This window comes from Nocardioides deserti (assembly GCF_014266025.1).
Taxonomy (GTDB): domain Bacteria; phylum Actinomycetota; class Actinomycetes; order Propionibacteriales; family Nocardioidaceae; genus Nocardioides; species Nocardioides deserti.
Map to the genome: position 1 here is coordinate 1 of NZ_JACMYC010000020.1, position 57,010 is coordinate 57,010.

General features: G+C 73.1%; 52 protein-coding genes. 28 read left to right on the plus strand and 24 right to left on the minus strand.

From position 1 onward, the window contains the following. From H7344_RS18730 to ssd, 3 genes are all read right to left on the minus strand, one after another. The coding region (locus H7344_RS18730) for a type II secretion system F family protein (RefSeq protein ID WP_186347511.1) at positions 1-566 on the minus strand (566 nt) is incomplete at its 3' end. Continuing rightward, a complete protein-coding gene (locus tag H7344_RS18735; protein ID WP_186347512.1) occupies positions 563-1,747 on the minus strand; it encodes a TadA family conjugal transfer-associated ATPase in 1,185 nt (394 codons plus the stop codon). The genes H7344_RS18730 and H7344_RS18735, both read right to left, overlap by 4 nt. Next, a complete protein-coding gene (gene ssd, locus H7344_RS18740) occupies positions 1,744-2,817 on the minus strand; it encodes a septum site-determining protein Ssd (RefSeq protein WP_186347513.1) in 1,074 nt (357 codons plus the stop codon). Before ssd ends, H7344_RS18735 begins: the two co-directional genes overlap by 4 nt. 124 nt (positions 2,818-2,941) lie before the next feature. Between ssd and H7344_RS18745 the strand changes: the two genes are divergently transcribed. After that, positions 2,942-3,739, plus strand: a complete 798-nt coding sequence (locus tag H7344_RS18745) for an HAD family hydrolase (protein WP_186347514.1) — start codon at positions 2,942-2,944, stop codon at positions 3,737-3,739. 374 nt (positions 3,740-4,113) lie between these two features. On the opposite strand, the gene H7344_RS18750 is transcribed toward H7344_RS18745, so the two are convergent. Next, complete coding sequence (locus H7344_RS18750; RefSeq protein ID WP_186347515.1) at positions 4,114-4,833, minus strand: Fic family protein; 720 nt, start codon at positions 4,831-4,833, stop codon at positions 4,114-4,116. A gap of 35 nt (positions 4,834-4,868) precedes the next feature. Here H7344_RS18750 and H7344_RS18755 point away from each other — a divergent pair, with 35 nt between their 5' ends. The 5 genes from H7344_RS18755 to H7344_RS18775 are packed head-to-tail and all read left to right on the plus strand — an operon-like array spanning position 4,869 to position 9,561. Then, positions 4,869-5,759: a class I SAM-dependent methyltransferase gene (locus H7344_RS18755; RefSeq protein ID WP_186347516.1), complete on the plus strand. Its 891-nt coding sequence runs from the start codon at positions 4,869-4,871 to the stop codon at positions 5,757-5,759. A gap of 31 nt (positions 5,760-5,790) precedes the next feature. Further along, positions 5,791-6,906, plus strand: a complete 1,116-nt coding sequence (locus tag H7344_RS18760; RefSeq protein ID WP_186347517.1) for a sensor histidine kinase — start codon at positions 5,791-5,793, stop codon at positions 6,904-6,906. After that, positions 6,903-7,655, plus strand: a complete 753-nt coding sequence (locus H7344_RS18765) for a LytR/AlgR family response regulator transcription factor (RefSeq protein WP_186347518.1) — start codon at positions 6,903-6,905, stop codon at positions 7,653-7,655. Before H7344_RS18760 ends, H7344_RS18765 begins: the two co-directional genes overlap by 4 nt. Next, on the plus strand, positions 7,652-8,035 hold the full coding sequence (locus tag H7344_RS18770) for a DUF485 domain-containing protein (protein WP_186347519.1): 384 nt from the start codon (positions 7,652-7,654) through the stop codon (positions 8,033-8,035). Before H7344_RS18765 ends, H7344_RS18770 begins: the two co-directional genes overlap by 4 nt. Then, positions 8,032-9,561, plus strand: coding sequence for a sodium/solute symporter (locus tag H7344_RS18775; protein ID WP_308423330.1), 1,530 nt, complete (start codon positions 8,032-8,034; stop codon positions 9,559-9,561). The genes H7344_RS18770 and H7344_RS18775 overlap by 4 nt, the downstream gene beginning before the upstream one ends. A 48-nt stretch (positions 9,562-9,609) precedes the next feature. On the opposite strand, the gene H7344_RS18780 is transcribed toward H7344_RS18775, so the two are convergent. The 8 genes from H7344_RS18780 to H7344_RS18815 form a co-directional block, all read right to left on the minus strand. Beyond that, entirely contained in the window at positions 9,610-10,302 is a 693-nt protein-coding gene (locus H7344_RS18780; protein ID WP_186347520.1) for a sirohydrochlorin chelatase, read from the minus strand. Positions 10,303-10,320: 18 nt separating this feature from the next. Continuing rightward, positions 10,321-11,436 carry a uroporphyrinogen-III synthase gene (locus H7344_RS18785; protein WP_186347521.1) on the minus strand — a complete coding sequence of 372 codons (1,116 nt, stop codon included), beginning with the start codon at positions 11,434-11,436 and terminating at the stop codon, positions 10,321-10,323. Continuing rightward, entirely contained in the window at positions 11,433-11,834 is a 402-nt protein-coding gene (gene nirD / locus H7344_RS18790; protein WP_373286514.1) for a nitrite reductase small subunit NirD, read from the minus strand. The genes H7344_RS18785 and nirD overlap by 4 nt, the downstream gene beginning before the upstream one ends. Continuing rightward, positions 11,831-14,362 carry a nitrite reductase large subunit NirB gene (gene nirB, locus H7344_RS18795; RefSeq protein ID WP_186347522.1) on the minus strand — a complete coding sequence of 844 codons (2,532 nt, stop codon included), beginning with the start codon at positions 14,360-14,362 and terminating at the stop codon, positions 11,831-11,833. The genes nirD and nirB overlap by 4 nt, the downstream gene beginning before the upstream one ends. Beyond that, complete coding sequence (locus H7344_RS18800) at positions 14,359-15,759, minus strand: FAD-dependent oxidoreductase (RefSeq protein WP_186347523.1); 1,401 nt, start codon at positions 15,757-15,759, stop codon at positions 14,359-14,361. The genes nirB and H7344_RS18800 overlap by 4 nt, the downstream gene beginning before the upstream one ends. Next, entirely contained in the window at positions 15,756-17,822 is a 2,067-nt protein-coding gene (locus H7344_RS18805) for a molybdopterin oxidoreductase family protein (RefSeq protein WP_268238537.1), read from the minus strand. Before H7344_RS18805 ends, H7344_RS18800 begins: the two co-directional genes overlap by 4 nt. Further along, the gene (locus H7344_RS18810; protein ID WP_186347524.1) at positions 17,823-19,352 is read right to left on the minus strand and encodes an MFS transporter; all 1,530 of its coding nucleotides are present in this window, start codon (positions 19,350-19,352) and stop codon (positions 17,823-17,825) included. A 164-nt stretch (positions 19,353-19,516) separates the two neighbouring features. Further along, positions 19,517-19,963, minus strand: a complete 447-nt coding sequence (locus tag H7344_RS18815; protein WP_222130878.1) for a hypothetical protein — start codon at positions 19,961-19,963, stop codon at positions 19,517-19,519. A 319-nt stretch (positions 19,964-20,282) separates the two neighbouring features. Between H7344_RS18815 and H7344_RS18820 the strand changes: the two genes are divergently transcribed. The 3 genes from H7344_RS18820 to acs all read left to right on the plus strand — a co-directional run bounded on the left by H7344_RS18820 (position 20,283) and on the right by acs (position 24,387). Continuing rightward, positions 20,283-20,567: a DUF4212 domain-containing protein gene (locus H7344_RS18820; protein ID WP_186347525.1), complete on the plus strand. Its 285-nt coding sequence runs from the start codon at positions 20,283-20,285 to the stop codon at positions 20,565-20,567. Further along, positions 20,564-22,255 (plus strand): sodium:solute symporter family protein, encoded by a 1,692-nt coding sequence (locus H7344_RS18825; RefSeq protein WP_186347526.1) that lies wholly within the window; start codon positions 20,564-20,566, stop codon positions 22,253-22,255. Before H7344_RS18820 ends, H7344_RS18825 begins: the two co-directional genes overlap by 4 nt. Before the next feature lie 146 nt (positions 22,256-22,401). Continuing rightward, positions 22,402-24,387 (plus strand): acetate--CoA ligase, encoded by a 1,986-nt coding sequence (gene acs / locus H7344_RS18830; protein ID WP_186347527.1) that lies wholly within the window; start codon positions 22,402-22,404, stop codon positions 24,385-24,387. A gap of 176 nt (positions 24,388-24,563) precedes the next feature. Here the strand turns inward: acs and H7344_RS18835 are convergent, their stop codons facing one another. After that, positions 24,564-25,694, minus strand: a complete 1,131-nt coding sequence (locus tag H7344_RS18835; protein ID WP_186347528.1) for an alpha/beta hydrolase — start codon at positions 25,692-25,694, stop codon at positions 24,564-24,566. A 209-nt stretch (positions 25,695-25,903) separates the two neighbouring features. Here H7344_RS18835 and H7344_RS18840 point away from each other — a divergent pair, with 209 nt between their 5' ends. From H7344_RS18840 to H7344_RS18870, 7 genes are all read left to right on the plus strand, one after another. Then, on the plus strand, positions 25,904-28,774 hold the full coding sequence (locus H7344_RS18840) for a DUF4040 family protein (RefSeq protein ID WP_186347529.1): 2,871 nt from the start codon (positions 25,904-25,906) through the stop codon (positions 28,772-28,774). Further along, a complete protein-coding gene (locus H7344_RS18845) occupies positions 28,771-29,103 on the plus strand; it encodes a sodium:proton antiporter (RefSeq protein WP_186347530.1) in 333 nt (110 codons plus the stop codon). Before H7344_RS18840 ends, H7344_RS18845 begins: the two co-directional genes overlap by 4 nt. Then, a complete protein-coding gene (locus H7344_RS18850; protein WP_186347531.1) occupies positions 29,100-30,608 on the plus strand; it encodes a monovalent cation/H+ antiporter subunit D family protein in 1,509 nt (502 codons plus the stop codon). The genes H7344_RS18845 and H7344_RS18850 overlap by 4 nt, the downstream gene beginning before the upstream one ends. After that, a complete protein-coding gene (locus H7344_RS18855; RefSeq protein WP_186347532.1) occupies positions 30,605-30,994 on the plus strand; it encodes a Na+/H+ antiporter subunit E in 390 nt (129 codons plus the stop codon). The genes H7344_RS18850 and H7344_RS18855 overlap by 4 nt, the downstream gene beginning before the upstream one ends. Continuing rightward, positions 30,991-31,251, plus strand: coding sequence for a monovalent cation/H+ antiporter complex subunit F (locus tag H7344_RS18860; RefSeq protein WP_186347533.1), 261 nt, complete (start codon positions 30,991-30,993; stop codon positions 31,249-31,251). Before H7344_RS18855 ends, H7344_RS18860 begins: the two co-directional genes overlap by 4 nt. Beyond that, positions 31,248-31,643 carry a cation:proton antiporter gene (locus tag H7344_RS18865; RefSeq protein ID WP_186347534.1) on the plus strand — a complete coding sequence of 132 codons (396 nt, stop codon included), beginning with the start codon at positions 31,248-31,250 and terminating at the stop codon, positions 31,641-31,643. Before H7344_RS18860 ends, H7344_RS18865 begins: the two co-directional genes overlap by 4 nt. 62 nt (positions 31,644-31,705) lie before the next feature. Beyond that, positions 31,706-32,116: a phage holin family protein gene (locus H7344_RS18870; protein ID WP_186347535.1), complete on the plus strand. Its 411-nt coding sequence runs from the start codon at positions 31,706-31,708 to the stop codon at positions 32,114-32,116. Positions 32,117-32,129: 13 nt separating this feature from the next. Here the strand turns inward: H7344_RS18870 and H7344_RS18875 are convergent, their stop codons facing one another. The 3 genes from H7344_RS18875 to nth are packed head-to-tail and all read right to left on the minus strand — an operon-like array spanning position 32,130 to position 34,809. Continuing rightward, positions 32,130-33,320, minus strand: a complete 1,191-nt coding sequence (locus tag H7344_RS18875; RefSeq protein WP_186347536.1) for a MarP family serine protease — start codon at positions 33,318-33,320, stop codon at positions 32,130-32,132. Further along, positions 33,317-34,060 (minus strand): NUDIX hydrolase, encoded by a 744-nt coding sequence (locus H7344_RS18880; protein ID WP_229706970.1) that lies wholly within the window; start codon positions 34,058-34,060, stop codon positions 33,317-33,319. Before H7344_RS18880 ends, H7344_RS18875 begins: the two co-directional genes overlap by 4 nt. Next, positions 34,057-34,809, minus strand: a complete 753-nt coding sequence (gene nth, locus H7344_RS18885) for an endonuclease III (protein ID WP_186347563.1) — start codon at positions 34,807-34,809, stop codon at positions 34,057-34,059. The genes H7344_RS18880 and nth overlap by 4 nt, the downstream gene beginning before the upstream one ends. A 144-nt stretch (positions 34,810-34,953) precedes the next feature. Here nth and H7344_RS18890 point away from each other — a divergent pair, with 144 nt between their 5' ends. Next, on the plus strand, positions 34,954-35,631 hold the full coding sequence (locus H7344_RS18890) for a Crp/Fnr family transcriptional regulator (RefSeq protein ID WP_268238538.1): 678 nt from the start codon (positions 34,954-34,956) through the stop codon (positions 35,629-35,631). Positions 35,632-35,817: 186 nt separating this feature from the next. Here the strand turns inward: H7344_RS18890 and H7344_RS18895 are convergent, their stop codons facing one another. The 5 genes from H7344_RS18895 to H7344_RS18915 all read right to left on the minus strand — a co-directional run bounded on the left by H7344_RS18895 (position 35,818) and on the right by H7344_RS18915 (position 39,380). Further along, positions 35,818-36,915, minus strand: a complete 1,098-nt coding sequence (locus H7344_RS18895) for an endonuclease/exonuclease/phosphatase family protein (RefSeq protein WP_186347538.1) — start codon at positions 36,913-36,915, stop codon at positions 35,818-35,820. Between the two features lie 142 nt (positions 36,916-37,057). Continuing rightward, positions 37,058-37,870, minus strand: a complete 813-nt coding sequence (locus H7344_RS18900; RefSeq protein ID WP_229706972.1) for an MBL fold metallo-hydrolase — start codon at positions 37,868-37,870, stop codon at positions 37,058-37,060. Next, complete coding sequence (locus H7344_RS18905; protein ID WP_186347539.1) at positions 37,867-38,745, minus strand: NUDIX hydrolase; 879 nt, start codon at positions 38,743-38,745, stop codon at positions 37,867-37,869. The genes H7344_RS18900 and H7344_RS18905 overlap by 4 nt, the downstream gene beginning before the upstream one ends. Further along, positions 38,742-39,218, minus strand: coding sequence for a RidA family protein (locus H7344_RS18910; RefSeq protein WP_186347540.1), 477 nt, complete (start codon positions 39,216-39,218; stop codon positions 38,742-38,744). Before H7344_RS18910 ends, H7344_RS18905 begins: the two co-directional genes overlap by 4 nt. A 3-nt stretch (positions 39,219-39,221) precedes the next feature. Beyond that, positions 39,222-39,380, minus strand: coding sequence for a DUF4177 domain-containing protein (locus H7344_RS18915; RefSeq protein ID WP_186347541.1), 159 nt, complete (start codon positions 39,378-39,380; stop codon positions 39,222-39,224). A 78-nt stretch (positions 39,381-39,458) separates the two neighbouring features. On the opposite strand from H7344_RS18915, the gene H7344_RS21320 reads away from it, so the two are divergent. The 4 genes from H7344_RS21320 to H7344_RS18935 all read left to right on the plus strand — a co-directional run bounded on the left by H7344_RS21320 (position 39,459) and on the right by H7344_RS18935 (position 44,591). Continuing rightward, positions 39,459-40,655 carry a sensor histidine kinase gene (locus tag H7344_RS21320; RefSeq protein WP_186347542.1) on the plus strand — a complete coding sequence of 399 codons (1,197 nt, stop codon included), beginning with the start codon at positions 39,459-39,461 and terminating at the stop codon, positions 40,653-40,655. After that, entirely contained in the window at positions 40,652-41,356 is a 705-nt protein-coding gene (locus H7344_RS18925; protein ID WP_268238539.1) for a response regulator transcription factor, read from the plus strand. The genes H7344_RS21320 and H7344_RS18925 overlap by 4 nt, the downstream gene beginning before the upstream one ends. Before the next feature lie 65 nt (positions 41,357-41,421). Next, positions 41,422-42,186, plus strand: coding sequence for an ABC transporter ATP-binding protein (locus H7344_RS18930; protein WP_186347543.1), 765 nt, complete (start codon positions 41,422-41,424; stop codon positions 42,184-42,186). Next, positions 42,183-44,591: an FtsX-like permease family protein gene (locus H7344_RS18935; protein ID WP_186347544.1), complete on the plus strand. Its 2,409-nt coding sequence runs from the start codon at positions 42,183-42,185 to the stop codon at positions 44,589-44,591. Before H7344_RS18930 ends, H7344_RS18935 begins: the two co-directional genes overlap by 4 nt. Before the next feature lie 18 nt (positions 44,592-44,609). Here the strand turns inward: H7344_RS18935 and H7344_RS18940 are convergent, their stop codons facing one another. Beyond that, positions 44,610-45,203, minus strand: coding sequence for a YdeI/OmpD-associated family protein (locus H7344_RS18940; RefSeq protein WP_186347545.1), 594 nt, complete (start codon positions 45,201-45,203; stop codon positions 44,610-44,612). A 1-nt stretch (position 45,204) separates the two neighbouring features. Next, entirely contained in the window at positions 45,205-46,539 is a 1,335-nt protein-coding gene (locus H7344_RS18945) for an Nramp family divalent metal transporter (protein ID WP_186347546.1), read from the minus strand. 47 nt (positions 46,540-46,586) lie between these two features. Here H7344_RS18945 and H7344_RS18950 point away from each other — a divergent pair, with 47 nt between their 5' ends. Together H7344_RS18950 and H7344_RS18955 are read left to right on the plus strand one after the other, a co-directional pair. Continuing rightward, positions 46,587-47,612: an ArsA-related P-loop ATPase gene (locus tag H7344_RS18950; RefSeq protein WP_186347547.1), complete on the plus strand. Its 1,026-nt coding sequence runs from the start codon at positions 46,587-46,589 to the stop codon at positions 47,610-47,612. A 10-nt stretch (positions 47,613-47,622) separates the two neighbouring features. Then, positions 47,623-48,819, plus strand: coding sequence for an ArsA family ATPase (locus H7344_RS18955; protein WP_186347548.1), 1,197 nt, complete (start codon positions 47,623-47,625; stop codon positions 48,817-48,819). A gap of 140 nt (positions 48,820-48,959) precedes the next feature. Here H7344_RS18955 and H7344_RS18960 read toward each other — a convergent pair whose 3' ends face one another. Next, positions 48,960-49,256 (minus strand): WhiB family transcriptional regulator, encoded by a 297-nt coding sequence (locus H7344_RS18960; protein ID WP_222130879.1) that lies wholly within the window; start codon positions 49,254-49,256, stop codon positions 48,960-48,962. A 195-nt stretch (positions 49,257-49,451) separates the two neighbouring features. Here H7344_RS18960 and H7344_RS18965 point away from each other — a divergent pair, with 195 nt between their 5' ends. The 5 genes from H7344_RS18965 (at position 49,452) to H7344_RS21390 (ending at position 56,387) form a co-directional block, all read left to right on the plus strand. Continuing rightward, positions 49,452-51,566, plus strand: coding sequence for a transglycosylase domain-containing protein (locus H7344_RS18965; protein WP_186347549.1), 2,115 nt, complete (start codon positions 49,452-49,454; stop codon positions 51,564-51,566). 555 nt (positions 51,567-52,121) lie between these two features. Next, complete coding sequence (locus H7344_RS18970; protein ID WP_222130880.1) at positions 52,122-54,347, plus strand: glycoside hydrolase domain-containing protein; 2,226 nt, start codon at positions 52,122-52,124, stop codon at positions 54,345-54,347. 52 nt (positions 54,348-54,399) lie between these two features. Next, the gene (locus H7344_RS18975) at positions 54,400-54,693 is read left to right on the plus strand and encodes a hypothetical protein (RefSeq protein ID WP_186347550.1); all 294 of its coding nucleotides are present in this window, start codon (positions 54,400-54,402) and stop codon (positions 54,691-54,693) included. An 18-nt stretch (positions 54,694-54,711) separates the two neighbouring features. Continuing rightward, entirely contained in the window at positions 54,712-55,371 is a 660-nt protein-coding gene (locus tag H7344_RS18980) for a M15 family metallopeptidase (RefSeq protein WP_186347551.1), read from the plus strand. Between the two features lie 479 nt (positions 55,372-55,850). Next, positions 55,851-56,387 (plus strand): DUF2690 domain-containing protein, encoded by a 537-nt coding sequence (locus H7344_RS21390; protein WP_373286515.1) that lies wholly within the window; start codon positions 55,851-55,853, stop codon positions 56,385-56,387. Positions 56,388-57,010 lie beyond the last annotated feature (623 nt).

Below are 57,010 nucleotides of genomic sequence, written 5' to 3' on the forward strand. Positions count from 1 at the left end.
GCCCGCAGGTCGGCGGCGACCCGGTCGACCGCGTCGGCGAGGCCCTGGCCCGTGCGCGCCGCGACCTGCCAGGCCGCGGCGACCAGGCGCAGGTCGCGCGCCCCCGGCCGGTCGGATGCCGCGCGGAGGGCTGCCGGGACGTCCGCGCCCATCCGGTGCGCGGCCGCCACGGGACGCAGCGGTGGCCAGCCCTCGGCCGCCCGGTCGAGAGCAGCGGCCGGCGGCTGGCCGGAGGCGAGCTCGGACGCAAGCTGCTCGCAGGTCTCCAGCACGTGGTCGCCGGTCGCCAGCGCCTCCGAGCGGCGGCGGCGCGCGGCGAGCAGGGTCCGGGCCCCGAGCCCGGCGCCCAGCACGATCAGCACCAGCACGGTCGTGGTGGCGCCCGCGCCCAGCACCAGGAGTCCCCCGGCGACCGGCGCGGCGACCCCCAGCGGAACCACCCTGCCCGAGCCGCCCGAGCGGTCGGCCGGCCCGACGAGGTGCGGGCGCGCCGGGACGAGCAGGAGCACCGCCAGCCCGGCGGCGGTCGCGGCGAGCAGGGCCGCGGCCCCGCCGGGCCCGGTCACGTGCCGCTCCGGCGGTCGAGGAGCTTCTCGAGCCGCTCGGCCCCCGGTCCGGCACGGACCGAGCCGTCGGGCCCGACCTCGACCGCGGGCACGAGCGCCACCGTGCCGTCGGCCGACCGCGTGGTCACCGCCACCTGCGCCAGCCGCCGCTGCCCGCCGCGCGGCCGCGCCAGGTGCAGCACGACGTCGAGCGCGGAGGCGAGCTGGCTGTGGGCGGCGGCCCGGTCGAGGCCGCCGGCGAGCGCGAGCGCCTCGACGCGAGCGGGGACGTCGACCGCGGAGTTCGCGTGGAGGGTGCCGCAGCCACCGTCGTGGCCGGTGTTGAGCGCCGCGAGCAGGTCGACGACCTCGCCGCCCCGCACCTCCCCGACCACGATCCGGTCGGGCCGCATCCGCAGCGCCTGCCGCACCAGCGTCCGCAGGTCGACCGCGCCGGCGCCCTCGACGTTCGCCGGGCGGGCCTCGAGGCCGACCACGTGCGGGTGGTCGGGACGCAGCTCCGAGGAGTCCTCCACGACCAGCAGCCGCTCGCCTGCGTCGACGAGCGCGAGGAGCGCGGCGAGCAGCGTGGTCTTGCCGGTGCCGGTGCCGCCGGTGACGAGGAAGGCGAGCCGCGCGTCGACGACGGCCCGGACCAGCCGGGCCGTCTCGGCGGTGAGCATCCCCGCCGCGAGCAGCTCGACCACCGTGAACGTCCGGGCCCGGGGCACGCGCAACGAGATCGTGGTGCCCGGCCGGGCCACCGGCGCCAGCACGGCGTGCAGGCGGGAGCCGTCGGCGAGCCGGAGGTCGACGTGCGGCACGGCGTCGTCGAGCCGGCGCCCGCCGAGGGCGGCCAGCCGCTGCGCGAGCCGGCGCACGGCCGCGTCGTCGGGGAACCGCACGTCGGTGCGCTGGAGGCCGTCGCCGCGGTCGACGTACACGGCGTCCGGGCCGTTGACGAGCACGTCGGTGACGTCGGGCAGGCGCAGCAGCGGCTCGAGCGGGCCGGCCCCCAGGACGTCGCGGCGGAGCAGGTCGTGGACGGCCAGGACCGTGGCGTCGCCGACCGGTCGGCCCGCCGCGCGCAGCGCCTCGGCGACGCGGTGCGGGGTGAGGTCGCCCGGCGTGCGCGCCAGCCGTTCGCGCACGGCGTCCACGAGGTCGGGTCCGACCTCGGGGGTGCCGACCGGCGGGCTCACGCCGCGACCCTGGAAGTACCGGCGCCGGTGACGGCCAGGCGCGCCAGGACGGCACCGGCCGCCCGCCCCAGGTGGCAGCGCGGCGACCGCACCGGCCCGAGGCCGAGGTCGATGGACTCGTGGAGGCCGCGCTGGTCGGCCACGGTGGCGACGACGGGCACGCCGCAGACGGCGGCGACCTCGGCCGGCGCCACCCCGCGGCCGCGGACCACGAGGCCGACCCGGTCGCGGTCGGGAAGGCGGGCGCACAGCCGTGCGGCCGACGACACCCCCGCCACGTCGGGGCGCACCACGACGAGCACCTGGTCGCAGCGGGGCAGCACCTCGTCGGCGACCGACCCGGGCCGGCCGTCGACCGAGCGGGGCAGGTCGACCACGACGGTGTCGTGCCCGCGGCGTGCGGCGGAGAGCACCTCGCGGACCGCGGTCGGCTCCAGCGGTTCGGTCGAGCCGGCGTACCAGCCCAGCACCCCGAGCCCGCCGCGCCGCGGCAGCGCCTCGCGCAGGGCACGCCCGCTCAACCGTCCGCTCGTCCGGCCCAGGGCGTCCCAGCGGAAGCCCTCGCACCCGTCCAGCCCGAGCACCCGGTCCGCGCCGGGGCCGAGCGGGTCGGCGTCGACGACCAGGGCGCGTCCGGAGCGGGCCGCGACCTGCCCCAGCGCGCAGGCGAAGGTCGTCGCACCCGCACCCCCCGACCCGCCGAGCGTGCCCACGACGACCCCGGGCACGGAGCCGCCCTCCCCCACGTCGGTCAGCAGCTCGGTCACCCGCGGGCCGGCCTCGGGCAGGCCGAGGACGGACTCGGCGCCGACGGCGACCGCGTCCCGGTACGCCGCCTCGCCCGGTGGCCCCCAGGTCACCAGGTGGACGCTGGCCCGACGGGCGGGTCCGAGGGAGACCAGCTCCGCGGCGAGGTCCGCGCCGACCAGCACCAGCGGTGGACCCGTCCACCGGCGCAGCGCGCCCGGTGCGTCGGCGGTGGTCTCCACGTCGACGCCGGCGGCCGCGGCGAGGCGGCGCAGGTCGTCGAGGAGGGCGGCGTCGGAGGTGGCGAGGAGGGAGGGATGCATGGCGGGAACCGTTCCCGGACGCACCGACCACCCCCGCCCGGCGTACCCGCCGTTGTGGACAACCCCACTCGACCACTCACTGTGGACGGCTCCGGGGCCGAGCCCGGCGCCCTACGATGGCGGCATGTCCCGCCCGACCGCGGCCTTCTTCGACCTCGACAAGACGATCATCGCCAAGTCGAGCACGCTCGCGTTCAGCAAGCCGTTCCAGGCCGGCGGGCTGATCTCGCGGCGGGCGGTGCTGCGCTCGGCGTACGCGCAGTTCGTCTACCTCGTCGGCGGCGCCGACCACGACCAGATGGAGAAGCTGCGGCAGTTCCTCTCCTCCCTCGTCGGCGGGTGGGACGTCGCGACCGTGCGCGAGATCGTCGCCGACACGCTCCACCACGTCGTCGACCCGCTCGTCTACGACGAGGCCGTCTCCCTCATCGAGGAGCACCGCCTCGCCGGCCGCGACGTCGTCATCGTCTCCACCTCCGGCAGCGAGGTCGTCGAGCCGATCGGCGAGATGCTCGGCGCCGACCACGTCGTGGCAACGCGGCTGGAGATCGTCGAGGGCCGCTACACCGGCGAGATCGAGTACTACGCCTACGCCGAGGAGAAGGCCGTCGCGGTCCGGCAGCTCGCCGAGGAGCGCGGCTACGACCTCGCCGAGTGCTACGCCTACAGCGACTCCATCACCGACGTGCCGATGCTCGAGGCCGTCGGCCACCCCTACGCCGTCAACCCCGACCGCGACCTGCGCAAGGTCGCCGCGACCAATGGCTGGCCGGTGCTGGTCTTCGTCAAGCCGGTCGCCCTGCGAGCCCGCGTGCCGCTGCCCCCGGCCGGCCCGACCCTCGCCGCGCTGGCCGTCGGCGGGCTCGCCGCGGTCGGCGGGGTGCTCTGGGCCAACGCCCGCCGTCGCAAGCTCGAGGCCTGAGCCGCGACACGCCCGCCCAGTTCGACGGCCCGATGTCAAGGGTTGATCGGGCCGCCGGACCGGCGTAGAACAGAAGGCAGAACTCCAGAGGCGTACACGGGGACCGAGGTACCCACGCGGCGATCCACCCTTTTTCAGGGCGCTGGCACTCGGAAGACTTCCGCGGCAGCAGTTGAGATGCACGCTTGGTAGCCACGATCCACGTGTCAGCGGTGGCACTCGAGTCGGTTGCGATTCGGGTGCCACCTGCATGTGGTGCGCATGGTTGTCGTGCTGGTCGTTCGTCCACAGGTCGCGGCCCGGCGGCGGCGCGGCAGACTTCGAGACGGCGCTGGCGCGCCTCCTCGACCAGCCGGCTCGCCTCAGCCGGGAGGTCAGTCGCGGAGCGGGCTGGCGTCGGCGCCGGCGGCGTACGCCTCGGGGGCGTAGAGCAGCCAGGAGTGGACGCCGTTGCGGGTGCCGCCGGCGTACCCCCGCAGGTTCGACTCGTACGCCGCGCGGTTGGCGAGGTGGCCGGCCTCCGGGACGACGAGCGACTTCTCGTCGACCCCGCGGGCGACGAGCACGAGGCGCTCGACCGCGCGGGCGACGAGCCCGTTGTGGGACGGGAAGGCCGCCACCGAGACGAGGTCGGCGTGCACGACCGCGGCGAGCAGCAGGGCAGGGGCGGAGGTGGTGCTGGTCAGCAGCGCGGCGATGTCGCGCAGCCGCGCGGCGGACTCGGCGTCGCGCGGCCGGCCGAGCTCGTCGTCGGCGAGCGTGCCGCGGGCGGCCAGCGCGTGCAGCCGGGCGAAGGCCTGGAGCGGCGCGCGGGCGAGCAGCCGGGAGAGGCCGAGCAGCTCGGTGGAGAGGCGCACCGCGTCCTGCGCGACGGCGTCGCCCTCGCCGGCCCGGACCTGCTCGAGGGTCGACGTCGAGCCCTCCAGCACCGCGCTCGCGTGGGCGCCGCGCAGCAGCGACTCGGCCGTCGTCTCGGGGGACGTCTTGCGCAGCCCACGGTCGCGGAGCATGACGTCGATGCCGTCGCGCACGGCGGCGTACGCGGACGGCACGCCCTCGAGGGACACCAGCCAGGCGAGGGGATCGGCGGTCACGGCGAGAAGCGTACGCAGCCGGTAGCCTCGGGCCGATGGCAGACCAGGCCCCCGAGACCAGCCCGTCGCCCGGCGCGTCAGACGGCCCGGCGACCGGTCCCGCGCGCTCCTTCGGCGCCGTGGCGGACGCCTACGACCGCGGCCGGCCGTCGTACCCCCGCGAGGCGGCGGCCTGGCTGGCCGGCACCGACGCCTGCACGGTGCTCGAGGTCGGGGCCGGCACCGGCAAGCTGACGCAGGTCCTGGTCGACCTCGGCCACGACGTCCACGCCACCGAGCCCGACCCGGCCCTGCTGGCGGTGCTCAAGCGCGACCTGCCCGACGTCCCGGTCAGCGAGTCGCCGGCCGAGGACCTCCCGTTGCCCGACGCCTCGGTCGACGTGGTCGTGGCCGCGCAGAGCTTCCACTGGTTCGACCACGAGAAGGCCTTGCCGGAGATCGCGCGGGTGCTGCGCCCGGGCGGCCGGCTGGCGCTGGTCTGGAACGTCACCGACACCCGGATCCCGTGGGTCCGGCGCCTCGGCGCGCTCATCGGGACCCAGGAGCACCAGGACGACCCGGCCGGCCCGGTGGTGACGTCCCCGCACTTCGGGTTCGTCGAGGAGGCGTCGTTCAAGCACTGGCAGGTCGTGGACCGCGAGTCGATCCAGGACCTCGTGCGGTCCCGGTCGAACGTCGCGCTGCTCGACGAGCCGGAACGGGCCGCGAAGGTGGCCGAGGTCGTGGCGTTCTACGACGACTACGGCCGCGGCATGGACGGCATGCAGCTGCCGTACCTCGCCCGCTGCTTCCGCGCCACCGTCGTCCGCGAGGGCGCCGGCCCGGCCGGACGGCAGGACGAGGAGCCGGAGGGCGAGCGCGACCCGATGACGGACACCATCTCCGACGGCACCGACACCGACATGCTCCTCATCGACTTCCGCTGACCGGCGGCGCGGACGGACGAGGGGCGACAACGTGGTCCGGCCCTGGCGGCGCACCCACCTCGGCAGCGAGGCCGACCGGGCGACGTTCCGCGCGCTGCACTCCGCCAGCCTCGCCAGCCCGGCGCTTCGCGAGGGGCTGACCGCCGGGTCCGCGGAGCGCAGCATCCGGCACCTCCGCGCACTCCTGGGCACGCCGGCGCTCGCGATCACCGACACCGCCGGACTGCTCGCGTGGGACGGGACCGGGCAGCACCACGAGGAGCAGGTGCCTGCGCTCGTCGCCGCCACCCTCGAGCGCGGCGGCACGCGCGGCTTCGACCGCGGTGACCTGCCCTGCCAGGAGGCCGGCTGCCCGCTGCGGACCGCGGTCGTCTCGACCCTGGTCGTCGAGGAGCGGGTCGTCGGCACGCTGCAGGCGTTCACGCCGTACCCCACCGCCGGCCTCGCCCGCGCCAACGACGAGGTCGCCCAGTGGGTGTCGGGCCAGCTGGAGCTCGCCGAGCTCGACGCCTCGCGCACCCGGCTGATGGAGGCCGAGGTGCGCGCGCTGCGGGCCCAGATCAGCCCGCACTTCATCTACAACTCCCTCGGCGCCATCGCCAGCTTCGTGCGCACCGACCCCGACCGCGCCCGCGACCTGCTGCTGGAGTTCGCCGACTTCACCCGCTACTCCTTCCGCCGCCACGGCGACTTCACGACGCTCGCCGAGGAGCTGCGGTCGGTCGAGCGGTACCTCCTCCTCGAGCAGGCCCGCTTCGGCGACCGGCTGCAGCTGACGCTCGGGATCGCCCCCGAGGTGCTCCCGGTCGCCGTACCCTTCCTCTGCATCCAGCCCCTGGTCGAGAACGCCGTGCGGCACGGGCTCGAGGCGGCCGAGGGTGTCGGGCACATCCGGATCACCGCACAGGACCGCGGCCAGGAGTGCGTGATCGAGGTGGAGGACGACGGCGTGGGCGAGGACCCGGAGAAGGTGCGGCGAGCGCTCGCCGGCGACGCCTCGAGCGACTCGGTGGGGTTGGGGAACGTCGACGCCCGGCTGCGCAACGCCTTCGGCGAGGACTTCGGGCTGGTCGTCGAGACCGCGCCGGGCGCCGGGACGAAGGTCGTCGTGCGGGTGCCGAAGTTCGCGCCCGGGGTGCACCCGTGAACCACCTCGCGGCCGTCCCCGGGCGCAAGGTCCTCGTCATCGACGACGAACGGCCCGCGCTCGACGAGCTGCGCTACCTGCTCGAGCAGGACGCGCGGATCACGGAGGTGCTCACGAGCGACTCCGCGACCGAGGGGCTGCGGATCCTCCAGGACACCGACGTCGACGTGGTGTTCCTCGACGTGCAGATGCCGGGGCTGACCGGGCTCGAGCTGGCACAGGTGCTCAGCCGCTTCCGCACGCCGCCCGCGATCGTCTTCGTCACCGCCCACGAGGAGCACGCGGTCGAGGCCTTCGAGGTGCAGGCCGTCGACTACGTGCTCAAGCCGGTCCGTGCCGACCGCCTGGCCGAGGCGGTACGCCGCGTGGTCGAGGGCGGCGGCGAGCGCGCCGCCGCGGTCCCCACCGACGCGCAGGTCCCGGTCGAGCTCGGCGGGGTCACCCGCTTCGTCAGCCGCTCGGAGATCACCCACGTCGAGGCCCAGGGCGACTACGCCCGGCTGCACACCGCGGCCGGCTCCCACCTGCTGCGCACGCCGCTGTCGACGCTCGAGGAGGAGTGGGGCACTGCCGGGTTCGTGCGGATCCACCGCTCGCTGCTGGTCTCCCTGGCCCACGTCCAGGAGGTGCGGATGGACTCCGGGCGGTGCACCGTCGCGGTCGGGCCGCACCGCACCGAGCTGGGCGTCAGCCGCCGGCACACCCGCCAGCTCCGCGACCTGCTGCTGCGGCGGGGCGGCTCGGCGTGAGCGAGCCCCGCCGGCCGTCGCGGCCCGAGCGGGTCCGGGTGACCCGGCCACCGCAGCGCTCCGCGAGCCGCGCCCGCGCGGGCGAGCTCGCCGAGACCCGGCTCGGCGGGGTCTACATGCGCTCGCTGCTGCGCGAGCAGCTGCGGCTGGCCTGGTGGGTGCTCGGGGCGCTCACGCTCGGGGTCGGTGCGCTGCCGCTGCTCTTCTGGGCGGCGCCGGCGCTGGCCGGGGTGCACCTGCTCGGCGTACCGCTGCCCTGGCTCCTGCTCGGCGTGGCCGTCTACCCGTTCCTGCTCGCCCTCGGCTGGTGGTACGTCGTGCGCGCCGAGCGCAACGAGCGGCACTTCGCCGAGCTGCTCGAGGGGTCCGAGCGGCCGTGAACCTGTCGATGGAGTCCGCGCCCGGCCTGGTCGCGGTGACGCTGGTCGCCCTCGCAACGCTGGGGATCGGCACCTGGGGCCTGCGGTTCTCCCGGACCACCAGCGACTTCATGGTCGCCTCGCGCAGCGTGGCGCCGCGGCTCAACGCCTCCGCGATCGGCGGGGAGTACCTCTCCGCGGCGTCCTTCCTCGGCGTCGCCGGCCTGGTGCTGGTCTTCGGCGCGGACATGCTCTGGTACCCGATCGGGTGGACGGCCGGCTACCTCGTGCTTCTGGTCCTGGTCGCCGCCCCGCTGCGCCGCTCGGGGGCGTACACGCTGCCGGACTTCGCCGAGGCGCGGCTCGGCTCGCGCCCGGTGCGGCTGGTGTGCTCGCTGCTCGTCGTGTGCATCGGCTGGCTCTACCTGCTGCCGCAGTTCCAGGGCGCCGGCCTGACCCTGCACTCGGCCGTCGGCGCCCCCACCTGGTCCGGGCCGGTCATCGTGGGCCTGGTGGTGCTGGTCAACTCCGTCTCCGGCGGGATGCGCAGCATCACCTTCGTCCAGGCGTTCCAGTACTGGCTCAAGCTGACCGCCCTCCTGGTCCCGGCGGCGGTGCTGGTGGCCGTCTGGGTCGGCGACGGCACCCCCGGCGCCGCGACGTCCGAGGCGTGGGGCGCCGGCGGCTGGTCGACCCCGCTGGGCGAGGGCGGCGGCCAGGGGCTCTACCTCACCTACTCGCTGATCCTGGCGACCTTCCTCGGCACCATGGGCCTGCCCCACGTGGTGGTGCGCTTCTACACGAACCCGGACGGCGCCGCCGCGCGCCGCACGACGCTGGTCGTGCTGGCGCTGCTCGGGGTGTTCTACCTGCTGCCGCCGGTGTACGGCGCCCTCGGCCGGGTCTACGCCTCCGAGCTGGCCGTGTCGGGCCGGTCGGACGTCCTGGTGCTCGAGCTGCCGCGGCTGATGCTCGACGGCCCGGTCGGCGACGTGCTCACCGGGCTGGTGACCGCCGGGGCGTTCGCGGCGTTCCTGTCCACCTCCTCCGGGCTCGCGATCGCGGTCGCGGGCGTGCTCAGCCAGGACGTGACCTGGCGCGGACCCCGGGGCCGGCTGCACGGCATCACGGCGTTCCGGATCGGTGCGGTGCTGGCCGTGACCGTGCCCTGCGCGGTCGCGGTGGCCGCCCCCAGCGTCGGAGTGGCCCGGACGGTCGGCCTTGCCTTCGCCGTGGCGGCCTCGACCTTCTGCCCCCTGCTCCTGCTGGGCATCTGGTGGCGGCGGCTGACCGACGCCGGCGCGCTGGCCGGGCTGGTCGTCGGCGGCCTCGGCTCCGGAACCGCCGCGGCGATCACGCTCTCGTGGTCCACCGACCACGGCTGGGCCGGCGTGCTGGTCGAGCAGCCCGCCGCCTGGAGCATCCCCCTCGCCCTCACCACCATGGTCGTGGTCAGCCTGCTCACCCCGCGCCGGGTCCCCGCCCACGCCAGCCGGTTCATGGTCCGGCTGCACGCCCCGGAGACCCTCGAGCTCGACCGGGGCTGACCGGGCCCGCCCTACGCCCCCTCACCGGGTCTCGCCAACGCCTCGGCCCTAGCGGGCCTCCCTGCTCGACCAGCGGCGTGCACCCCTCAACGCCGACGCCCTCGAGACGATCAGGTCGACGACGAGCGGATGGGGGCCGATGACGTCGGCGACGAGGGACGCGCCGGCGTCGAGGCAGGTCTCGCGCAGGCGGCGGTCGAAGAAGCCGGTGGCCAGGAGGTACGGCGCGACCGCGTCCCCACGACGTACGACGTCGGCCGGGCGCGGCCCGAGACCGGTGAGCGTGGCCCAGCGGACCGGGGTGCCCCAGGCGCGGCCGAGCAGCTCGGCGGAGCGTTCCAGGTCGCGCACCGCGAGCGGGTCGGTCGAGCCGGCGGCGACCATGACCACCGGCGACCCGGGCTCGACGCCCGCGCCGACCAACCGGGAGACCATGGCCGACGCGAGCAGCGGGTGCGGCCCCAGCTGCCGGCCGAGCCGCAGCGACGAGCCGCGCACCATCGCCGGCAGGTCCGAGCGCACGTGCATCCCGGTCGAGAGCAGCAGCGGCACCACGACGCCCGCCTCACCCCGAGCAGCCGCCGCGGCCGCGACGTCGGAGAGCAGCGGCTCCGCCAGCTCGACGTACGCCGCCACGCCGGCCAGGCCGAGCCGGGCGGCGGCCAGCGCGGTCACCTCGCGGGCGACCTCGTTCCCGGCGGCGGTCCGGGTCCCGTGAGCGACGGTGACCAGCACCGTCATGGCCCGGTCACGATCGGCTCACGAGGACACCGCGAGCCGGTAGCCCCGCTTGACCACCGTCTGCACCACGCGGGTGCCGAGCGCGGCCCGCAGCCGGGCGACGGCCATCTCGACGGCGTGCTCGGAGCCGGCGGTGCCGCCGGGCAGCGCGGCGAGCAGCTCGCGCCGAGAGACGACGGTGCCGGGGTTGACCAGCAGCGCCTGCAGCACCGCGAACGGCGCCGGCGAGAGCCGCACCGGCGCCCCGTCGAGCAGCACCTCGTCGCCGTGCAGCAGCAGCGTGTGGCCGGCGACCTCGAGGCTGACGCCGGCGCTGCGCGAGGGCAGCTCGGTCTCGAGCTGCTTGACCATCGCCACGAGCCGGTTGCGCTCGGGGTGGATGGTGGGCACGCCCCACAGCTCGAAGGCGGCGGCGGTGACCGGTCCGACGCAGGACGCGACCACGTCGGCCTGGAACGCCGCGACCACGTCGTCGCGCCGACCGGTGGGCCCGGCGGCGTCCATGAGCGCGGCGACGGCGGGCGCGGAGGTGAAGGTGACCGCGTCGAGCGCGCGGTCGGCGACCAGGTCGATCATCCGGAAGAGCGGGTCGAGGTCCTCGGCGGACTCGACGCGGTAGACGGTCACGACGGTGACGTCGGCACCCTGTCGCCGCAGCGCATGGGCGACCATCGACAGCGACTGGCCGTGCTCCTGGACCACGATCCGCAGCCCCTCGAGCGGGCGGCCGCGCAGGTGCTCGAGCACGTCCTCGAAGCACTCCGACTCCGGCGCCCACAGCTCGCGCAGGCCACGGCGCCGCAGCGCACCGACGGACTTCGGGCCGCGCGCGAGGATCTCCGCCCGCTCCAGCGCGGCGACCAGCGCGTCGCCCAGGCCCCACGAGTCGGCCGCCTCGAACCACGCCTTCATCCCGATCCCGGTCGTCGCCAGGAACATGTCGACCGGACGCGCCAGCACCTCCTCGGTGGCGGCGCGCAGGGAGGCGTCGTCGACCTGGTTCGGCTCGAGCGAGAGCGCCGGCGCCCACACGACCTCGGCCCCGCGCCGCTCCAGCAGCGCGACCTGCTCCTCCACCTTGCGCGCGGCGGTGACACCGACGCGGAAGCCGCGCAGCGGGAGCGGCTCGGTCACGGTCCCTCCCCGGGGCTCTCCCTGGCCGGTCCCACGAGGACCGTCCCGTCGCGGACGGCGACGTCGTACGTCGGTACCCGGACCGCCGCGTCGTCGAGGCACTGCCCGGTGCGCAGGTCGAAGCCCTGCTTGTGCATCGGGGAGGCGACGAACGGGACGTCCCCGCGCGTGCCGACGATGCCGCGGGCCAGCACCGAGGCCCGCGAGAAGGGATCGTAGTTGCCCAGGGCGAACACCTCGTCGTCGTGCGTCCGGAACACCGCGACCGCGTGCCCGTCGACCAGCGCGCACACCCCCGCCTCGCGCGGCAGCCGGTCGAGCGCGCAGACCGGTGTGTACGCCGCCACGTCGGCCGCCGAGGCCGGCGCGCTCACCGCGCCGTCCACCGCGCCGTTCACCGGGGCACCCCGACCGGGATGGCCGAGCCGAGGACGACGGGCCCATCGGGCTCGGCCGGCACCTGCTGGCCGCGTTCGGCGCGGAAGCCGATGTGCGGGTCGGGCACGTCCGGCGCGTTGACGAACGACACGAACCGGGCGAGCTTGTCGGGGTCCTCCAAGGTGTCGCGCCACTCGTCGCGGTAGCCGGTGACGTGCCGCGCCATCGCCGCCTCGAGCTCCGAGCCGAGGCCGAGCGCGTCGTCGACGACGACCTCACGGACCCGGTCGAGCCCGCCGTCGAGGGAGTCGATCCACGGCGCGGTCCGCTGGAGCCTGTCGGCGGTGCGGATGTAGTAGAGGAGGAACCGGTCCAGGTAGCGCACCAGCGTCTCGTCGTCGAGGTCGCCGGCGAGCAGCCGCGCGTGGGCGGGGGTGGCGCCGCCGTTGCCGCCGACGTAGAGGTTCCAGCCCTTTTCGGTGGCGATGATCCCGAAGTCCTTGGCCCGCGCCTCGGCGCACTCGCGCGCGCAGCCGCTGACGCCGCCCTTGAGCTTGTGCGGCGACCGCAGCCCGCGGTAGCGCAGCTCCAGGTCGATCGCCATCCGGACCGAGTCCTGCACGCCGTACCGGCACCAGGTCGACCCGACGCACGACTTCACCGTGCGCAGCGACTTGCCGTAGGCGTGCCCGGACTCGAATCCGGCGTCGACGAGCCGCCGCCAGATGTCGGGCAGCTGCTCGAGCCGGGCGCCGAAGAGGTCGATCCGCTGGCCACCGGTGATCTTCGTGTAGAGCCCGAAGTCGCGAGCGACCTCGCCGATGACGATGAGCCCGTCGGGGGTGATCTCCCCGCCGGGGACGCGCGGGACGACGGAGTAGGTGCCGTTGCGCTGGATGTTGGCGAGGTAGGCGTCGTTGGTGTCCTGCAGCACCGCCCGCCCCCCGCCGAGCACGTGCCGGCCGAGCTGCGAGGCCAGCACCGACGCGACGGTCGGCTTGCAGACGTCGCAGCCGCGGCCGGTGCCGTGCGCGGCGACGACCTCGTCGAACGACGTGTGCCCGTGGACGGCGACCGCGTCGAAGAGCTCCTGCCGGGTCATCGCGAAGTGCTCGCACAGGCTGCGGTCGACGGTGCGGCCCTGGGACGCGTAGTACTCCTCGATCACCCTCTTGACCAGCGGCTTGCACGAGCCGCAGGTCGCGCCGGCCCGGGTGGTGCCGTCGCAGGCGGCGGCCGCGACGATGTCGGCCTTGCTGACGTCGTTGCACGAGCAGACCTGCGCCTCGTCGGGCAGCGCGACCTCCGCTCCGCCGCCGCGGGACGCCGGGAGGATCAGCTCCTCGGGGTTGTCCGGCAGCTCGATGCCGGAGCTGACCATCGGGCGGAGCACGCCGTACGCCGACGCGTCGCCGACCAGGATCCCGCCGAGCAGGCGGCGACCGTCCTCGGAGACGACGAGCTTCTTGTAGACCCCGGCCACGGCGTCGGCCAGCACCAGCTCCAGCGCCCCGTCCGTGGTCGCGAACGCGTCCCCGAAGGACGCCACGTCCACGCCCATCAGCTTCAGCTTGGTCGACATGTCGGCGCCCGTGAACGCCCCGGCGCCGCCCAGCAGCGCGTCCACGACGACCTCGGCCATGGCGTAGCCGGGAGCGACCAGGCCGTACATCCGGCCGCCCGGCACCGCGCACTCCCCCACCGCCCACACGTGCGGGTCGGAGGTGCGGCACTGCTCGTCGACCAGCACGCCGCCGCGCTCGGCCACGTCCAGCCCGGCCGCGCGGGCCAGCGCGTCACGGGGCCGGATGCCGGCGGAGAAGACGACCACGTCGGCCCCGACGCTGAGCCCGTCACTGGCGTCGCCCAGGTCCAGCCCGGCCGCCCGGCCGTCCCGCTCGACCACGGCCTTCGTCGCCACGCCGGTGTGCAGCCGCAGCCCCAGCGCCTCCACGTGGCGGGCCAGCGTCGCGCCGCCCGCGTCGTCGACCTGCACCGGCATCAGCCGTGGCGCCATCTCGACGACGTGGGTCTCCAGCCCGAGCCCGTGCAGCGCGTTGGCCGCCTCCAGGCCGAGGAGGCCGCCGCCGACGACCGCGCCGGTCCGGGCGCCGGCCGCGGCCTCGCGGATCGCCTCGAGGTCCTCGATCGTGCGGTAGACGAAGCAGCCGGGCAGGTCGTGCCCCGGCACCGGCGGCACGAACGGCGCCGCCCCGGTCGCGAGCACCAGCTCGTCGTACGCCAGCTCGCCGCCGTCGGAGAGCCGGAGGGTGCGGGCTGCCGGGTCGACCTCCTCGACGGTGGTGCCGAGCAGCAGCCGCACCCGCGGGTCGTCGTACTCCCCGGTGGGCAGGAACGACAGCGCCTCGGCGCCGACCTCGAAGAACGACGTGAGCGCGACCCGGTCGTAGGCCGGCCGCGGCTCCTCGCCGACCACCACGACGTCGTGGGTCTCGGTCAGACCGCGCTCGATCGCGGCCTGGACGAAGCGGTGGCCGACCATGCCGTGGCCGACGACCACGAGGGTCCTGCGCAGGTGGGGGCTCATCGGGGGGTTCCTTCCAGCTGGGTGGTGCGGGTGCTGAGCAGCTGCCGGACCGCGTCGGAGCAGCCGCCGCAGCCGGTGGTGGCCCGGGTGGTGGCCCGGACGTCGTCGAGGGACGCGCAGGCGCGGACGGCGCCGGCGCTGACGCCGGCGCAGGAGCACACCTCGGCGTCGTCGGGGAGCACGACCGGCTCGGCCGCGGTGACGCGGTCGGGCATGAGCAGGTGGCCGGGCTCGGTCGGGCCGAGCACGGTGCCGCGGTCGTAGTGCTGGGTGATCAGGCCGACCCGCGAGAGGTCGCCGACGAGGGTCCCGGCCACGATCCGGCCGTCGCGGACCACGAGCCGCCGGTGCGAGCCGACGACCGGGTTGGTCACCTCGACGACCTCGCCCTCGGCGGTGGCCGGGTCGCCGAGCACGGCGACGTCGAGGTCGGTGGCGCGCAGCCGGGCGACGACGCGCGACCCGTCGTACGTCGCGTCCTCGCCGCGCAGGTGCCGGGCCAGCACGCCGGCCTGCTCCCACGCCGGCGGCACGAACCCGGTCGTCCGATCGCCGCGCTGGGCGCAGTCGCCGATCGCGTGCACCCGCTCGTCGCTGGTGCGCAGGTGCTCGTCGACGACGACCCCGCGGCGCACCTCGAGGCCGGCCCGGCGGGCGAGCGACGTCGACGGCCGGCCACCCGCGGTCAGCACGACCAGGTCGAGGTCCTCGAGCGCGTGCCCGTTGTCCAGGGTCAGCCTGCAGGTGGGGCCGGTGGGGGTCAGCCGGACCGCCCGCGCCCCGGTGTAGACGTTCGTGCCGAGCCGGCGCAGCCCGCGCGCGAGCACGGACCCGGCGGCCGGGCCGACCTGGCTGCGCAGCAGGTGCTCGCCGCCCTCGACCACCTCGGTGGCCAGGCCGCGGACGGCCAGCGCGCGAGCGACCTGCAGGCCGAGCAGGCCGCCGCCGACCACGACCGCGCGGCGGGCGCCGGGCACCGCGGCGTCGAGCCGGCGGCAGTCCTCGAGGCTGCGGAAGGCGTGCACCCGCTCGTCGAGCCGGCCGTCGACGCGGACGAGCCCGCGGATCGGCGGCAACGTGGGGATGCTGCCCGTCGCCAGGACCAGCCGGTCGTAGGGCACCCGGCTCCGGTCGGCCAGCTCCACCTCGCGCTCGGCCCGGTGCACGTCCACCACGCGGGTGCCGAGCCGGAGGTCGAGCCCGTCGGGCAGACGCATCGCCAGCGCCGCCGGGTCGTGGGTGCCCTCGAGCACGGCCGAGAGCAGGATCCGGTTGTACGGCGCGTGCGGCTCGTCGCCGAGCAGCGTGACGTCGTGCCGCCCGCCCGCCACGAGCAGCTCGGCCAGCCGGACCGCCGCCATCCCGGCGCCGGCGACGACCACCCGCTCGCGGGTCATGCGCGCACCGCCGCCGCGCACACCTTGAACTCCGGCATCCGCGAGGACGGGTCGAGCGCGTCGTTGGTCAGCCGGTTCGCGCCGACCCAGTGGAACGGCACGAACACCGTGTCGGGGCGGATCGTCGCCACCACCCGCGCCGGCGCCTTCAGCTCCCCGCGCCGCGTCGTCACGACCACCGGCTCGCCGTCGCGCACGCCGATCCGCCCGGCGAGCAGCGGGTGCAGCTCCACGAACGGCCCGTCGTCGGGCAGGTCGCGCACGCGGCGGGTCTGGGCGCCGGACTGGTACTGCGCCAGCACCCGGCCCGTCGTCAGGTGCAGCGGGTACGCCGCGTCCGGCTGCTCCGCGGCGCCGACGTGGTCGACCGCCACGAACCGCGCACGGCCGTCCGGCGTCGCGAAGGATTCCGCGAAGAGCCGCGGCGTGCCGGGGTGATCCTCACGGGGGCACGGCCAGAACACCCCGTGCTCGGCGCGGATCCGCTCGTAGGTGATGCCCGCGTAGTCCGCGCGCCCGCCCGCCGAGGCCCGCCCGAGCTCGGTGAAGACCTCGGCCGGGTCGGTCGAGAACGGCACCGGCGACCCGAGCCGCTCGGCCAGCCCCGCCATCACCTCGAGGTCGCTGCGGACCCCCTCGGGCGGGGCGACGGCCTGCTCACGCAGCACCACCCGGCCCTCGAGGTTGGTCATCGTGCCGGTCTCCTCGGCCCACTGCGTCACCGGCAGCACGACGTCGGCCAGCGCGGCGGTCTCCGACATGACGATGTCCGCGACGACGAGCAGGTCGAGCGCGGCGAGCCGCTCGGTGACGTAGGTGGCGTTGGGCGCGGAGACCACGATGTTGCTGCCCAGCACGAGCAGCGCCCGGGCGCCGTCGTCGGTGCCGAGCGTGTCGAGCAGCTCGTACGCCGACCGGCCGGGGCCCGGCAGGCTGTCCGGGTCCACGCCCCAGACGCCGGCCACGTGCGCCCGCGCCGCCGGGTCGTCGATCATCCGGTAGCCGGGCAGCTGGTCGGCCTTCTGCCCGTGCTCGCGGCCGCCCTGTCCGTTGCCCTGGCCGGTCAGGCAGCCGTAGCCGGCGCCGACCTTGCCGGGCATCCCGAGCGCGAGCGCCACGTCGATCCAGGCCAGCACCGTCGCGGTGCCCTGGCTGTGCTGCTCGGCCCCGCGGGCGGTCAGCACCATCACCCGCTCCGAGCCGGCGAGCAGGTCGGCCAGCTTCCGCAGCTGTGCGGCCGGCACCCCGCTGACCCGCTCGACCCGCTCCGGCCACCACGCGGCCACCGACCGGCGGACCGTGTCGAAGCCGGTCGTGCGCGTGGCGACGTACTCCTCGTCGACGGCGCCGGCCGCGTCGAGCAGGTGCAGCAGCCCCAGCGCGATCGGCAGGTCTGTGCCCGGGACCGGCTGGACGAACACGTCGGCGCGGTCCGCGGTCGGCGTGCGCCGCGGGTCGACGACGACCACCCGGCCGCCGCGCTCGCGGAGCCGGTCGAGGTGGCGCGCCGCCGGGGGCATGGTCTCGGCGAGGTTCGAGCCGACCAGCACGACGACGTCCGCCTGCTCGACGTCGGCCAGCGGGAACGGCAGGCCGCGGTCGATGCCGAAGGCCTGGTTGCCGGCGGACGCGGCCGAGCTCATGCACCACCGGCCGTTGTAGTCGACCTGGCTGGTGCCGAGCGCGACCCGGGCGAGCTTGCCGAGCTGGTAGGCCTTCTCGTTGGTCAGCCCGCCGCCGCCGAAGACGGCGACCGCGTCGCGGCCGTGCGCGTCCTGCACGGCACGGAGCCGGTCGGCGACCATGTCGAGCGCCTCGTCCCAGCCGGCCGCCCGGAGCGCGCCGGTCGCACGGTCGCGCACCAGAGGCGTGGTCAGCCGCTCGCGGTGGCCGCGCAGACCGGTCGCGGTCCAGCCCTTGCGGCACAGCGCTCCCTCGTTGACGGGGAACTCCGGCCACGGCCGCACCTCCAGCGCGCGGCCGACCCGCTCCAGGGTCATCCCGCACTGGAGGCTGCAGTAGGGGCAGTGCGTGCGGGTGCCGGTGGTCGAGGTCGGGGGCACTCAGATCCCCGCCCGCGCCAGGCTGCCCGCACCGGCCCGGCGGCGGAGGAACACGGCGTACACGACGGCGGCGCAGACGACGTAGAACGCGGTGAAGACAGTGAACGCGCCCTTGGTGGCCGCCATCGGGTCCTCGACCCACGGCGAGCTGAAGGCGAGCGGGATGAGGAAGCCGCCGACCGCGCCGACCGCGCCGATGACGCCGATCGCGGCCGAGGCCTGCTTGGTCGCGGTGTCGAGGGCAGCAATCCGCTGCGGCGTGCCCGGGGTCGTGGTGCGCTCGGCCTCGGTGCGCCAGATGGCGGGGATCATCTTGTACGTCGACCCGTTGCCGATGCCGGTCGCCGCGAAGACGCAGAGGAAGAAGCCGAGGAACCAGGGGAACCACGAGCGGTTGTCGGTGGCGATCGCGGGATCCTGGGCCGGGTTCGGCGTGAGCTGGGTGAGCGTCCACAGCACGGCGAGCGTGGCGAGGATCATCGCGGCGAAGGCGCCGAGGGTGACCTTCGCGCCGCCCACCCGGTCGGCCAGCCAGCCGCCGAGCGGCCGGGTCGCGGAGCCGACGAGCGCGCCGAGGAAGGCGTAGTAGGCGAAGTAGATGCCGGTGCCGAGCGGGGCCGGGTCGGGCACCCAGAAGTTCAGCTTGATGAGCAGCGGCATCGCGGCGGAATAGCCGATGAACGAGCCGAACGTCCCGACGTAGAGGAACGCCATCACCCAGGTCTGGCGGTGCCGCACCACCCGCAGCTGCTCGCGCGGCCGGGAGACGGCGGTACCGAGGTTGTCCATCCAGCGCCAGGCGGCGAACGTCGCGACGACCGCCAGCCCGGCGTAGACCCAGGCCGCCCGCTCGAGGTGGACCCCGCCGTCGGAGGCCTGCACCAGCCCGAAGATGCCTGCGCCGCCGATGATGACCGGCAGCAGGAGCTGGATCAGCGCGACGCCGAGGTTGCCGCCGGCGGCGTTCAGCCCGAGGGCGGCGCCCTTCTTCGCGGCGGGGTAGAAGAAGTTGATGTTCGCCATCGAGGAGGCGAAGTTGCCGCCGCCGAGACCGGCCGTCGCGGCGATGAGGCAGAAGACCCAGTACGGCGTCGCCGGCTGCTGCACGGCGTACGCGAACAGCAGCGTCGGCACCAGCAGCAGCGCCGCGCTCACCATCGTCCAGTTGCGGCCGCCGAAGCGCGGCACCGCGAACGTGTACGGCAGCCGCAGCAGCGAGCCGACGAGGTTCGGCAGCGCCACCAGGAGGAACAGCTGCTGGGCGCTGAAGTCGAAGCCCAACGAGACCAGGAACGCCGAGCTGACGCTCCAGATCAGCCAGACCGAGAACCCTAGGTGCTCGGCGAAGATCGACCACGCCAGGTTGCGGCGGGCCACCGCGCGCCCGGTCGTCTCCCAGAACGCCGCGTCCTCAGGCCGCCAGTCGTCGATCCACCGGCCGGTGCGTCGGCTCCGGTCGGCAGGGCCGGGGGTCGGCGCGAGGTCCTGGCCGGTGGTCGGGGTGGAGCGGTCGCTCGAGGTGACGGTCATGGAGGCTCCTCGGGAGGGGACGTCCAGACCATCGTCGGAACCGCAGATTTCGCTGCGGCGCGCGCGAGGGTTCCCGCACGGTCAACTTGTCCTCACGGCCTCACAGGCCTCACGACCTCACACGACCTCATCCGGCCCCACCCGACCTCGCGACCGGGCCGCGCTCAGGCGGGGACGGGCGCCCCGCGCCAGAGGGCACGCGACGCGCCGGCGGCCACGACGCCTCCAGCGAAGACCATGAGCAGGCCCGGGCCGGGCAGCCAGCCGCCGGTGCCGACCAGGCCCAGCACGTGCAGGACCTGCCAGACCGGCAGCACCAGGGCCGGCACCGCCATCAGCGCCCCCTGCACCGCGGCCACCCGACGGGACGGCACCAGGGCCCCGGCCAGGCCGAGCATGGCGGCGTAGAAGGTCCACAGGCCGGCGCCGCGGACGCCGGAGAGGGAGCCGAGCGAGGTGTAGACCCACGGCAGGAACGAGCCCAGGACGACCATGCCGACGGCCAGGGCGAGACGTCGCCGGGCCGGGTCCGCGGGGCGGCGCGTCCGGCCGCGGCGGGCCGGAGCGCCGGCGACGGACGCGGCCGGGGCGAGGTCACGGGAGGCAGCCATGCGAGGACTGTAGGCACCGTGACCGGCGTCACGCCACGGTCCGGGCGGCGGCTCCGACCACTCGCCGGGGCCGTCGGCACGACGAGCGGTCGGCGGAGCACGACGAGCGGTCGTCCGCGTGCCGGTCACCGGGGCCGGAGCCCGCCGACGGCCCGCCGGGCGACCGCTGGGCGACCGATCCGCGCCGCTGGCCGCAGCGGGTGACCTGAGTCACATCGATGCCTTGACCTGCAGGTCGGCCGGTTGCTTGCCTCGCCGTCATCGCCGGCTCCGGGTGCCGGCGTCCGTGCCCACCCACCCGTCCCGTGGAGGATGACTGATGGACGAAGCAGCGCGCCGGGAGTACTGGCGCTCCAACCTGCGGTTGATGGCCGCGTTGCTGACGATCTGGGCGCTCGTGTCGTTCGGCGCCGGCATCGTCTTCGTCGAGCCGCTCAACGAGATCGTCGTGGCCGGGTTCCCGCTCGGCTTCTGGTTCGCCCAGCAGGGCTCGATCATCACCTTCGTCGTGCTCATCGCCATCTACGTGTGGCGCATGGACAAGCTCGACGCCAAGCACGGCGTCGACATCGACGGGTACGAGGAGGAGGTGCACCACTCGTGAGCGACATCCAGACCTGGACCCTCGTCTTCGTCGTCATCACCTTCGGCATCTACATCTACATCGCCTACGCGAGCCGGGTCAGCAACACCTCCGGCTTCTACGTCGCCGGTGGCGGCATCCCGGCCTCGGCCAACGGCGCGGCGATCGCCGCGGACTGGATGAGCGCCGCGTCGTTCATCTCGATGGCCGGCATCATCGCGCTGGCCGGCAACGGCTACGCCGGGTCGGTCTACCTGATGGGCTGGACCGGCGGCTACGTGCTGCTGGCGCTGCTGCTGGCGCCGTACCTGCGCAAGTTCGGCAAGTACACGATCCCCGACTTCGTCGGCGACCGGTACTCCGAGAGCGCCCGCCTGGTCGCCGTCGTCTGCGCCATCGTCGTCTCGTTCGTGTACGTCGCGGGGCAGATGGCGGGCGTCGGCCTGGTCTTCCAGCGCTTCCTCAACGTCGGCACGACCACCGGTGTCGTCATCGGCATGGCGATCGTCTTCTTCTACGCCGTGCTCGGCGGGATGAAGGGCATCACCTGGACCCAGGTGGCCCAGTACAGCGTGCTGATCGTCGCCTACCTGATCCCCGCGGTGGCGATCTCGGCCGAGCTGAGCGACATCCCCGTGCCCCAGATCGGCTTCGGCCAGATCCTGGCCGAGCTCGACGGCCTCCAGCAGGACCTGGGCATCGCGGCGTACACCGAGGCCTTCACCCAGACCTCGATGATGAACATGGTGCTCATCACCGCGGCACTGATGTTCGGCACCGCCGGCCTGCCGCACGTGATCGTGCGGTTCTACACCGCCAAGAGCGTGCGGGCGGCGCGCTACTCCGCCCTGTGGGCGCTGTTCTTCATCTCGCTGCTCTACACGACCGCCCCGTCGATCGCGGCCTTCAGCAAGCTCCGTGTGATCCAGGACCTCGACGGCACCGCGCTCGCCGACGTGCCGGGCTGGTTCAACACCTGGGCCGACGTCGGGCTGATCACCGGCGCCGACGGCGGCGCCGTCGCCGACGCCAACGGCAACGGGGTCATCGACTTCACCAGCGAGGTGGTCATCAACAACGACATCATGGTGCTCGCCGCACCGGAGATCGGCGGCCTGCCGGCACCGATCGTCGGCCTGGTCGCCGCGGGCGCCCTCGCGGCCGCGCTCTCCACCGCGTCCGGGCTGCTGCTGGTGATCTCCTCCTCTGTGGCCAACGACGTCTACTACAAGCGGATCAACCCGGGAGCCACGGAGGCCCGGCAGCTGCTCGTCGGCCGGATCGCCATGGGCGGCGCGATCCTGGTCGCCGGCTACCTCGGCATCAACCCGCCGGGATTCGTGGCGCAGGTGGTGGCGCTGGCCTTCGGCCTGGCCTGTGCGAGCTTCTTCCCGATCCTGGTGCTCGGGATCTTCTGGAAGAAGTGCACGGCCGCCGGCGCGACCGCCGGGATGCTCACCGGCCTCACGGTGACGATGGCCTACATGATCTGGACCGTCGACATCTGGGGCAACAGCGCGGGCATCTGGAACATCCCGGAGACCGGCTTCGGCACCATCGGCATGCTGATCAACTTCGCGGTGACGATCACCGTCTCGCAGTTCACCCGCAAGCCGAGCCCGCTCATGCAGGAGCTGGTCGAGGAGATCCGGTTCCCGGGTCGCACGGACCTGGTCGCCAAGCACGCGCACGGCGAGGAGCTCACCTAGGAGCTCGCAGGACCCGGCCGACGGGCCCTGTGGTGACCCGCACCACAGGGCCCTAGGCTGGTCCGCAGTCGGCAACCGCCACCCCGCCGGGACGCCCCGGCCCCCGCCGCGGCCCTGCGTCGCGGCCCAGCGATGAGGGAGCGATCGTGAGCGAAGAGACCCTGTCCAACCTCCTCAAGGAGGACCGTCGGTTCGAGCCGCCCGCCGAGCTCGCCGCGGCCGCCAACCTGAAGGAGGAGGCCTACGCCCGGGCCGCCGAGGACCGGGAGGGCTTCTGGGCCGAGCAGGCCGAGCGCCTGACGTGGAGCAAGAAGTGGGACCAGGTGCTCGACTGGAGCAACCCCCCGTTCGCCAAGTGGTACGTCGGCGGCGAGCTGAACGCGGCGTACAACTGCGTCGACCGGCACGTCGAGGCCGGCAACGGCGACAAGGTCGCGATCCACTGGGTCGGCGAGCCGGTCGACGACAAGCGCTCCATCACCTACGCCGAGCTGCAGGCGGAGGTCAGCCAGGCCGCCAACGCGCTGACCGACCTCGGTGTCGGCGCCGGTGACCGGGTCGCGATCTACATGCCGATGATCCCCGAGGCGATCGTCACGATGCTCGCCTGCGCACGGATCGGCGCCCCGCACACGGTCGTCTTCGGCGGCTTCTCCTCCGACGCGCTCGCCTCGCGGGTCGTCGACTGCCAGGCGAAGGTCGTCGTCACCGCCGACGGCGGCTACCGCCGCGGCGCTCCGTCGGCACTGAAGCCCGCCGTCGACGAGGCCCGCGCCAAGGCCGCCGAGCGCGACGGGCACACGGTCGAGAAGGTGCTCGTCGTCAAGCGCACCGGCCAGGAGGTCGACTGGGACGACTCCGTGGACGTGTGGTGGCACGACAGCGTCGCGAAGGCCCCGACCGAGCACCAGTGGCGGGCCTTCGACTCCGAGCACCCGCTCTACGTCATGTACACCTCCGGCACCACCGGCAAGCCCAAGGGCATCCTGCACACCACCGGCGGATACCTCACCGGCTGCGCCTACACGCACTGGGCGGTCTTCGACCTCAAGCCGGAGACCGACGTCTACTGGTGCACCGCCGACATCGGCTGGGTGACCGGCCACTCCTACATCGTCTACGGCCCCCTCGCGAACGGCGCCACCCAGGTGCTCTACGAGGGCACGCCCGACTCCCCGGAGAAGGGCCGCTGGTGGCAGGTCATCGAGGAGTACTGCGTCACGATCTTCTACACCGCGCCCACCGCGATCCGCTCGTTCATGAAGCAGGGCCGGGAGATCCCCGACGCCCGCGACCTGTCGTCGCTGCGCGTGCTCGGGTCGGTCGGTGAGCCGATCAACCCGGAGGCCTACGTCTGGTACCGCGAGGTCATCGGCGGCGACCGCACCCCGGTCGTCGACACGTGGTGGCAGACCGAGACCGGCGCGATCATGATCAGCCCGCTGCCCGGTGTCACCGCAGGCAAGCCCGGCTCGGCGATGATCCCCATCCCAGGCGTCTCCGCCGACGTCGTCACCGAGGAGGGCGAGTCGGTCCCGAACGGCTCCGGCGGCTACCTCGTGCTCACCGAGCCGTGGCCCTCGATGCTCCGCACGATCTGGGGCGACGACCAGCGGTTCAAGGACACCTACTGGTCGCGCTACGCCGACCAGGGCTGGTACTTCGCCGGCGACGGCGCCAAGAAGGACACCGACGGCGACCTGTGGGTCCTCGGCCGCGTCGACGACGTCATGAACGTCTCCGGCCACCGGCTCTCCACCACCGAGATCGAGTCCGCGCTCGTCTCCCACCCGAAGGTCGCCGAGGCCGCGGTCGTGGGCGCCAAGGACGAGGACACCGGCCAGGCGGTCTGCGCCTTCGTCATCCTGCGCGACGAGGCCGGCGACGGCGGCGACGACATCGTCGAGGAGCTGCGCAACCACGTGCGCAAGGAGATCGGCGCGATCGCCAAGCCGCGCCAGGTCATGGTGGTCCCCGAGCTGCCCAAGACCCGTTCGGGCAAGATCATGCGTCGCCTGCTGCGCGACGTGGCCGAGCACCGCGAGGTCGGCGACGTCACCACGCTGGCCGACTCCACGGTCATGGACCTGATCTCCGGGAAGCTCACCTCCGGCAAGGGCGGCGACGACTGACGGGTCGCCCGCTCGCCCTCGCCCTCGCCCCAGGACCGGTCGGCGGGGTAGTAACGGACAGGTTCGTCCGTGACTACCCCGCCGACGGTCATTTTCGTCCGTTACTACCCCGACTCCCCGACCGGCCACGCGGCGACCGGGCCCGCGCGCCGGGTTCCGCGTACGACGTACCCGGCTCAGCGCAGCGCGGCGACGACCTTCGGCAGCCCCCACCGCACCGGGGCGTCGAACCACGGCCAGTTGTGCACGCCGCCCTGGCGGACCCAGGCCGAGTAGGGCACGCCGGCCTGGGTGAGCGCGGCGAGGAACGAGCGGTGACCGGTCCACATCAGCTGCTCGGTGTAGCCGGTGTGCAGGGGGTCGGTGGTCTCGCTGACGGTGCTCAGCGAGCCGGTGCCGGCGGCGACGAACAGCTCGACGCCCTTCAGCTTCGGGGCGAGCGACACCGGGTTGTGCGCGTCCCACGTGGCCCGCTCGAGCACCGGGTTGCCCCAGACGCGCAGCAGGTTCGGCGGGCTGACGCCGATCGCCTTGGCGATCTCCGGCGGCAGGATGTTGGCGACCATCAGGTTGGTGTCGACGGCGCCGGAGAGCGTGAACGCCGCCTGGTAGAGGCCGGGGTGCCGGGCGGGGTAGATCAGGGCCCCGAGGCCGCCCATCGAGGCGCCGACCGCGGCGCGCTTGCCGGTCGTGCGGAACTTCCGATCCACCCAGCGGGTGAGGATCTCGGTGTGGAAGGTCTCCCACTGCCAGGAGCCGTCCTTCCAGTCGCTGAACATCCCGGCCTCGTCGCCGATGCCGCCCTCGGGCATCACGAAGATCGCCTTGAGCGGCTTGGTGATCGCGGTGAGCTCGGTGCCGACGCTCCAGCGGGTGTACGGGCTGCGGGCGCCGTTGAAGACATAGACGACCGGGTAGCGCTTCTTCTTGTTCTTCTTCGCCTTGTAGCCGGTCGGGAAGAGGACGCGCACCATGCTGCTGGTGACCTTCACGTCCGAGGGGACCGGCACCCGGAAGTCGCGGCAGCGCGAGGGCGGGCAGGCCCTCGGTCCGTCCTTCCCCGGGGACTCGTCGGCGGGCTGGTAGCTCGTCGGCATCGACGGCACGAGCATCAGGTCGAGGAAGGACTGCCACGACGACCCGGACGCGCCGGTCTCGGTCGTCGTCTTCTCGACGTGGACGTCGTCCCCGGAGTCGGCCACCGCGGCGGTGCCACCGGCGGCGGCGACCGTCGCGGCCAGCGCGAGCACGACGGAGCCGACCAGGGCGGCGAGGGTGCGGCGCGGGGGCCGAGGTCGAGCGTTCACGTGTGCGCAACGACGGCGGGGGCACCGAGGTCACGGCTGCCCTCTAGGCTGGAGCCGGTGCGCCGGGAAGTCTGGTCGGCAGTCCTGCTGCCGACCCCTCGAAGGATCTCCATGCCCTGCCGGCCCATCCCCGACCGGCCGTCCTGCGGCCCGCGCACGCCACGTGCGCCGCGACGGATGCCGCGATCGATGCCGACGGACGGCGTCCGGTGACGGTCCTGCTGCTCCTGGTGGCGCTCGCCGCCGTACCGGTGCTGGTCGTGCCCACGACGCTCGCGCTCGGCCGCCGCACGGGATGGGTGCTCGCCGCGGCCTTCCTCGGCATGGCTGCCGCCCTCGTCCCGGCGGGCCGCGACGTGCTGCGCGGCGAGGAGGTCACCTGGTCGCGGCCGTGGGTCCCGCAGCTGGACGTGGACCTCGCGCTACGCCTCGACGGGCTCGGCCTGGTCTTCGTGATGATCGCGCTGGTCATCGGCGCCGCGGTGCTCGCCTACTCGGCGGCGTACCTCTCGCCGGGCCGGCAGCTCGGCTTCTACCTGTGGATGACCGTCTTCGCGCTGGGCATGGTGGGCCTGGTCCTGGCCGACGACCTGGTGCTGCTCTTCCTGTGCTGGGAGATCACCTCCCTCGCGTCGTTCCTGCTGATCGCGCGCTCGGGCTCCGGCGGCGAGGCCGCCTCGACCCGCACCCTGATCATCACCTTCGTCGGCGGGCTGACCCTGCTGGTGGCGGTCGTGCTGATGATCGTCGCCACCGGCACCACCAGCCTCTCCGAGGCGCTGGCCTCGCCGGTCTGGCAGGACAACGGGGCGCTGACCACGACGGTCGCCCTGCTGGTGGCGGTCAGCGGCTTCACCAAGGCCGCCCAGTTCCCCTTCCACCCCTGGTTGCCGGACGCGATGGCCGCGGCCACGCCGGTCAGCGCGTACCTCCACGCCGCCGCGGTGGTGAAGGCCGGCATCTACCTGATGCTGCGCTTCTCCGAGGCGTTCTCCTCGGTGCCGGCGTGGAACGCCCTGCTCATCGCGACGGGTCTGTTCACCGCGGCGATGGCCGCCCTGTTCGCGTTGGGGCAGACCGACCTCAAGCGTCTGATGGCCTACTCCACGGTCAGCCAGCTCGGCCTGATCACCGCCGCCATCGGCGTGGGCACGCCGAAGGCGCTGACCGCCGCCGTCCTCCACACGATCGCCCACGCACTGTTCAAGTCCGGCCTGTTCATGATGGTCGGCATCGTCGACCACCAGACGGGGACCCGCGACGTACGCCGCCTCCCCCCGCTGTGGCGGGTGATGCCGTGGAGCTTCGCGACCGTCATCGCCGGCGCCGCCGCCATGGCCGGCCTCCCGCCGCTGCTCGGCTTCGTCAGCAAGGAGATGGTCCTCGGCTCGATGTTGGATGCGCCGGGACCTGCGTGGACCGGACCGGTGGCCTTCGTGGCGGCCGCCGCCGGCGCCGTGCTGACCTTCGCCTACTGCGCCAAGATCGTGCTCGGCGCGTTCGTCGACGGCGAGCGGGAGCTGGAGGACTGCTCGGTCCCGGAGGTCCGCGAGGCCGGGCCCGCCCTGCTGGTCCCCGCCATGCTGCCGATCTGGGCCGGCCTCCCCCTGGCGCTGGCCGTCTGGGTGCTCGACCCACCGGTGGACCGCGCGGTGAGCGCCATCAGCGACGGCGGCGGCTACGCCCTGCACCTGTGGCACGGCATCACCCCCGAGCTCCTCGCGACCGCCGTCGTCGTCCTCGGCGGGACGCTCGTCGTGAGCCGGCGCCGCTGGCTGCGGCCGCGGCTCGAGCGCGACCTGCTCCCCCGCAGCGGCGTCCAGCTCATCAGCCAGGCGGTGCACGGGGCGACCCGCGGCGGGTCCTGGCTGGCCCGGCTCGTGGCGGCGGACCACCCCGGCCGCCACGTCACCCCGATCCTCGCGGTGCTCACCCTGCTGCTCGGGGTCGGCACGCTCGCCGTCACGCTCGGCACGGACGTGCCCGCGGCCCAGCCCGACCTCGGCCGGCCGATCGACGCCGCGCTCCTCCTGCTGGTCGCGCTGGGCGTCGTCGGCGTGTGCCTGGCGCAGTCGCGGATCGCGGCCACGGTCTACCTGGGTGGCGTCGGCATCGCCGTCACCGTGCAGCTGTTCGCCCTCGGCGCACCCGACGTGGGGCTGACCCAGCTGATGGTCGAGGTGCTGACGGTCACCGTCATCATGCTCGTCCTCCGCGGCCTGCCCTCGGGCTTCGGTCACCGCCGGCACAGCCGCCGACCCGGTCCCGTGGTGCTCGCGCTCCTGCTCGGAGCGGCCGCCGGCGGGGCGACCTGGCTGCTGACCGGTCGCCGGGAGCAGTCGGACCCCGCCCGCTACTTCATCGACGAGGGGACGGAGGTGACCGGCGGCGACAACCTGGTCAACGTCATCCTGGTCGAGTTCCGCGCCCTCGACACGCTCGGCGAGCTGGCCGTCCTCGGGCTCGCCGGCGTCGCGATCGTCGGCGTCCTGGCCACGGTTCCGGACCGGCGCTCGGAGGACGGAGCCGCGCCGGCCGAGCTCCGCCCGCACCCCGACGCGGCGCCGCACGACCCGCAGGCCGCCCGCGCGCTCGCCGACCCGGCGAGCAACCTGCGCGCCATGCAGCTGCTGCTGCGCCTGCTGACCCCCGGCCTGGTCCTGCTCTCCGTGCTCATCTTCTGGCGCGGGCACAACGAGCCCGGCGGCGGCTTCATCGCAGCCCTCGTGGCCTCGGCGGCCGTGGCGCTGGTCTACCTCGCGCGGCCCGAGGACCGGCCGGTCGCGCGGCCGGGGCTGCACCTCGGACTGATCGCCGGCGGCGTCCTCACCGCGATCGGCACCGGCCTCATCGGCTACGCCCACTCCTCCTTCCTCGAGCCCCTCCACGGTTACGTCGGCGGGGTCCACCTCAGCACCTCGATGCTCTTCGACGTGGGGGTGTACGCCGCGGTGCTCGGGCTCGTCATGGTCGCCTTCGACCGGCTCGGCGCCGCCGCGGTCGAGCACCGCACCACCGGACCGGACTCACCGGCTCCGCCGCCCGCCGAGCACGCGTCGGCCCAGGAGGAGCGCGCATGAGTGTCCTGCCTCTGACGGTCGCCGCGCTGGTCGCCGGCGGCACCTACCTGCTGCTCCAGGCCGGCCTGGTCCGGATCATCTTCGGGATCACCCTGCTCAGCCACGGGGCGAACCTGATGCTGCTCGCCGCCGGCGTCTCCGCGTGGCGCACGGAGCCGCTCGGCGCCGAGGGCTCCTCCCGCAGCGCCGACCCGTTGCCGATGGCGTTCGTCCTGACCGCCATCGTCATCACGCTCGCCGTCACCGTCCTGATGCTCGCGCTGGCGCGCATCGGTGGGGACGACGACACCTACCAGATGCCCGACACCGGAGAGGACCACCACGGATGACCGGCGCCGTCCTCCCGTTCTTCGTCGCCGTCCCGCTGGCGGCCGCGGCGCTCGCCGTCGTGCTCCCGCCCCGCCTGGCGCGGGCGGTCCTCGTCGCGACTCCCCTGCTGGGCACCGCGGGCGCGGTCGCGCTGCTCGTCGAGCACGCCACGAACCCGGTGCTGGTGCACCAGGTCGGCGCGTTCGTGCCAGGGATCGCGATCCCGCTGGTCTCCGACACCCTCTCCGCCGTGATGCTCACCGTCACCGGGCTGACCAGCGCGGTCTGCGTGGCGTACGCCGTGCTGGGCGGCGACGCCCGGCTGCGGTTCTTCCCCAGCCTGGCGTTGATGCTGACCGCCGGCGTGAACGGGGCGCTGCTGACCGGCGACCTGTTCAACCTCTTCGTCTTCGTCGAGGTCATGCTGCTGCCGTCGTACGCCCTGATCGCGATGACCGGCACCTGGCGCCGGCTCGGGATCGGCCGGCTGTTCGTCGTGGTCAACCTGCTGACCTCCACGATCTTCCTGGTCGGCGTCGGCCTGGTCTACGGCGTCGCCGGCTCGGTCAACATGGCCGTGCTCGCCGACGCGGACCACGACGACCCCCGGTTCGTCCTGGCGGTCGCGGTCGTGCTGCTGGCCCTGACGGTCAAGGCCGGGGTCGTGCCGATGCACGGGTGGCTGCCACGGGCCTACCCGGCGACCTCGGGCACGGTGATGGCGCTGTTCTCCGCCCTGCACACCAAGGTCGCGATCTACGCGATCTACCGCATCCACAGCGTCGTGCTCGACGGCGCTCCGGACTGGACGCTGCTGGCGCTCGGGCTGGCCCTGCTGACGATGCTCGTCGGCTCCTACGGCTCGCTCGGCGAGAAGGTCATCCGCCGCAGCCTGTCGTGGCAGATGGTGGCCGGCGTCGGCTACATCCTGCTCGGGCTGGCCATCGGCAGCCGGCTCGGCCTGGCCGCCGGCCTGTTCTACATGGTCCACCACATCCTGGTGATGGGCTCGCTGCTGCTCGCGGCGGCCGCGATCGAGCAGGTCTACCGCAGCGGGCAGTTCGTGCGGATCTCCGGGTTGATGCGACGCGAGCCGCTCCTGGCCACCGGCACGGCGCTAGCGCTGCTGTCGCTCGTCGGGTTCCCGCCGTCGTCGGGCTTCTTCGGCAAGGTCGGCCTCGTCCGCGCCGCCGCCGACCTCGACACCCCCGAGCGGGTCGTCGTGCTGGCGGTCGTCGTGGTGGCCAGCATCGGCGCCCTGGTCGCGATGCTGCGGCTGTGGCGCGAGGTGTTCTGGGGCCCGTCGCTGGAGGAGATGCCCTCGCGGGGCAGCACCGACACCGACCCGATCGACGTGCCTCCCGGCACCCGCGCACCGCGGCGGCTGGTCCTGCCCTCGACGGTCCTCCTGGTCGCGTCGCTCGGCCTCTTCCTGGTCCCCGGCCCCGCCTGGGACCTGGCGGTCGACGCCGCCGACGGCCTGCTGGACGTCTCCCGCTACGCCGCGGAGGTGACCGGCCGGTGAACGCCCTGACCGCGACCCTGCGCGTGCTGCTCCGCTTCGGACCGTGGCTGGTCGGGCAGCTCGTCGTCTCCACGTTGGCGCTGGCCCGCGACGTGGGCACCCCCGGCTCCACGCAGCGCCCGCGGATCGTCAAGCTCTCCCTGGCCGGCATGGGCGACGTGGAGATCACACTGCTCACCAGCTCGATCACGATCACGCCCGGCACGCTGGTCCTCGCCGTTGCGCCGGCCGACGAGCACGGTCCCGCGGCGGCGTACGTGCAGGGGCTTTTCGGCGAGGACGAGGCCGCCCTCGTCTCCGGGCTGGAGGAGATGCGGGACCGGCTGCTGGACGCCTCCCGCGGCTCCGGGCGGGACGGCACCCCCGAGGAAGGAACCCACCCATGACCGCACTGGCTGCGATCGCGATCGCCGTCCTCGTGGTGTCCTCGGCCCTGGGGACCGTGCGCATCGCGCGCGGGCCCGACGACGCCACCCGCGCCGTCGTCGGCGACCTGCTCTTCTTCTGCGCCATCGCGATCTTCGTGGTCACCGGCGTGCTTCGCGAGACGAGCGTGCTGTTCGACGTCGTCCTCCTCGGGACGCTGTGCGGGATCCTGGCCACGGCGGCCTTCTCGCGGATGCTCACGCGGGGCGCGCGATGAGCGCGGGCGACGTCGGCGCCCTGGCCGGCGGCGTGCTCCTGGTCGCGGGATCGCTCTTCTTCCTCGTGACCGCGCTGGGCATGCTGCGGGCCCGGGACGCGATCAGCCGGGTCAACAACCTCAGCCCGGCGACCGGGGCGGGGCTGCCGCTGATCATCCTCGGCGCGGCCGTGCACGAGCTGGCCCGCGGCGACCTCACGGTGCTCGACGGCCTGAAGGCGGTGCTCGCCATCGCCGCCTCGCTCGTCGTCTCGTCGGTGGCGAGCAACATGCTGGGCCGCGCGGCGTACCGCACCCAGCGCGAGCTCGACCCCCGGACGATCGCCGACGCCCTCGGCGCGGACCCCGACCGGCCCGACCCCCGCGCCGCTCCCGACCGCCCGCACGACTGACCTGGGCCCCCAACGGGTTCTGTAGGGTCAGACCCACATCTCGACGCAAGGGGAACGAACGCATGTCGCATCCGGTCCGGCCGCCCCAGGAGGGGGACCCCACCATCGGTCGCCTCGTCGCCGACGCGAGCCGCGACATCTCGACGCTGGTGTCGAAGGAGATCGAGCTCGCCAAGTCCGAGCTCAAGGTCAGCGTCAAGGCCGGCGGGATCGGCGTCGGGCTCTTCGCCGCGGCCGGCTTCCTCGCCGTGCTCGCGATCATCATGCTCTCGGTGGCGATCGCCTACTTCATCCACTGGGACGACCAGGGCCTCGAGCTGCACTGGGCGTTCCTCATCGTCTTCGGGTTCTACCTCCTGCTCGCCGGCCTCCTCGCCTTCATCGGCGTGAAGAAGGTCAAGCAGGTCCGCGCCCCCGAGAAGGCGATCGAGCAGGGCCGGGAGATCCCGCGCGCGCTCAAGGGCCGGTCCTGACCCACGGAGCGCCTCAGCCGGCGCAGTCGCCGGTCGAGACCTCCTCGGTGTTGGTGAGGCCGATCCGGCGGGGCTCCTCGACCTGCTCGGCGGTCAGCGCGTAACCGGTGTCCTGGTCGGTGACCGACGCCGCGAAGACGACGCCGACGACGTCACCGCCGGACGAGACGATCGGGCCGCCCGAGTTCCCGGGGCGCACCAGGCCGCGCAGCGAGTAGACCTCGCGGATGACCGTGCCGTCGCCGTAGATGTTCGGCGAGCGCAGCCGCTGCTCGGAGCGGATCCGGCCGGCGCCCACGTGGTACGGGCCGTCCTGGGGGTAGCCCAGGATCGCCACCCCGTCCTTGGGCTGCGCGCCCTGGTCGAAGGCCAGCGAGCGGCGGCCACCGCCGTCCAGCGACAGCACGGCGACGTCGAGCTCGGCGTTGTAGTAGACGACCTCCGCGGGGACCGACTCGTCGCCGACCTCGACCTCCGGGTCCGCGACGCCGGCGACGACGTGCGCGTTGGTCATCATCCGGCTCTCCCCGTCCTCGCCCTGCGCGTAGAGGAAGCCGGTCCCCTCGATGCCCCGGCCGCAGGCGTTGGTGCCGCGGATCTTCAGCACGCTCTCGCGGGCGGCCTCGACGTCGGGGTCGCGCAGGAGGCGCTTCGGGCCCGGGCCGACCTCGACGATCCGCTCCGGGGCGAACGGCTCGAGGTAGCGCGGGAAGAACGTCGTGCCGACGACGTCGTTGAACGCCTCCAGCACGTTGTCGGCCGACCCCGGCAGGGTGCGGTCGACCTCGGCCAGCACGGTCGAGCCGCGGACCAGCGGGGTCACGCCCGCGATCGCCGAGCCCGAGATCGCCACGCCCAGCGCCCAGGCGACGAGCAGGACGGCCGCCGCGCTGAGCGCCGCGCCGCCGACCGCGTCGACGGCGCGGGCGGGCTGCCACGTGATCCGGTCGCGGATCCGCCCGCCGGCGTACTGCAGGACCGCCTGGCCGAGCGAGGCGCTGAGGATGACGATGAACAGCGCGCCGAGCGAGACCACCAGCGACGGCGCCGCGTCGCCCAGCGCCACGGGTGCGAGCCACACCCCGGCGAGGCCGCCGAGCAGCAGGCCGGCGGTGGCGAACGCGCCGGTGACGAAGCCCTGCCAGTAGCCCGAGAGGGCGTAGGCGAGGACCAGCAGCACCAGCAGCCAGTCGAGCGGGTTCACCGGTCGGGCTCCTCGATGTCCAGCATGCCGGCGCGCGCGTTGCGCTGGACGCGGGAGTCGCCGGCGAGCATGTACGCCGGCAGGTCGCGCACCCGGGACTCGTCCCACTCGCGGGTCCAGCCGAGGAAGTCGAACAGCCGGGCGATGATCCCGCCGGTGAAGCCCCACAGGATGACGTCGCGGTCGGGGCCGATCAGGAAGCCGGGGCTGGTGTAGCCGATCGGGTGGCGCACGGTGATCCGGTTGTCCGGGTCGACGAGGTCCGCGATCGCCGCGTGGTGGATCGCGTGCACCTCCGCCCGGCTGACCACGCCCACGGCGGACGGCTCGCGCCACCAGCCCACGACCGGCGTGACCGCGAAGTTGCTCGGCGGCAGCCACAGCTGCGGCAGGCAGCCGACCACGTCGACCGAGTCGGGCACCAGCCCGACCTCCTCCTCGGCCTCGCGCAGCGCCGCCCCGACGACCGTCTCGCCCGGATCGATCGAGCCGCCCGGGAACGACACCTGGCCGGGGTGGCTGCGCATGTCGTGCGCGCGCTCGGTCAGCAGCACCTCCCCGCCGCGCGGGCCCTCCGCGAAGAGCATCAGCACGGCACCCTGGCGCGCGTCGGAGCCCTCCGGCGGGACGAACCGCGTCAGGTCGGTGGCCTCGATCGCCGCGACCGCCTCCTCGACCGGGCGCATCCACTCCGGCAGGCCCGGCACCCCGTGGTCGGGTGCGCGCCCCTCGGCGCTCACGCGGGGCCCTGGGTCTTGACCAGGGCCGCAGCCGTCTCGGGGTCGGTCGGCCCGGCGCCGTACGACGGGCACCAGCGCGCGACCGGGCAGGCCCCGCACGCCGGCTTCTTGGCGTGGCAGATCCGGCGGCCGTGCCAGATGACGTGGTGGCTGAGCATCGTCCAGTCGCGCCTGGGGAACAGCGCGCCGACGGCGTGCTCGACCTTGACCGGGTCGGTCTCGGCGGTCCAGCCGAAGCGGCGGACCAGCCGCCCGAAGTGGGTGTCGACGGTGATGCCCGGGATGTCGAAGGCGTTGCCGAGGACGACGTTCGCGGTCTTGCGGCCGACGCCCGGCAGCTTGACCAGGTCGTCGAGGCGCGGCGGCACCTCGCCCCCGTGGTCGGCCACCAGCGCGGCGCTCAGCTTGAGCAGCGACTCGGTCTTGGCGCGGAAGAACCCCAGCGGCCCGACGAGCTGCTCGAGGTGGGCGCGGTCGGCGGCGGCCATCGCCCGGGCGTCGGGGTACGCCGCGAACAGTGCGGGTCGCGCGGCGTTGACCCGGCGGTCGGTGGTCTGCGCGCTGAGCACCGTGACCACGAGCAGCTCGAAGGGGTTGGCGAAGTCGAGCTCGCACCGCGCCTCGGGGTAGGTCTCGGCGAGGACGCGGTCGATCTTGCGGGCACGCCGCACGAGCGCGGTCGGCGACTCCTCGGCTGTCGCGGCGGGCTCTGCTGGCACGGCGCCCAGGGTACGGACCGGCGCCGACATCGGGGCGCCGCGGCTCACCGGCGGCTCGGCGGCGGTGCGGCCGTGGCGACCCGCCGGTGCCGATGGTGCTTGTGAGCAACGGCACTGGATAGGATGCCGCAGGGACTGGCCCATGCCCGGTGGGCCCGTCGAGGAGGAGGACCCGTGGACAACGACGTACTTCGTCAGGCGCCGCTGTTCAGCGCGCTCGACGACGAGGCGGCGACGGCGCTGCGGACCTCGATGTCCGAGAGCCGCCTGCGCCGCGGTGACGTGCTCTTCCACGAGGGCGACTCGGGCGACAAGCTCTACATCGTCCTCGACGGCAAGGTGAAGCTCGGCCGCACCTCCTCCGACGGTCGTGAGAACCTCCTCGCGATCCTCGGCCCCGGCCAGATGTTCGGTGAGCTCTCGCTCTTCGACCCGGGCCCGCGCTCGGCGACGGTGACCGCGGTGACCGACGCGTCGTTCGCCTCGCTCTCCCACGAGGACCTCCTGCGCTGGCTCGAGGGCCGCCCGGTCGTCGCCCGCGGCCTGCTCACCCAGCTCGCCGGCCGGCTGCGCAAGGCCAACGACGTCGTCGCCGACCTGGTCTTCTCCGACGTGCCGGGTCGCGTCGCCAAGGCGCTGCTCGACCTCGCCGACCGCTTCGGCCGCACCGCCGACGACGGCGTCCACGTCCACCACGACCTCACCCAGGAGGAGCTCGCCCAGCTGGTCGGCGCCTCCCGCGAGACGGTCAACAAGGCCCTGGCCGACTTCGCCTCCCGCGGTTGGCTGCGCCTCGAGCCCCGCTCGGTCGTGATCATGGACGTCGAGCGGCTCTCCCGCCGCGCCCGCTGACCTTCGTCCTCCCCTCGGTCCGGGTCTTCCTGGTCGAGGGCTGGCCGCGGGCCGGTCGACAACCGCGCAATTGTGCGGTTGTCGCGCAGATCCGGCCCCGGGACGCGCTGAAACCGCGCAATTGAACGATCGTCGACGCCCGGACCGAGCCAGGACACGCCCCGCCCGACAACGGGGCGGGGGAGGTCAGGACAGGTCGAGGGCGAGGTCGGCCCAGCCGAGGAAGACCTCGTGGGTGGCCGAGGGGGAGCGGACGACGTCGCCGCCGAGGTGCTGCTGGGTGCCGAGGAGGCCGGTGGTCGCGGCCGGCTGGGCGCGGTTGACGCCGAAGAAGACGTAGTCGAGCTTGCGCGCCTGGCCCCGGGAGCGGTGGGTGGGCTCGCCCCAGCGGCAGACCCGCGGGGCCAGCCGACAGACGATCTGCTCGAGGCCGGCCGCGCGGCCGGCGGGGCGGGAGGCGTACGCGCCGGTCTGGTCGGCCTCGAAGAACAGCCCGCGCCGGTTGGTCAACCAGCCGCTGCGCGAGAGCCGGTAGAGCTGGCTCATCGTGCCCTTCTGCGGCACCGCGTTGAAGTCGCCGCCGAGCACGACCGCGGCGCGGTCCCGCTCGACGACCGGGGCGAGGACCCGGCGGACGGCCACGGCCTGCGCCTGACGGGCCGGGCCCGCCCCCGAAGCGCGGCCGCGGCCGGCGCGCAGCTGGGTCGTGCAGGCGCGCACGGCGTCCTGGGCGAACGCGACGAGCGTCCCGCGGACGGCGACGTCCGCGCACATCACCTGGAAGCGGTGGGGCGTGCGGCTGCGCGGGTTGGGCAGCCGGTGCGTCGAGAGGCCGGAGAGGCGGTGCCGCGAGGCCAGCACCAGCCCGTGCCGCTGGACGCCCTTGCCACTGGTGCAGCCGGGGTGGTGGCGCAGCTTCTGGAACCGGAAGTGGTCGCGCCACGTCTCCCCCGGCCCGATCCAGGCGCGGTTGGCGTCGATGAACCGGCGGAAGTGCTTCCAGCAGACCTCCTGGAGCATCACGACGTCGGGGTCGCTGCCGCGGAGCACGCGTTGCACGGTCCCGAGCTTGTCCCCGCCCCTGCCGCGCTCGGCGCCGTCGATGTTGGCGGTCACGACGGAGAGCCGGTACGTCGCCCGCGGCCCGGCCGCCTCGACGGCCGCCCGCGACGTCGGCGTCGGCACCGCCAGCAGCGGCACCAGCAGCGCGGCCGTCACGACCAGCACCGACACCAGCACCCGGACCTGCCGCGGCATCGTCCCCACAACGGTGCGCACCCGCATCAGCGGCGTCCTCCAGCCCACGTCCGTCCCTGTCCGACGCGCGCCAGGGTGCCAGAGGGCGCGGCCGCTCGCGGCCGGTTCGGCGAAGTCGAGACCGACCGGTGACCGCCGGCCGGCTCCCCGCTACGGGCTCAGCGCCGGCTCAGTGGCCGAGGTGCCCCAGGTGGGTCAGCTGAGCGCGGACCGAGAGCTCGGCGGCGCCCCAGAGGACGGGGTCGACGTCGGCGTACACGACCTCGACGACCCGGCGCGGCAGGTCCGCGGCCGGCACCTCGGCGAGCCCGGCCACCGCGGCCTCGACCTGGGCGAGCCGGCCGCGCCGGTGGGCGATGTAGAAGTCGAGCACGCCGAGCGCGTCGTCGATGACCGGCCCGTGGCCGGGCCAGATCGTGCGTGCCTCCGCCCGCTCGGCCAGCGCGTGCAGCCGGTCGAGGCTGTCGAGGTAGGCGCCGAGCTGCCCGTCGGGGTGCGCGACGACGGTGGTGCCGCGGCCGAGCACGGTGTCTCCGGTGAGCAGCGCCCCCTCGGCCGGCAGCAGGAACGACAGCGAGTCGGCGGTGTGCCCGGGCGTCGCGACGACGTGGACCTCGAGGCCGTCGACCTCGACGACGTCGCCGTCGCCGAGCCCCTCGGAGCCAAGCCGGTACGCCGGGTCGAGCGCGCGCACGCCGCACCCCATCCGCTCCGCGAACTCCCGCGCCGCCTCGGAATGGTCGAGGTGGTGGTGGGTGAGCAGCACGGCGCCGACCTCGCCGGCGGTCTCGGCGACGGCGTCGAGGTGCTCGAGGATCGACGGACCGGGGTCGACGACCACCGAGCGCCGGGCGCCCGGCTCGCGCAGCACCCAGGTGTTGGTGCCGTCGAGGGTCATCAGGTCGGGGTTCGGCGCGAGCACGCACGAGCCGCGCTCGCCGAACGACCCGCCCGCCCAGGCGCCGGCGCCCCCCGCGCTCACGACCGGCGGCGCTCCGCCACCAGGGGCCGCAGCCGGTCGGGCATCGACAGCGTCCAGCCCTCGCCGAGCGGCTCGACCGCGGGGCGGAACATCTCGACCGTCCGCCCCTCCGCCTCCGCCAGCACCTCGCCGGCGGTGGCGTGGGTGCCCACCTCCAGGCACGTGAGGTACGTCGGCGGCAGCATCGCCAGCGAGCCGCTGTCGGCCTGCTCGGCCGCGACCTTCGCCGGCAGCCACGTGACCGAGGAGGACTCGGTGGACACGTCACGCGTGCGCTGGCCCTCGGGCAGGACGGCCACGAAGAACCAGGTCCGGTAGCGCTTGGGCTCGAAGACCGGCGTCAGCCAGCCGTCCCAGGTGCCGAGCAGGTCGGTGCGCAGCACCAGCCCGCGGCGGTTGAGGAAGTCGGTCATCGCGAGGTCGCGGGAGACGAGTGCCTCCCGGTCGGCCTCCCAGTCGGCGCCGGTGGTGTCGGCGACGACGGTGTCCGCGGACTCGCCGGCCAGCAGCACGCCGGACTCCTCGAACGTCTCGCGGACCGCGGCGCACACCAGGGCCCGGGCGAGCTCGGTGTCCGTACCGAGCCGGCGGGCCCAGTCGGCGGCGTCCGGGCCGGCCCAGGCGACGGAGGCGTCGAAGTCGCGCTGGTCGACCCCGCCGCCGGGGAAGACGGCCATGCCGCCGGCGAAGTCCATCGAGACCTGGCGGCGCAGCAGGTAGACCTCCGGCCCCGTGGCCGGGTCGGCACCGTCGCGCATGACCACCACGGTCGCGGCGTCGCGCGGCTGCACGGGGGTGCGGGTGCCGTCGTCGTACTCCCGGGCCACGTCGAGCAGGTGCTCGGGCAGCGGCACGGGCGGCAGCGGGATCCTCACGCGCCCGCCCGGACGGCGACGACGACCTCGACCTCGACCGGCGCGTCCAGGGGCAGGACCGGCACGCCGACGGCGGAGCGGGCGTGGACGCCGGCGTCGCCGAAGACGTTGCCGAACAGCTCCGAGGCGCCGTTGGCGACGCCGGGCTGGCCGGTGAAGTCCGGGGTGGACGCGATGAAGGCGGTGACCTTGACGACCCGCTCGACGTGCGCGAGGTCGCCGACCTGCGCCTTGACCGCGGCGATCGCGTTGAGGGCGCACTGCTGGGCGCAGGCGTAGGCCTCCTCGGCGCTCACCTCGCCGCCGACCTTGCCGGTGACGAGCAGCTCGCCGTCCTTCATCGGCAGCTGGCCGGATGTGAAGACCAGGTCACCGTTGCGGACGGCGGGGACGTAGGCCGCGACCGGCGCGGCCACCTCCGGCACCGCCAGGCCGAGCTCGGCGAGCCGCTCCTCGGGGGACGTCCCAGCCACGGCTCAGCCCTCGATCGGGCGCTTGAAGTAGCCGACGAGGTTCTCGGGGTTCATCCCCGGCGCGACCTGGACGAGCTCCCAGCCGTCGGCGCCGAAGTTGTCGAGGATCTGCTTCGCGGCGTGCGTGAGGATCGGGGCGGTCAGGTACTCCCACTTGGTCATGGCCGCACCCTACTCGCGGCCGCCGACGTCCTCCCGTGGTCGGACGCGCGGGCGGGATCGGCCACCTAGGGTCGGCGCGTGACCGCGTCCGCCTCCACGCTCGTGCGCCGCCCGCCCCGGCTCGGCCCGCGTGGCCGGCGCTGGTTCGACGTGCTGCTGGTCGGCGTGCTGGTCCTGCCGCTGCTGCCCCTCGGCTACGCCCTCGGCGTGGTCCCGGTCGGGCTGACGCTGCTCGAGCTCGGCCCGCTGCTGTGGCGCCGCAGCCACCCGGTGGTGGTCTTCTGGGCGGTGACGGCGGCCCACGCGCTGCAGGTGCTCCTCCTCGACGAGCCGCTGCTGGGCCAGGCCGCCTGGCCGGTCGCGGTCTACTCCGTGGCGCGCTACGCGACGGCCCCGCACGGCTGGGCGGCGCTCGCCGTCAGCGCGGTCGCCTCGCTCACGGCCGCCCGGGACTGGAGCGCGGGCTCGCCCGAGCCGCTCCTCACGCTCCTGGCCAACGCGTTCTTCCTCGGCGCGATCGCCGCGACCGCCTGGGCGCTGGGCACGCTCGGCCGCACCCGCGAGGCGTACGTCGACGCGCTGGTCGAGCGCAGCGAGCGAGTGGAGAAGGAGGCCGCCCAGCAGGTGGCGCTCGCCGCGGCCGACGAGCGGGCGCGGATCGCCCGGGAGATGCACGACGTCGTCGCGCACGGGCTGTCGGTGATCGTCGTGCAGGCAGACGGCGCGCGGTACGCCGCCCGCACCGACCCCGACGTCGCCGCCCGCACGCTGGAGACCGTCGCGGCGACCGGGCGCGAGGCGCTGACCGAGATGCGGCGGATGCTCGGGCTGCTCCGCGCCGAGGACGGCGACGGCAGCGGGCCCGCGCTGCGACCCCAGCCCGGCCTGGGCGACCTCGATGCGCTGGTCGCCGAGGCGCGCACCGCCGGGGCGCACGTCGACGCGCGGCTGCCCACCCCGTTGGACGGCCGGGACGTGCCCGACGGCGTCGGCCTCGCGGCGTACCGCGTCGTCCAGGAGGCGCTCACCAACGTCCGCAAGCACGCCGGACCGGACCCGTCGGTGCGGGTCGAGGTCGCGGTGACCGGCACCGGTCGCGACCGGGCGGTCGAGCTGCGGGTGGAGGACGACGGGCGCGGCGCCGCCGCCACCGACGACGGCCACGGGCTGGGCCTGCTCGGGATGCGGGAGCGCGTCGGTGTGCACGGCGGCACGATCGAGGCCGGACCACGGCCGGGCGGTGGCTTCACGGTCTCTGCGAGGATCCCGGCGTGACCGCAGCCGACGACGCCGGCGGGACGACGATCCGGGTCTTTCTCGTCGACGACCAGCAGATGGTCCGCGGCGGCTTCCGGATGCTTGTCGACAGCCAGCCCGACCTCGAGGTCGTGGGCGAGGCCGGCGACGGCGCGGAGGCGCTCGAGCGGCTCTCGGTCACCCGGGCCGACGTGGTGCTCATGGACGTCCGGATGCCGCGGATGGACGGCGTCGAGGCGACCCGCCGGCTCGCGGAGCGGCCCGACGCGCCGCGGGTGCTGGTGCTGACGACGTTCGACCTCGACGAGTACGCCTTCGCCGCGATCCGCGCCGGCGCCGCGGCGTTCCTGCTCAAGGACGCCGGCCCCGAGGAGCTGCTCGGCGCGATCCGCACCGTCCACGCCGGCGACTCGGTGGTCGCGCCCAGCACGACGCGGCGGCTGCTCGAGCAGTTCGCCGCGGTCCTGCCCGACCCCGCGAGCGCCAGCGCCCCCACCGCGCCCGCCGACGACCGGCTCGCGCCGCTGACCGAGCGCGAGCGCGAGGTGCTGGCGCTGGTCGGCCGCGGCCTGAGCAACACCGAGATCGCAGCCGAGCTGGTCGTCGCCGAGACGACCGTCAAGACCCACGTCGGCCGCCTGCTGGCCAAGACCGGGTCGCGCGACCGCGTGCAGCTGGTGGTCCTGGCGTACGAGACCGGGCTGGCACGTACGACCTGAGTCGTACGCCGGGTCCCGCCCACAGGCGGACGACCCGACCCCCGTCCGGACGGGATCGTCGAGGCATGACCACGACGACCTCACACGTCACCCCGACACTCGCCGCCACCGCCCGCGGCCTGACCCGCGTCCACGGCCGCGGCGACGCCGCCGTCTCCGCCCTCCGCGGCGTCGACCTCGACCTCCCGGCCGGCCGGTTCACCGCGGTCATGGGCCCGTCGGGCTCCGGCAAGTCGACGCTCATGCACTGCCTCGCGGGCCTGGACACCCCCACCTCCGGCAGCGTCGAGGTCGCCGGCCGCGCGCTGGACGGCATGGACGACACCGCCCTCACGCTCTTCCGCCGCGAGCACGTCGGCTTCGTCTTCCAGGCCTTCAACCTGCTGCCGATGCTCACGGCCGGGCAGAACATCGCCCTCCCCCTCGAGCTCGCCGGCCGCCGCCTCACCGGCGCCGTCAGGGAGCGCCACGACCTCGTCGTCGACGTGCTCGGCCTGCGCGACCGGCTGAGCCACCGCCCCGCCGAGCTCTCGGGCGGCCAGCAGCAGCGGGTCGCGATCGCCCGCGCGCTGGTGACCGAGCCGGAGATCGTCTTCGCCGACGAGCCGACCGGCAACCTCGACAGCGCCGCTTCCGCGGAGGTGCTGGGCTTCCTGCGGCGGTCGGTGCGCGAGCTGGGCCAGACCGTCGTGATGGTCACCCACGAGCTCGACGCCGCGGCGTACGCCGACGACGTCGTGGTCCTCGCCGACGGCGCCGTCCGCGCCCACCTGGTCGAGCCGACCGCCGACCAGCTCGTCGCCGCGCTGCGCGGGGAGCAGGTCCGATGAGGACGGTGCTGCTGGCCTCGCTGCGCACGCACACGCGGCGGTACGTCGCCGCCGCGGTCGCCGTCGTCATCGGCGTCGCGTTCGTCGTGGTGACTGGGATGCTCTCGGCCTCGGCCCGCACCGGGATGACCGCCTCGGTCGGCCTCCCCTACGCCGAGGCCGACGTCGTCGTCACCGGGCTCGACGGCGCCGAGGCCCGGGAGATCGTCCGCGCCGCCGCCGGACGCGGCGACCGGGCCGCCGTGATCGGCTTCGCGACCGAGCGGGCGCGGGTCGAGGACCGGCTGCTGACCGACAACGTCAGGGTCGGCGCCGTCGCCGACGACGAGCGGCTGCGCTGGCAGGAGGTCCGCGAGGGCCGCCTTCCCGACGCGCCGAGCGAGGTCGCGGTCGACGTCAACGCCGCCAAGTCCGACCGGGTCGGTCTCGGCGACACCGTCCGGCTGGGCTCGGGCGACCGGGTCGTCGAGGCGGAGGTCGTCGGGCTGGTCGACACCCCGTCCGCGGCGCCGGGCACGGACTTCCTGCTGACCTTCGCGGACCTCGAGACCTTCGTCGACGGACTCTGGGTGGACGGCGTGGTCTACGCCGGTCCCGGCGCGGGCAGCCTCGAGCAGCGCACCGACCGCGACGTCGTGCCGGCCCCGGAGCACGTCCAGGCGGTGCAGGCCGACATCACCCGCGGCGTCGACGTGCTGGCGACGATGCTGCTGGTCTTCGCCGCGATCGCGCTCTTCGTCTCGGTCCTGGTCATCGCCAACACCTTCACGATCCTCTTCGCCCAGCGGGCGCGGGACTTCGCCCTGCTGCGGTGCGTCGGCGCGACCCGCCGCCAGGTGCTGCGCTCGGTCCGGGTCGAGGCGCTCGTCCTCGCCGTCGTCGCCTCGGTGGTCGGCGTCCTGGGCGGCACCGTGCTGGGCCTGGCGATCGTCGCGGTCGTGCGGCGGGTCGTCGCCGACGACGTCATGGGCACCACGCTCCCCTCCCCCGCCTGGTACGCCGCCGCGCTGGCGACGGGGCTGGTCGTCACCCTCGTGGCGGCCTGGCTCCCGACCCGGCGGGCCACGGCGGCCGACCCGCTGTCCGCGCTGCGCCCGCACGACGTCGACGTCCGCACCACCGCCGGTCGGGTCCGGGTCGCGCTGGGCCTCGTGGCGGCCGCCGGGGGATGCGCGCTGCTGGCGCTCGCGATCGCCTCGCACGAGGTGGTCCCGATGCTGGCCGGTGGGATCGCGTCGTTCTCCGGGCTGCTGCTCCTGGGCCCGGTGCTGGTGCCGGCCGCGGTGCGGCTCGTGGGTGCGGGCGTGACCCGGCTGACCGGCACGCCCGGGCGGATCGCGACCGGCAACGCCGTCCGGAACCCGCGCCGCACCGCCGCCACCACCGCCTCGCTGCTCGTCGGCGTCACGCTGACGACCGCCGTCCTCATCGGCCTGGCCAGCTCGCGGCACACGGTCGAGGAGGAGATGGACCAGCAGTACCCCGTCGACCTCACCATGACGGCCGACGCACCCCTCGCCGACGACCTGCTCGCCGACGTCCGGGCGACCAAGGGCGTCGTCGACGCGGTCGAGCTGGCCGGCACCACCGCAGAGCTGGACGGCCAGGGCCCGGTCACGCTGGTGGCCGCCCCGGAGGGCACGACCGGCGTGCTGCGCGGCACCTCGGGCGTCGCGTCCCCCGAGCCCGGCTCGATCTGGCTGCCCGACGGCCTGCTCACGGAGTGGCCGGAGGACGGCCGGGTGACGGTCACCGTCGAGGGCCGCACCCGCCGGCTGAGCCTCAACACCGGCGAGGGCTGGGGCGACGCCGCGGTCGTCGCGCCGGCCACCCTGGCGCGGTTGACGGACTCGACCACCCCGCGGGCGGTCTGGGCCCGCGCCGACGACGCGGCCGACCCCGAGGACCTCGCCGGCGACCTCGACGCGCTCGCCGTGCCGGCCGGCGCCGACCTGGTCAGCGCCCTCGGGGAGCGCGACTGGGTCGACCTCCAGCTCGACGTCATCACCGGCACGGTCGTGGGCCTGCTCGGGATCGCCGTGGTCATCGCGCTCATCGGCATCGGCAACACGCTGGGGCTCTCGGTGCTCGAGCGGGGTCGGGAGAACGCGCTGCTCCGCGCGCTCGGCCTCACCCGCCGGCAGCTGCGGGGCACGCTGGCCGTCGAGGGGTTGCTGCTCTCGCTGGTCGCCACCGTCGTCGGGGTGGTCGTCGGGGCGGCGTACGCCTGGGTCGCGCTGCGGACGATGGTCGACGCGGTCGCCGACGACGCCGCCATGGTGCTGCCCTGGGGCCAGCTGGTCCTCGTCGTGGTCGTCGCCGGGCTGGCCGGGCTCGCCTCGAGCGTGCTCCCCACCCGGCGGGCGGTCCGCACCGCCCCCGCGGCCGGGCTCGGGATGGACTGAGCCTGGCCGGGACGAGGGTCAGGGGCGGGCCCGCTGCGGGTGGATGGTCTCGTGGCGGGCCAGCATGGCGACGTACTCCCGGATCTTGCGCTCGCGCGTCTCGGCCCGCTTGACCGCGTCGAGCCGGGTGACCATCGCGAACCGGTTCGCCGAGGTCAGCACGTCGAACATCGCCTGGGCCCGGGGGTCCGCGGCGACGGCGGCCCGCAGGTCCTCGGGGACCTCGAGCCGGGAGGGCGGTGCGTACGCCGCCGCCCACCGCCCGTCGGCCCGGGCCGCCTCCACGGCGGCCCGGCCGGCGGGCGCCATCCGGCCCTCCGCCTCGAGCCGGGCGACGAGCTCGACGTTCACCTGCGACCAGCGGCTGCGCGGGGCACGCCGGGTCATCCGCTGCAGCGAGGTCGCCGCGTCGCGGCTGCGGGCCTGGCCGTCGATCCACCCGAAGCACAGCGCCTCGTCCAGTGCCGCCGCCCGGGTCAGCGCGGTGACGTCGCCGCCCTTCTTGGTCAGCACCAGCCACACGCCCGGCGAGTCGGCGTGGTGCTCCGCCAGCCACGCCCGCCAGGCGGCGGCGTCGGGGACGAGCAGCTCGGGCAGCTCCGGACCGGCCACGTCAGCCCTCCAGGAACGGGACGTAGGGCGCCAGCACCTCGCGCAGCTCGTTGGCGCCGAGCAGGAGGAAGAGCACCGCGCACACCGCCAGCCCGGTGTTCGACAGCCAGCCGTTGCGCCACTCCGGCGGGACGTCGGAGTGCGGGAGCGCGCCCGGGCGGCGCTTGTTGAGCAGCACCAGCAGCGTGATCGCGAGGAACGGCATGAACAGCGCCCCGAGCACGCCGTAGGCCAGGATCAGCCCGACCGGCTCGTCGAGCAGCAGCAGGAGCATCGGCGGGAAGGTCAGCCACAGCAGGTAGGCCTTGAACAGCCGTCCGCCGGTGCGGGTGTCGGGGTGGCCCGAGGGCAGGTCGCGCAGGTTGCCCACGAAGTCGGCGAACATCAGGCTCACCCCGCTCCACACGCCGATGAGCGAGGAGAACGACGAGGCCCAGAAGCCGACGAGGAACACCGTGCCGAAGACCTCGCCGTACCGGTCGGCCAGCACGTCGGAGAGCTGCACGAGCGCCTGGTCGCCGGTCTCCATCGCGATCCCGGCGGAGTAGAGCAGCTCGGCGCCGACGACGAGCATGGAGACGACGAAGACCCCGGTGACGGCGTACGCCACCCCGTTGTCGATCCGCATCACCCGCATGAACCGCGGGGTGTGCCAGCCCTTCTCCCGCAGCCAGTAGCCGTACGCCGCGAGCGTGATCGTGCCGCCGACACCGCCGGCGATGCCGAGCACGTTGACCAGCGAGTCGTCGGGGAGCGCCGGGCGCAGGCCGCCCAGCACCTCGCCGAGGTTCGGCAGCGTGAGGACGGCCGCGCCGACGACGGTCACGAACATGACGCCGACCAGCGCTGCGGTGATCTTCTCGAAGACGCCGTAGCTGCCGAACCACACCAGCACCAGGCCGGCCAGGCCGAAGGCGACCGCCGTCCACCGCAGCGACAGGTCGGGGACGAGCGCGACGACCGGCAGCGCCGTGGACGACATCGCGGTGGCGCCGTACACGACGCCCCACACGAGGATGTACGGCGCGAAGTACCACGTCGTCCACCGGCCCAGGCTGCGCCAGCCCTCGAAGATCGTCCGCTGCGTCGCCAGCGAGTAGCGACCCGCTCCCTCGACGAGCACCACCTTGAGCACCGCCCCGAGCACCGCGACCCACAGCAGGGTGTAGCCGAACTTCGCGCCGGCCACCAGTGTTGCCACCAGGTCCGCGGCCCCGACACCGGTCGCGGCGACCACCAGGCCGGGCCCGACGACCTTCCACCGGGGCGGGCGGCCGGTCGTCCCGGCCGTTCCAGCTGTTCCGGTGGGGTCCGTCGTGTCTCCCGAGGACGTCATCGCCGCATCATCACCCGCGCTGGCCGCCGCTGGCTACGCTCGCCCCCATGACCGACTGGCCGCGCGTGCAGCTGCACGTGGTGACCGGCAAGGGCGGCACCGGCAAGTCGACCGTCGCCGCCGCGCTGGCCCTCGCGCTGGCCACCTCCGGGCGCAACGTGCTCCTGTGCGAGGTGGAGGGCCGCCAGGGCATCGCCCGGATGTTCGACGTCGACCCGCTGCCGTACGCCGAGCGCCGCATCGCCACCGGCCTGCCCGTCGCGCCGGCCGACGGCCTCGAGCCCGGCCCGCCCGGGGTCGTGCACGCGCTGCACATCGACCCGGAGGCGGCGCTCCTGGAGTACCTCTCCATGTACTACAAGCTCGGCCGGGCCGGCCGGGCGCTCGACAAGTTCGGCGTCGTCGAGTTCGCCACGACCATCGCGCCCGGCGTCCGCGACGTCCTGCTGACCGGCAAGGTCTTCGAGGCGGTGCAGCGCAACAGCCGCAACAAGGGCGCCACGCAGTACGACGCCGTGGTGCTCGACGCGCCGCCGACCGGCCGGATCGTGCAGTTCCTCAACGTCAGCGACGAGCTCGCGGGGTTGGCCAAGGTCGGTCCGATCAAGCACCAGTCCGACACGATGATGACCCTCTTCCGCTCGCCGCGGACCGCCGTCCACCTGGTCACCGTGCTGGAGGAGATGCCCGTGCAGGAGACCGCCGACGGCATCGCCGAGCTCGAGGCGGCCCGCCTCCCGGTCGGCGGGGTCGTGGTCAACCTCGTGCGCCCCCGCGACCTCGAGGCCGACGACCTGGCCGCGGCCCGCGCCGGCACCCTGGACCGCGACCGGCTGGCGAAGGACCTCGCCGCGGCCGGGCTGCCCGACGGCGACCTCGCCGAGGGGCTGGTGGACGGGCTGGTCGTCGAGGCGCACGACCACGCCGTGCGGCGCGCGCTCGAGGACACCCAGCGCGAGGTGGTCGCCGAGCTGGGCCGACCGACGTACGAGCTGCCCCGGCTGCCGGGCGGCGTCGACCTCGGCGGGCTCTACGAGCTCGCCGGCGAGCTGCGCGCGCAGGGTCTGGCATGAGGGGCCCGGCATGAGCGCGCGCACGCGGATCGGACCGCAGAGCGGCCGCGGACGGGCGGCGCCGCTCGACGTCGACGCGCTGCTCGACGACCGCGGCACCGGGATCATCGTGTGCTGCGGCTCCGGCGGCGTCGGCAAGACGACCACCTCGGCGGCGCTGGCGCTGCGGGCTGCCGAGCGCGGCCGCAAGGTCGTCGTGCTGACGATCGACCCGGCCCGGCGGCTGGCGCAGGCCATGGGCATCGAGATGCTCGACAACACCCCGCGACCGGTCGCGGGCGTCGACCCGGCCGCGGGCGGGCGGCTCGACGCAATGATGCTGGACATGAAGCGGACCTTCGACGAGGTCGTGCTCAGCCAGGCCACCCCGGAGAAGGCCGAGCAGATCCTGGCCAACCCGTTCTACGTCGCGCTGTCGAGCTCGTTCGCGGGCACGCAGGAGTACATGGCGATGGAGAAGCTCGGCCAGATCCACGCCGACGCGAAGCGGGCCGGCACCTACGACCTCGTCGTCGTCGACACCCCGCCCTCGCGGTCCGCGCTGGACTTCCTCGACGCCCCCGAGCGGCTCTCGAGCTTCCTCGACGGCCGGTTCATCCGGCTGATGCTCGCGCCGGCGCGCGGTCCGGCGAAGCTGATGACCGCCGGCTTCGGGATCATCACCAACGCGCTGACCAAGATCCTCGGCGGCCAGGTGCTGCGCGACCTGCAGACGTTCGTGGCCGCGCTCGACACGGTCTTCGGCGGCTTCCGCGCCCGCGCGCAGAAGACCTACGCGCTGCTGCAGGCCGACGAGACGGCGTTCCTCGTGGTCGCGGCGCCCGAGCCGGACGCGCTGCGCGAGGCGGCGTACTTCGTCGAGCGGCTCGCCGAGGACCGGATGCCGCTCGCCGGGCTGGTCGTCAACCGGGCCAGCCCCGCCCCGCAGGGCGAGCTGTCCGGCGACGAGGCGATGGCCGCGGCCGCGCGGCTGCGCGCCGACGAGCCGGGCTCGCTCACCGCGGGCCTGCTCCGGCTGCACGCCGACCGCGCGCGGATGGTCGAGCGCGAGGCGGCGCTGCGCGAGCGCTTCGCCGCCGCCCACCCCGAGGTCCCCACCGCCGTCGTGCCCGCCCTCGCGGGCGACGTCCACGACCTCGACGGGCTGCGTCGGGTGGCCGAGCTGCTGGCCGGCGGCGGGGTGCAGGGGTCACCGGTCAACCGGTGACCCCTGCACATATCGGGGCCGATCTCCCCCGATATGTGCAGGACCACCCCGAGATGTCCGGCCGCAGCGCACGGGCCGGGCCGGGCCCGCAGGCGCCGCGACGTACGGCGCGCGGCAACCCGCAGCGGCGCGCGGACCCGTCAGACGGCGGTGCGGGCGGCCGGCACGGTTGCCGACTGCTCGCGGGCGGTCTCCAGGACCGTGCGCCAGGAGGCGTTCGGGCGACGGCGCAGCAGCGCACGGCGCTCGCGCTCGGTCATGCCGCCCCAGACCCCCCACTCGATCTGGTTGTCGAGCGCCTCCGCGAGGCACTCGGTGCGCACCGGGCACCCGGCGCACAGCTGCTTGGCCTTGTTCTGCTCGGCTCCACGCACGAACAGCTGGTCCGGCTGCGCGGCCTTGCAGGCAGCGCGCGGCGTCCAGTCCTCAACCCACATGATGTCCCCACATCTGTTCCGAGATAGGTCCGCGTCCCCATGACGCCTACCCGGGAAGTCCCCTCGGCTGCCAAGGTAAAGGCGATTCCGGCAACCGGTACAGACACGTTCAGCCCAACTGGAGTAGTCCGAAGTGACTAGTCCGTCCTCGTCAGGCGGAACTGGGGCTTCGCGCGCTCGCGTAACCTGCTACCCATGACCGCGCAGCGCCCCGAGCACCTCACCCCTGGCCGGGTGGCCTCCCACCTGGGCGTCATGCTCGCCGTCGCGGCCGTCCTCGGCGTCGTGGTCGCCGGCCTCGCGATCCCGTTCGCGGGCGTGGTCGGGATCGGCGCGAAGAACGTCGCCGAGACGATGGACCAGCTCCCCGCCGAGCTGGAGACCGAGGCGCTCGCCCAGCGCACCCAGGTCCTCGACGAGGACGGCGAGGTCATCGCGACCCTCTACGACCAGAACCGCGTGAACGTCCAGCTCACCGACGTCTCCCGGATGATGGTCAAGGCGATCGTCGCGATCGAGGACTACCGCTTCTACCAGCACGGCGCGCTGGACCTGAAGGGCACGCTGCGCGCGTTCATCACCAACCAGGCCAGCTCGGGCGTGGTCCAGGGCGGCTCGTCGATCACCCAGCAGCTGGTCAAGCTGACGCTGGTCGACCAGGCGAAGTCCAAGAAGGAGCAGGCGGCGGCGACCGACGAGAGCTACGCGCGCAAGCTGCGGGAGCTGCGGTACGCCGTCGCGCTGGAGCAGCGCCACACCAAGGACTGGATCCTCGAGCGCTACCTCAACACCGCCTACTTCGGCGACGGCGCCTGGGGCATCCAGTCGGCGGCCCGCCACTACTTCGACGTCAACGCCAAGGACCTCAACCTCAAGCAGTCCGCACTGCTCGCCGGGCTGGTCAAGAACCCCTACGGCTACGACCCGACCAAGTTCGCCGACCGCGCCGTGGCGCGCCGCAACGTCGTCCTGGACCGGATGGCCGAGCTCGGCATCATCAAGGAGCGCCGGGCGGACAAGATCAAGGACCGAAAGCTGGGCCTGAAGGTGCAGGCGACGCCGAACGGGTGCGTCAACGCCCGCGCGCCGTTCTTCTGCGACTACGTCCTCAACTACCTGCAGAAGGACCGCTCGCTCGGCCGCAACGTCAAGGAGCGCCGCGAGCTGATCTTCTCCGGCGGCCTCACCATCCGCACCACGATCGACCTCGACGCGCAGGCCGCCGCCGACGAGGCGGTCGCGGCCGCGGTCTACCCCGAGGCCGAGGCCATCGGCGGCCTGGCCATGGTCGAGCCGGGCACCGGCAAGGTCCGCGCGATCGCGCAGTCGCGCCCGATGGGCAGCGACCGCTCCATCGGCCAGACCTACCTCAACTACGTCGTCAACCAGAAGTACGGCGACTCCGCCGGCTTCCAGCCGGGCTCGACCTTCAAGGTCTTCGTGCTGGCCGCCGCGCTCGAGCAGGGCCTGCCCACCTCGACGAGCTTCAACGCGCAGCCGCAGATGGAGATCCCCGAGTACGAGTACGAGGACTGCGACGGCGAGCCCTACGGCTACGGCACCTGGCCGGTCGGCAACTCGACGTCCTCGGGTTACATGGACATGTACCGCGGCACGCGGGAGTCGGTGAACACCTACTTCGCCCAGCTCGAGATGGAGACCGGCATCTGCGAGCCCTACCAGCTCGCCAAGGCGATGGGCGTCGACCTGACCAACCCCGAGGGCAAGGGCCCGGGCCTGCCGGAGCGGGTGCCGTCGTTCGTGCTGGGCATCCCCGACGCCAGCCCGCTGGAGATGGCCGAGGCGTACGCCACCTTCGCCGCGCGCGGCCTGCACTGCGACTCCCGCCCCGTCGTCGCGATCGAGGACGCCCGCGGGAACCTGCTCAAGGAATACCCGGCCGAGTGCCAGCAGGTCTTGCAGGAGACCACCGCCGACGCGGTCAACGACATCCTGCGTGGCGTGATCGAGGGCGGCTTCGCCTCGGCGCAGAACCTCGGCCGCGACGCCGCGGGCAAGACCGGCACGTCCCAGAGCGGCCGAGCGATCTGGTTCGTCGGCTACACCCCGAACATGGCGACCGCCTCGATGATCGCGGGCGCCAACGAGTCCGGCACGCCCAAGAGCCTCGAGGGCGTCGACATCGGCCCCACGACGATCTACGGCGCGTCTGGCTCTGGATACGCAGCTCCCGTGTGGGGCAACGCGATGCGCGGCATCCTCGACCAACTGCCGGCCGAGTCGTTCACCCCGCCGTCGTCGGTGACGAACTCTGGTTCGTTCGATGACGACGGCTTAGACGACGATTAGGCCCTGATCCATCAACCGGTGTCGGCGATTACGCCTGGCGTGGCATAGAGCGAGAATGCGCTCGTCAGTATGGAGGATCCGGGGATTCCACCTCTCGATCAGCCCGATCAGGATAGGAAGCTCGCAAGCGCGCGGCCACCGCCGTAGCAGCCACCTGGATGGGAGGGCTCGGGGTCGAACGCCAGACCGCAGGGATGGCCGGCCTCTTCGCCGCTGTTCACCACATAACGTCCGCGCCCGGGCGGCCGCCGGGCAAGGGGGACGAGGACAATGACGCGACGGCACGGCGGCGGAACCGGAGCGACGCAAACGGCGCCAGTCCACCACGGGGGGGCCGAGGCTGGAGTCGGCGACGCCGCAGCGGCTGCGAACCAGTCAAGCTGCCTCGAGCACGTTCGGCAGCCTCACCCGCCCGGTCGTGCCCGGTCGAGAGGGGTGGACATGTCACCAGGTGTGTGTTCTGCTTTAAACATGGCTCTCATTCGGGAACGGCTAATGCCTTGAGCGACCTATTCTGGCGCAACCCCGCGCCCACTCGGGCCACCATCTCGAAATATGACAGCCAAGCGCGGCCCCATGGCTGACGAGCGGGTATCAGACGCCCAACGTTTCATCAACAGTTACAACGACTCGCGGATTCCGAAGGTCGAGGTCGACGGCAAGACTAGCTGGACGGTGATGCGCGCGCTCACCCGCATCCTCCAGCTCCACATCGGCATAAGCACATTGTCGGACACCTTCGGACCCGCCACTTTGTCGGCGTTGAAAGTAAGTTATCCAAGCATCGACAGCTCCAACATGGTCGCGGGAATCAATCGCGTTATTCAGAGCGCGCTCTACTGCAAGGGGTATGACGGCGGCAACATCGACGGCGTCTACAACGAGAAAGTTCAGGCCTCCGTTACCCAACTGAAAACCAACATGGGCGTCGACGACGTATACCCTGGCTCGGGCCTGACCCCCAAGGTTTTCAAGTCGCTCCTCACAATGGACGCCTATGTCCCCGTGATGGGTGGGACCGAGGCCGTCCGCGGTGTCCAGCAATGGCTGAACGCGACGTACGTCGATCGTGAGAACTTCTACGTCATCCCGTGCGACGGAAACTTCTCGCGCGATGTGCAGAAGGCTCTGATGCTTGCAATTCAGTTCCAGATCGGGATGTCCGATTCGGTCGCCAACGGCGTCTTCGGGCCGGGCACACAGCAGGGCCTCAAGAACAACGTGCTTACGATCGGCTCGTCCGGCACTTGGGTCCAACTCTTCACCGCGGCCCTTCTGTTCAACAAGCGCCCCGAAGCGACATTCAGCCCTTTCTTCACGGACTCGGTCGCGAGCGTGGTGAACGCCTTCCAGTCGTTCACCAAGCTCCCCGTCACGGGGAAGGGTGATTTTCCGACGTGGGCCTCGCTGCTCGTGTCGTACGGTGACAACACTCGCGAGGGCACCGCCTGCGACGCCTCCACCAGTGTCAGCGACGCTCGCCTGGTCAGCCTCATAGGAGCCGGCTACCAGACGATTGGGCGTTACCTCTGCAACGTGCCGGGCAGCTCGTTCAACAAGATGATCCAACCTGGCGAGTTGGCTCGGTGCGCCGCCGGCGGCCTGTCGGTGTACCCGATCTATCAGACGATCGGGACCAACGCGTCGTACTTTTCATATTCACAAGGTGCCGCGGCTGCGTTCAATGCGATCGAGTGGGCTCGCTTCCACGGGTTCCGGCCCGGCACACGCATTTACTTTGCAGTCGACTTCGACGCACTGGACGACGAAGTCACCGACTATGTACTGCCGTACTTCCGAGGCGTGGATGGGGTGATGTACGAGCACGCACCCCTTTACCAGATCGGGATTTACGGGGCTCGCAATGTCTGCAGCCGGGTGAGCGTCGAAGGTCTGGCCTCGGCCAGCTTCGTCCTGGATATGTCGTCCGGCTACTCCGGCAATCTGGGGTACCCACTCCCAGCGAACTGGGCATTCGACCAGATCTCCACCGTCACCGTCGGCGCAGGATCGGGATCGATCGAGATTGATAACAATATCTCGTCCGGCCGAGATCTCGGCCAGAGCTCTTTCTTGCCGATCCCAGTAACCACCGATCTCGACGTCGACTTCGATATGGCGTGGAAGCCCGCGCTGTTGAACGACATTCGCTCCTATATGGAAACGCTGGGATATGGCGACACCGGGTCGCCGGGCCCGGAGGGCGCCCTGCGGTTGGTCTCGACCCCTGAAGCCATCGACGTACTTATGTCGTGGGACCGGATCGCAACAAGCCTCGCCCGAGAGCTGAAGATGCGGAAATCTCTTATGCAGGCGGTTCTGTTTCAGGAGATGCGGCACTACTCCCGCCAGGACGTTGCGACCGACGGGGCAGTGATTGATTACTACGCAGGAACTGGACTCTCTCCACTGTCGGACGCGTCAACAGGCCTCGGGCAGATCTACGCGAAGACGGCCATCGAGGCTCGCAACCACTGTATCTCGGCAGGAATCATCGGCGGACTCGTCCGCGATCCAAGCGATGAGTCGAACCTTTGGGCCATCTGGCAGCGTTTGCACACCGAAGACACCTACAACATCAGCACGGTGCCGCTCGTCCTCATTCATGCGGCATCCAGGATCGGTCTGTCCCGGCCCGGTCTCTCCCAGTCGGACGCAGATACTACGGCCACGATCGCGCGTTACAACGGCACGGGACCCGCGGCCGCCGGGTACGGCGGGGTGGTCTTCGGGTACTACTCCATCTTCGAGATCTACAACTCCATTATGCGCAATGCCTGAGGGCGTCCTAGTGGACAGCAATGCGTCGTGCACGAAGCTGTCCTGCTGGTCCATGCTCATCACCGGCGCGGTGAATGTCGTGCTGGGCATTCCGAGCACGACGGCAGTCCTGTACGTGGCGGTCCTGATCGACAACACCGTCCTCGGCCCGGCGGACTACGAGTTCGCCGCAAACCGCGAGGCCGGGATGTTCCTTGGCGTACTCGCCCTCGCCGCGTTGATCGCGGTCTTTTCTGCGGTCAACATCGGACTTCAGCGCTGGCTGACCGGCTTCCGACCGCACCTCTGGGCGGTCGCACTTCTCGCCTTTCTCCAACCCACCATCGTGACTCTTCTCGCCTCCTGACTGAAAGCGTCAATGCCCATGGATGCCTCCAGCCTCACCTTCGCCCGTCGCAGCGTCCTAGCCGCCGTGGCCGGCACCGCGTCGGTCTCGGCACTCTCATCGTTTTCGCCGGCTGGCGCCGTCGGGCGACGCCGCCTCGAACGTGACATCCAAGCAGCCCGCGACCGAATCCTCGTGGGTCGTCGGAGCCTGAACGGGTGGGAGATGGAGCGCGGGGTAGGCATCGGTGGCCAGCTTTGGGAACGGCCCCTCACCGGCACAGGCGGCACGTTCGGCATCCGGTCGGGTGACGTGGAGGTCGTGCTGATTCGCGTGGTCAGGCGATTTCACTACGAGGTGGCCGAGCTGGCGCCCGCCAGCGTCGTCGGATTCCTGTCCCACCGCACGGTCGGCCGCGGGCACGACGGCAATCACGCGTCCGGGACAGCGGTCGACGTGCTCCCGACCTGCTACCCACTAGGCGCACGGGGCGGCTTCTTCCCCGACCAAGTCGCGACGATCCGCGACATCCTGGCTGAGTGCCGCGGGCTAGTTGCCTGGGGTGGCGACTTCGCCGTCCCGGTCGAGTCGCACTTTGAGATCGCTGCCGCACCCGAGGACGGTCGTCTAGGCATGCTCGCCTCCCAGTTCCGAGCCTGGGACGAGACTCCCGGACGCACTCCCGGCGTCGCCGTCTGACGACGGCCTTGCCGTACCCGGACGGCGATTGCGCCCGCGGTTCGGTTTGGGTTGCGCGGCGCAGAAAACGACGGGCGACAAAGTTCCTAGTCACTGTTCGCACGTTCAGCGACGCCACCGGTTCTGCGCAACGTCGCTGTTTCACTAGCCTGAGAGGATTACCTTCAAGAAGGCGAACCGATGAGCGACGGCATTCTATCTCCGACGCAAATTGTTGCGGCGGTTTTCTGAACTTCACTGTGGCTCGTCAACGACGACTGCCCGTCAACGTGGCCAATGGGCCCGGCGGCACACTCGGGCGCGCGGTTCGCGTCAACTACGGAGCTGAGCGAGCGACGACTGCATATCGCTAGGCCGACGGCGAATATCTGCCTAGACTACCGATATCGCAACATTCCTCTTGCAGTACGTGAACCGCCCGCATATAGTTCAAGTAAAGGTGGCCGGAAATGCCGGCGCCTCGCGAGAAGGGTATTGTGATGCGCGTTTCGCCCCAGATCCTTGGCGCTGCCGTCCTGGTCGCAGCACTATTTCCAGCATCCTCTGCGAGAGCCGTGGAATCTGGACCAGCGGTCTCGGCTGAGACGGCCATCGCCGGGTGCGTGGGTGGCGGATGTACTGGAAGGGACCCGCAAGTGCAGGGATGCGAGACGGACGCGCGCACCGTCGCTCACTTCAACGCCCACTACCGCACAAATCTGGGGAACACCGTCTATGTTGAGTTGCGGCACTCCAATACTTGCCGCGCCAAATGGATTCGCGTGACAAGCGGACCATCGGACTGGGGATGCGGCGGAGGAAATAGCCCTCAAGTCCGCCTCCGCGACCACCGCAGCAATGGCGATCTCATCACCCAGACCATCCGCACCTTTACAGCTTGCGCAAATTGGCCAATCTGGTCATCCATGATTGGGAGAACAACCAATTCCGACTACACCCAATTTTGCTTCCGCGAAGACGCGTACCTTTGGAATTCTGACTCGTACTACAATCCGTGCGCACAGAACGCCTGGTGAGGTTCAAACGAACGCCCCTGAGAAGGGTTCGCGCGTTCCCAGCGTCGGTACCCGGTTCCTTTGGCCAATTTGGCTCGCGCGTGGATCGACTCCCCGAGAAGCAGAGTGTAGTCGAGGTTTATAGCCGCCGGTCCCGAGCACTGATTCGGCGCCCCCGGGCCGACGGGAAGTGGAGGTGCGCACCAGGATCGCTTCCAACGACCACCGCAGTCCGCTACGTGGCTGGTCCGTGCGTGAACCATGGCAACGATTTCACGCGATGGGCCGGGCCCTAGGCGCTCGGCGCCTAAAAGCGATAGCGATCATCCTGCGCGCCCTCGGGATGATGATTCACCGCCCACCATCTGGAGTGCACGTTGGGCACCGAGCCGTCACACGAGTGTCCTCGAACATCTTCACCACTGGGGTCCATGACCCGGTCCGGATTGACCGTCTCCCTTTGAGTCGATGTGCCTGGTGAACCGACCTCAGCGCGACGGTGACGACGGCCCGCCAAGGCGCGCACGCCAACGAGTCCAGGCACGTTCGATCCGAGCAAACTCCTTCACCGAAGTCGAATCAGTTTGTTCGGACACCGGGACGCTCTTACCTAGCCATTCGGCACACCCCAGGATCCCGACTCC

Coding starts and splice junctions, on each gene's coding strand:
- ssd (WP_186347513.1), bottom strand. CDS start 2,817: ATGCATCCCTCCCTCCTCGCCACCTCCGACGCCGCCCTCCTCGACGAC.
- H7344_RS18745 (WP_186347514.1), top strand. CDS start 2,942: ATGTCCCGCCCGACCGCGGCCTTCTTCGACCTCGACAAGACGATCATC.
- H7344_RS18755 (WP_186347516.1), top strand. CDS start 4,869: ATGGCAGACCAGGCCCCCGAGACCAGCCCGTCGCCCGGCGCGTCAGAC.
- H7344_RS18780 (WP_186347520.1), bottom strand. CDS start 10,302: ATGACGGTGCTGGTCACCGTCGCTCACGGGACCCGGACCGCCGCCGGG.
- nirB (WP_186347522.1), bottom strand. CDS start 14,362: ATGAGCCCCCACCTGCGCAGGACCCTCGTGGTCGTCGGCCACGGCATG.
- H7344_RS18800 (WP_186347523.1), bottom strand. CDS start 15,759: ATGACCCGCGAGCGGGTGGTCGTCGCCGGCGCCGGGATGGCGGCGGTC.
- H7344_RS18810 (WP_186347524.1), bottom strand. CDS start 19,352: ATGACCGTCACCTCGAGCGACCGCTCCACCCCGACCACCGGCCAGGAC.
- H7344_RS18815 (WP_222130878.1), bottom strand. CDS start 19,963: ATGGCTGCCTCCCGTGACCTCGCCCCGGCCGCGTCCGTCGCCGGCGCT.
- H7344_RS18820 (WP_186347525.1), top strand. CDS start 20,283: ATGGACGAAGCAGCGCGCCGGGAGTACTGGCGCTCCAACCTGCGGTTG.
- H7344_RS18845 (WP_186347530.1), top strand. CDS start 28,771: ATGAGTGTCCTGCCTCTGACGGTCGCCGCGCTGGTCGCCGGCGGCACC.
- H7344_RS18850 (WP_186347531.1), top strand. CDS start 29,100: ATGACCGGCGCCGTCCTCCCGTTCTTCGTCGCCGTCCCGCTGGCGGCC.
- H7344_RS18860 (WP_186347533.1), top strand. CDS start 30,991: ATGACCGCACTGGCTGCGATCGCGATCGCCGTCCTCGTGGTGTCCTCG.
- H7344_RS18865 (WP_186347534.1), top strand. CDS start 31,248: ATGAGCGCGGGCGACGTCGGCGCCCTGGCCGGCGGCGTGCTCCTGGTC.
- H7344_RS18870 (WP_186347535.1), top strand. CDS start 31,706: ATGTCGCATCCGGTCCGGCCGCCCCAGGAGGGGGACCCCACCATCGGT.
- nth (WP_186347563.1), bottom strand. CDS start 34,809: ATGTCGGCGCCGGTCCGTACCCTGGGCGCCGTGCCAGCAGAGCCCGCC.
- H7344_RS18895 (WP_186347538.1), bottom strand. CDS start 36,915: ATGCGGGTGCGCACCGTTGTGGGGACGATGCCGCGGCAGGTCCGGGTG.
- H7344_RS18915 (WP_186347541.1), bottom strand. CDS start 39,380: ATGACCAAGTGGGAGTACCTGACCGCCCCGATCCTCACGCACGCCGCG.
- H7344_RS18930 (WP_186347543.1), top strand. CDS start 41,422: ATGACCACGACGACCTCACACGTCACCCCGACACTCGCCGCCACCGCC.
- H7344_RS18935 (WP_186347544.1), top strand. CDS start 42,183: ATGAGGACGGTGCTGCTGGCCTCGCTGCGCACGCACACGCGGCGGTAC.
- H7344_RS18945 (WP_186347546.1), bottom strand. CDS start 46,539: ATGACGTCCTCGGGAGACACGACGGACCCCACCGGAACAGCTGGAACG.
- H7344_RS18950 (WP_186347547.1), top strand. CDS start 46,587: ATGACCGACTGGCCGCGCGTGCAGCTGCACGTGGTGACCGGCAAGGGC.
- H7344_RS18955 (WP_186347548.1), top strand. CDS start 47,623: ATGAGCGCGCGCACGCGGATCGGACCGCAGAGCGGCCGCGGACGGGCG.
- H7344_RS18960 (WP_222130879.1), bottom strand. CDS start 49,256: ATGTGGGTTGAGGACTGGACGCCGCGCGCTGCCTGCAAGGCCGCGCAG.
- H7344_RS18965 (WP_186347549.1), top strand. CDS start 49,452: ATGACCGCGCAGCGCCCCGAGCACCTCACCCCTGGCCGGGTGGCCTCC.
- H7344_RS18970 (WP_222130880.1), top strand. CDS start 52,122: ATGACAGCCAAGCGCGGCCCCATGGCTGACGAGCGGGTATCAGACGCC.
- H7344_RS18975 (WP_186347550.1), top strand. CDS start 54,400: ATGCTCATCACCGGCGCGGTGAATGTCGTGCTGGGCATTCCGAGCACG.
- H7344_RS18980 (WP_186347551.1), top strand. CDS start 54,712: ATGGATGCCTCCAGCCTCACCTTCGCCCGTCGCAGCGTCCTAGCCGCC.
- H7344_RS21390 (WP_373286515.1), top strand. CDS start 55,851: ATGCGCGTTTCGCCCCAGATCCTTGGCGCTGCCGTCCTGGTCGCAGCA.